The organism is Sphingopyxis sp. (assembly GCF_019459305.1).
Lineage (GTDB): Bacteria > Pseudomonadota > Alphaproteobacteria > Sphingomonadales > Sphingomonadaceae > Sphingopyxis.
This window is the reverse complement of record NZ_JAIBES010000057.1, coordinates 1-43599: the sequence shown is the minus strand read 5'-3', so window position 1 is coordinate 43599 and position 43599 is coordinate 1. Positions and strand designations below refer to the sequence as shown.

Below are 43599 nucleotides of genomic sequence, written 5' to 3'. Positions count from 1 at the left end.
GCGCACCGATGTGCCGAAGATCGTCGATATGTACATGACCGGCAAGATCGAGATCGACCCGATGATCACCCATGTCATGGGGCTGGAGGACATCAACAAGGGGTTCGAGCTGATGCATGCGGGGGAGAGCATCCGAAGCGTGGTAGTATACTAAAAAGCAGTTTCGTTTGGAGCCAAGGTTCGTCATTGCGAGGAGCCGAAGGCGACGCGGCAATCCAGAGCCGCGTAAACCGCCCTGAATTGCTTCGCTTCGCTCGTATGGACGTGAATTTGGGAGCATCGAATTGACCGGACCCTATGTCCTGACCTTCAGCTGCGTCGATGCGGTCGGCATTGTCGCCGCCGTTACCGGCTTGCTCGCCGAGCGCGACGGCTTCATTCTCGACAGCCAGCAATATGCCGACCTCGATTCGGGGCGTTTCTTCATGCGCGTTGCTTTCCGCGGCGCGGGGCCGAGCTTTCCTGAGGGGCTTGCGGGCGTGCAGGCGGCGTTCGCGCCGATCGTCGACCGTTTTGCGATGGACGCGCGGATCAGCGACAGCGCCGCAAAGCCGCGCTTCGTCATCGCGGTGTCGCAGGGCAGCCATTGCCTCAATGACCTGCTCCACCGCTGGTCGACCGGTAACCTCGCGATCGATATCGTCGCGGTCGTGTCGAACCACGAGCATCAGCGGCGGCTAAGCGAATGGCATGGCGTGCCGTTCCACCATTTCCCGGTCAGCGACGCCAATCGCGCCGAGCAGGAAGAACGCATCCTCGACCTGATGGCGCGCAGCGGCGCCGACTATCTGGTGCTCGCGCGCTATATGCAAGTGCTGTCGCAGGACATGTCGGGGAAACTGGCGGGGCGCTGCATCAATATCCACCATAGTTTCCTGCCTGGGTTCAAGGGCGCCAAACCCTATCACCGGGCGCAGGAGCGCGGGGTCAAGCTGATCGGCGCGACGGCGCATTTCGTGACCAGCGACCTCGACGAAGGCCCGATTATCGAGCAGGCCGTCGAGCGCGTCGATCACCGCGATTCTGTCGAGGATCTGATCCGCATCGGCCGCGATGTCGAGGCGCAGGTGCTGGCGAAAGCGGTGCGCTGGGTCGCCGAACAGCGGGTGTTGATCGACGGACGCAAGACGGTGGTCTTCCGCTGACAAGGCTGGCACAAGATCGGTATCGATTCGCAACGAAAATAGGAGAGAGCGATGTACAGTCACAATATGGTCGGCACGAACGACGTGGCGAAAGCCAAGGCATTTTATGACGCGACCTTCCAGGCGATCGGCGGCAAGCCGGGGATCCAGGACGACAAGGGCCGCCTGATCTATATGCACAATGACGGCTTGTTCCTGGTGACGCCGCCGATCAACGGCGAACCGGCGACCGCGGGCAATGGCTGCACCATCGGGTTTGCGATGGCCGACGAAGCGCAGGCCAAGGCCTGGCACGATGCCGGCGTCGCCGCGGGCGGCACCAGCATCGAAGACCCGCCGGGCGTTCGCGAAGGCGGCTTTGGCCAGCTTTACCTCGCCTACCTGCGCGATCCCGACGGCAACAAGCTGTGTGCGCTGAAGCGCCTGTAAGCGGACGATAAGAATGATGCGCGGCGAAGCGGGATTGCGAGCGGACATGTGTGCGCTCGGTATCCCCTTCGCCGAACATGACCATGACGCGGTGTTCACCGTGGCGGAGAGCGATGCGGTGCACGCCGCGATGCCGGGCGCCCATACCAAGAATCTGTTCCTGAAGGACAAGGGCGGGGCGTATTGGCTGGTCACCGTGCCGTCCGATGCGCGGGTCGATTTGAAGCGGTTGCCCGTCGCGATCGGGTGCAAACATGTTAGTTTCGGCAAAGCGGCAGATATGGAGCGCCTGCTCGGTATTGCACCGGGTTCGGTGACCCCACTCGCGGCGATCAATGCGGCGCCGGGGAGTATCACCGTGGTGCTCGACGCTCCGCTGGCCGACGCCGATCCGGTCAACGTCCACCCGCTGCGCAACACCGCGACGCTTGCGCTGGCAGGCGGTGCGATACTGGACCTGCTGCGCCATTGGGGGCATGATCCTATGGTCGCCACCATTCCCGTGCAGGATAATCCATGACCATCGAAACCCTCTCCACCGTTCGCAGCCATGGCGGTACGCAAGGCGTGTACAAGCACGCCAGCGCGACCACCGGCACCGAGATGACCTTTGCGGTCTTCATTCCCGACCACGAGGAAGGCGCGAAGCTGCCGGTGCTCTGGTATCTGTCGGGGCTGACCTGCACCCATGCCAATGTGATGGAAAAGGGCGAATATCGCGCCGCCTGCACCGAACAAGGCGTGATCTTTATCGCGCCCGATACATCGCCGCGCGGTGAGGGTGTTCCCGATGATCCCGAGGGAGCCTGGGATTTCGGGCTGGGCGCGGGCTTTTATGTCGATGCGACCGAAGAACCCTGGGCGAAGAACTACCGGATGCGGTCCTACATCGAGGACGAACTGCCCTCGCTGATCCTGCGCGAATTCGCTGCCGCCGACATGACGCGACAGGGGATTACCGGCCATTCTATGGGCGGGCACGGCGCGCTAACGGTGGCGCTGCGTACGCCCGATCGGTTTCGCTCCGTATCGGCCTTCTCACCGATCGTCGCGCCGCTGCAATGCCCTTGGGGTGAGAAGGCGTTATCGAACTATCTCGGCGAGGATCGCGCGGCATGGGGCGTTTATGACGCCTGCGCGTTGATCGCGAACGGCGCGCGCGTGGCCGATTTACTCGTCGATCAGGGCGACGCCGATAATTTCCTGACCGATCAGCTCAAGACGCATTTGCTGGTCGAAGCGTGTGAGCGGACGGGGCAGAAGGCCGAGATCCGGATGCAGCCGGGGTATGACCATAGCTATTATTTCATCTCGACCTTTCTGGCCGAGCATGTTGGGTGGCATGCGGAGCGGTTGAAGGCGTGATCGTCGCCCCCGCGAAGGCGGGGACCGCTGGAAGTTTACTCAGCGACGAAAGGTAAGGCCGACAACGGCCCCGCCGTCGCGGGGGCAACGTTATCAATGCTCTGGTATCAGCAGCGTCGAGCCTGTCGTGCGCCCCGCTTGCAAATCGGCATGCGCCCTTGCCGCATCCTGCAACGAGTAACGCTGCCCGACGGTAATCTTCACCGCGCCGCTCTCGATCATCTCGAACACGCGCGCCGCGCCCGCGGCGCGTTCGCCTGCATGGAGATAATAGTCGAACAGGGTGGGGCGGGTGACGAATTGCGAGCCATGCCGCGCGAGCACGCCCAGGTTCACCCCGGTCACCGGCCCACCGGCATTGCCATAGCTGACAATCAAGCCGCGCCGCGCGGTCGCCTTAAGCGATACGTCCCATGTCGCCATGCCGATGCCGTCGAAGGTCACGGGCACGCCCTGGCCGTCGGTGATTTCGCGGACATGCGCGGCGACGTCGTCGCTTTTGTACATCAAAACGTGATCGGCGCCGGCCTCGCGCGCGGCGTGCGCTTTTGCCTCGGTGCTGACAGTACCGATGACGGTCGCGCCGATCGCCTTCAGCCACTGGACGAGGATCAGTCCGACCCCGCCCGCGGCGGCGTGGACCAGCACCGGCCAGCCTGCCTCGACCTTGGCGCATCGTTCGATCAGCATTTCCACTGTGCACGCTTTCAGGAGCGCGGCCGCGGCGGTTTCGTCGTCGATAGTGGGGGGCAGCTTGAACAGCGACGCTGCGCTAACCAACCTCGCGCTGGCATAGGCCGTGCGCTCGGGGCCGAAGGTCGCGGCGCGATCGCCGGGCTGGAAGCCGTGGACGCCGTCGCCGACGGCGATCACTTCTCCGGCGGATTCGACACCAAGGCCGCTGGGCAGTGGGACGGGATAGGTACCGTCGCGGTGATAGGTATCGAGATAGTTGAGCCCGACCGCGGTTTGGCGCAGCAACACCTGGCCGGGGCCGGGTTCGCCAAGCGCTACCTCGTGCCAGTCGATGACCTCAGGTCCGCCCTGGCTTTCGATAATGGCTTCGATGGCTTGCATGCGCCGCTCTCCTGCTGTCCGATCCATCTGGTGGGCCGAGCGGCAGGACGCAAGGGTGGTGCGATCACTTCGCGCGTCATTGCGAGGAGCCGACGACGACGCGGCAATCCAGAATGGTGCAAGACGGCTCTGGATTGCTACCTCCTGCTTTCGCCGGGGCCGTAATGACGAAAGAGGCCGAGTTTACTTCGAAGGACGGCGCGGGCTGCGCTGGCCGAAGGGTTTGGGCTTGTAACGATCGGTGGGCTTGCCGCCGGGGCCACCGGGACCACGCGGACGATCGCCATAGCTGCGATCGCCGCCGGGCGCGCGGCCCAGCGTGCTGCGCGGGGCGCCGTCGCGCGGGCCGCTATGGCCGCCCCCATGTCCGCCTTTATCGCGGCGCGGCGGATAGGTCGGGCCGTCGGGTGCGGGGGTGATCGCGACGCCGCTGTCGTCTTCGCCATCTTCGTTGGCGCTGCGGATCACCGCCTCGGCAAAACGATCGGCAATGGCGCGCGGGATGTTGAACATCGTTTCCTTGGGACCGATGCGGATCGCGCCGATCTCGTTCTTGCTGACATGGCCGCGGCGGCAGAGCAGGGGCAGGATCCAGCGCGGATCGGCATTCTGGTGACGGCCGATGTTGAGGCGGAACCAGACGCTGTCCTCGAACCCTTCGCGCTGATCGCCACCGGCGCCGCGTTCCGGACGCTCGAAGCGTTCGCCGCGTTCGGGCCGACCGGCGGTGTCGCGGCCGCGCGGGCCGTTGTCGATCAGATCCTCTGGCGGCGGCATCAGCGCGCGGTGCGCCTGGACGAGCGAAGCGGCGATGTCCTCGGGGGTGCGTTCGGCCATCAAGCGCTGCGCCAATTCGATATCTTCGGGCTCATGCTCGACGGGGGTCAGCAATTTCTCCATCAACCGTTCCTGATCACGCTTGCGCACGTCGGCGGCGGTCGGAGCGTCCATCCATTCGGCCTCGATCCGGGCGCCGCGCAGCATGCCGTCAACGCGGCGGCGGCGCGGATAGGGGACGATGATGACCGCGGTACCCTTTTTGCCCGCGCGACCGGTGCGGCCCGAACGATGCTGTAATGCTTCAGCATCGCGGGGGATTTCAACGTGGACGACCAGGCTGAGCGTTGGCAGATCGATACCGCGCGCGGCGACGTCGGTCGCGACGCAGACTTTGGCGCGGCGATCGCGGAGCGCCTGCAGCGCGGCGTTGCGCTCGTTCTGGCTATGCTCGCCCGACAGCGCGACCGCGGCGAAACCGCGCTCGACCAGGCTCGCGTGTAGGCGGCGGACATTGTCGCGCGTCGCGCAGAACAGCATCGCCGTTTCGGCGTCATGCAAACGGAGCAGGTTGACGACCGCGCCTTCGATGTCGGCGGGGGCGACGGTGACGGCTTGATAGGCAATATCGCCATGGCCGCGGTCCTGGCCAACGGTTGAAATGCGCAGCGCGTTCGTCTGGTAACGCTTGGCGAGTTGCACGATCGGGTTGGGGATCGTCGCCGAGAACAAGAGCGTGCGGCGGGTGGCGGGGGTACCGTCGAGTATTTCCTCAAGATCGTCGCGAAAGCCCATGTCGAGCATTTCGTCGGCTTCGTCGAGTACCGCGACCCGCAGCGCCGAGAGGTCGAGCGCGCCGCGTTCGAGGTGATCGCGCAGGCGCCCGGGGGTGCCGACGACGATCTGCACGCCCTGACCAAGCGCGCGGCGTTCCTTGCTGGCGTCCATGCCGCCGACGCAGGTCGCAATGCGCGCGCCAGCCTTGGCATAGAGCCAGCTGAGCTCACGGCTGACCTGCAGCGCGAGTTCGCGGGTCGGAGCGATGATCAGCGCGAGCGGCGAGGTCGCGTAGGGCATACGGCCATCTTCGAGCAGCTCGTCACCCATCGCGAGGCCGAACGCGACGGTCTTGCCCGACCCGGTCTGGGCGGAAACGAGCAGGTCGCGGCCCTTGGCCTGATCTTCGCTGACTTGCGATTGAACAGGGGTGAGCGCTTCATAGCCGCGCGCGGTCAGAGCGTCCGAAAGGACGGGGGAAATATTTTCGAAAGTCATTATTATCTCAATAACATAGGCGGTCACCGGTGCGGTGACGGGCCGATAGAAGGGGCTCAATGGGCTTAAATCACCTGTCCGGCAGCGTGTCCGCTTGCCCAGGCCCATTGAAAATTATAGCCGCCTAACCACCCTGTGACATCTACGGCCTCGCCGACCGCATAGAGGTTTGGAACGGTTTTGGCCACCATTGTTTGCGACGACAGGCTGGCGGTCGAAATTCCGCCCACGGTAACCTCCGCTTTGGCGAAGCCTTCGGTGCCATTGGGGCAGAAATCCCAGCGCGCGAGACGCGATTCGGCATCAGCAAGTTTGCGGTCGGTTTGCGCGGCGAGTTCGCCGGGGAGGGCAAGGCGTTCGGCGAGCGTTTCGGCGAGGCGATCGGGGAGCATCGCGCCCAGCGCGGCGCGCAGGGTGGTGCGCGGACGGCTGCGCTTGGCTTCGAGCAGCCAGTCTTTTGGCGCGTCGGGCAGGAAATCGATCGTGACGGGCTCTCCGTGACGCCAATAGCTGCTGGCTTGCAGAATCGCCGGACCCGAGAGCCCACGATGCGTGAAGAGTGCCGCTTCGCGAAACGCCGTCTTGCCCGCGCGCGCCTCGACCGGCGCTGCAATGCCCGACAATTCTCGGAACAGCACATCGTCGCCGCCAAGCGTGAGCGGGACGAGCGCGGGGCGCGGCTCGACGACCTTGAGACCGAACTGGCGCGCGAGGTCATAGGCGAAGCCGGTCGCGCCCATCTGCGGGATCGACGGGCCGCCGGTGGCGATGACGAGAGCGGGCGCGGAAAAGCTGGCGTCGCCGAAGCGGACGGTGAACTTAGCGTCGGCGTGCGTGACATCACGCACCGGCTGGCCGGTGCGGACGTCGACCCCGCCATTGGCTGCCTCCTCCAACAGTATCGCGACGATCTGTTTCGCCGACCCGTCGCAGAACAGCTGGCCCAGCGTCTTTTCGTGATACGCGATGCCATAGCGATCGACGAGCGCGATGAAATCGGCGGGGGTGTAGCGGGCGAGCGCCGATTTGGCGAAATGCGGGTTCGCCGAGATAAAGCGGTCGGGCGCGGTGTTCACATTGGTGAAATTGCACCGCCCGCCGCCCGAGATCAGGATCTTTTTCCCCACCTGGTCGGCGTGGTCGAGCAACAGCACACGCCGCCCGCGTTGACCCGCAACCGCGGCGCACATCAACCCGGCCGCGCCGGCACCCAGCACGATGGCATCAAATTCGGTTGTGGACATGGTGCCTCAGTGCAGCTTCGCGATTGGCAGGCTGTCGGCCTTGGCGCGCGCCTTCACCGATTCCTCGCTGCGGGTCAGCGCTTTGGCGATCGACTTCAGCGGCATGCCTTTTTTGGCGAGCGTATGCAGTTTGTCGATCTCGGTTGGCGTCCACGGCTGTTTGTGGCGTTCGAACTTGTCTTTCATGCCTGCGTCTCCGGGTCGGTTTCGACCGCGAGGATCGCGATCGCATCGTCGCGGCCCTGATATTCGACGCTCTCTCCCGCCTCGGCGCCCATGAGTGCGCGGGCGAGCGGCGCTGAAAAGGCGACGCACCCGAGCACCGGGTCAGCCTCGTCACCGCCGACGATGGTGATCGTTTTTTCGGCCTTGTTAAGGCAATAGGTCACGCGGCTGCCGATACCGATGCTGCCATCGTCAGGGGGCGCCTGCACCTGGGCGGTCGATTGGCGGGTATGGAAGTAGCGCAGGCGGCGCTGCAATTTCTTGCATGCCTCTTTGTCGCCGGTCGCCGCGATCTCGGCTTCAATTTGCGCAACCGCTTCGACGAGCAGTCGCAGCCCTCGCGGCGTCACCAGATTCGGGCCGACCGCGATGGGCAGCTCGAACTCGGGTTCTTTATGTTCGTCGTCGCCCTCGCGGCGAAACGCTACGCTCATGGTCTGGCTTTCCAGTCGAAATCGCAAAAGCCGCCCCTGCGCGCCGAAGGTGGCGACAAAATGGCGCGACCAACCAGGTGAAGCGTAACCTTTGGGTGCGCGCCGCCGAAACTCCTGTCGATGCCATCCCCTGCATCGTCCGTTTCAAAGGGAGTATCCAATATGTCAAATAGTCTGAAACTGTCGCTCGCCGCCTCGGCGGTTCTCGCCATGGCCGCTGGTGCGGTCGCCGTACCCGCCGTTGCCGCCGACGGTGCCAAGGAGCGCTGCTATGGCGTATCGCTGAAGGGCAAGAATGATTGCGCCGCCGGTCCGGGCACGAGCTGCGCCGGTACCTCGACCGTCGATTATCAGGGCAACGCCTGGAAATATGTGACCAAGGGCAGCTGCGAAAAGATAGGCGGCACGCTGGCCGCGCATAAGGGCAACGCCAAGCCGGTCGCCAAAAAGAGCTGAGCCAAGTGCCCCCCCGCCCGCTCCGTGACTTGCCGCAGCGCGCCGGTTTCGGGCTGAAGTCCGAACATTATGCCGACGTGCTGGCGGCGGCGGAGCGGGGTGCCCTGCCCGCCTGGGCCGAAGTTCATCCCCAAAATTACTTCGGCTCAGGCGGGCCTCCGCATCGCTGGCTGACCGCGATTGCGGAACATGTGCCGCTGAGCTTTCATTCGGTCGGATTGTCGCTGGGTTCGGCAGCCGGTGCGGATACTGGCGACCTGGAATCGCTGGCGACGTTGTGCGACCGTTATGAACCGGCGATGGTTTCGGATCACCTCAGCTGGAGCAACGGGCCGGACGACAAATTTCCTGACCTGCTGCCCATTCCTTATAGCGATGCCGCGCTGGACCATTTCGTGCGTGAAGTCGGACGCGTGCAGGACCGCTTGGGGCGGTCGATGCTGATCGAAAATCCCTCGCGCTACCTCGCTTACGCTGGCGACGATTGGGAAGAGGTCGATTTCCTCCACCAACTATGCCGCGGCGCCGGTTGCGGCCTGCTGCTCGACATCAACAATGTCGAGGTGTCGGCGTTCAACCTTGGACTTGATCCGGCGCCATGGCTCGACAGGTTCGATCCGGCGCTGGTCGGCGAGGTACATGTCGCGGGGCACAGCTGCAAGGCCGACGATCTGGGCGGCACAATCGCAATCGACGACCATGGGTCGGCGGTGAGCAACAGTTGCTGGGATTTGCTCGAGACCTTTCTGCGCCGCGCCGGGCCGAAACCGGTGCTGGTCGAATGGGACAGCGATGTTCCCGATTTTGCGGTGCTGATGGCCGAGGTGGCCAAGGCCGACGCGCTACTGGCGCGCGAGCTAGTCGATGTTTGACGGGCAGGCGGCGATCGCCGCGACGCTGCTCCGCGGTCCCGACCACCTGCCAACCGGATTGTTCGCTGGCGACCGCGCCGCGGTGCTGCGCGGCCTGCGCGTCCATGCCAACACCATTTCGCACGCGCGGCTTGTCGCGCTCGAAGACACATTTCCGCGCACCCGCGACTATTTGGGCGAAGGCGAGTTCAACCGACTGTCGCGCGCCTTCATCGAAGGCGGCGGCGCGCAGGGCCGGTCACTAGCGCTGATCGGGGAGAGTTTTTCCGGCTGGCTCGTCGATCAGGGCGCCGCTGACCTCGCGCGCGTCGAATGGGCGTGGCTCGAAAGCTATCATGCACCCGACGCGGTGGCTCTCACCCTGACCGACCTGGTGCAGTTGGACGAAGCGGTGCTGCTGGCGTTTCGCGTCCGGCGCCATCCGGCGACCCGCGTCGTGACGCTGGCCCATGCCGCTGCGCCGCTGGTCGATCCTGCATTTAAGACCGATGTCGGCGCGTTGATGGTGGTGCGGCCCGAGGCCATGGTGCAGCTGCACGCGGTCGGGCCTGCCGACGCCGCGGCCATAGAAATGGCGGACGAAATGACGCCGCTGGGTAACCTTATCGCACATCTTGCCGAAGAACATCCCGAAGGCGGAGCGGCCATTGCGGCGCTGATCGCCGCCGGGGCTTTCGAAAGGGTTGATAAATGAACGGCGTTTTTGCCTTTTACGATCGCGGTGTCGCGCTGGTGTCGGGCCGCGTCGGTGAATCGATCGCGTTGCTCCTCCTGCGCGTTGCGCTCGGCGGGATATTCTGGCGCTCGGGGCGCACGAAGGTCGTCGAAGACAGTTTCTTGCAGATTGACCCGATTCAATATGATCTGTTCGCGTCGGAATTTTCGGGCTTGCCACTGGACCCGGCAATTGCGGTACCACTGACAACCTATGCCGAGCATGTCTTTCCGCTGTTGTTGCTGTTCGGCCTCGCAACGCGATTGTCGGCGGGCGGGCTGCTGGTGATGACGCTGGTGATTCAGATCTTCGTATTCCCCGACGCATGGTGGCCGGTGCATTTGTTGTGGGCGGCGATGGCGGCGATGTTGATCGTGCGCGGCGGCGGACTGTTCGCGCTCGATACCGTTGCTGCTACGCTGCGGCGCAGATGAGCATCGACGAACCCTCGCTGGCGCGGTTGATGGCGGCGTCGCAGCGCGGCGACCGCGCGGCCTATCGCGCCTTGCTCGGCGATTGCGGTAAATGGCTGGCGCGCTATTTTGCGCGCCGCATCGCGCCGCATCAGATCGACGATCTGGTGCAGGAGACGCTGGTGTCGATGCACCGCAAGCTTGCGACCTGGGACAACAGCCGGCCGTTCCTGCCTTGGCTGGCGGCGATCGCGCGCTATCGCTGGATCGACCTGTTGCGCCGCCAGCGCGACGAGGTCGAACTGGGCGAGGGCGACGCGGCGGTCGGGGCTGAGGATGAGATCGTCCACGCGCGCCTCAGCCTCGACCGCATGCTCACCCTGCTTCCCCCGGGACAGGCGCAGGCAATCACGTTGGTCAAGATCGAGGGCGCCTCGATCGCCGAAGCCTCGCAGATTTGCGGACAGAGCGAGTCGCTGGTGAAGGTGAATATTCATCGCGGGCTGAAGAAGCTGGCGCAGTTAATTGAAAGCGAATGAAATGACGAATGGATCGATCGACAATCTGATCGAGGATCTGGCGGGCGAGCTTGAACCCGTGCAACCGCGTCGCCTCGTGCGCGGATCGCTGTGGGTGGCGGGTGGCTGGCTCGTCGGCGCCGCGGCGTTGTTGTGGCTCGCCGGGCCGCGGCACGACCTGGCGGATGGGGCGATGATGCCGCCGCTGCCGCTGCTTGCCTTCTGGCTGATCGTCGCATTGGGTTTTGCCGCGGCGTGGAGCGCGTTGCGCATGGGATTGCCCGGCGTCGGCCGCGATTATAGCGGGTGGCGCTGGGCCGGGCTGGCAACGCTCGCGCTGCCTTTTTCGGCCCTGGTGATGGCGTTGAGCGACGGTCACGCTACGATGGACGCGGCGCTCCCCGCAAATGGTCTGCGCTGTCTCGCACAGGGTGCGTTCGCGGGGCTGGGCGTGGGCGCGGCGCTATTCGCCTGGCTTAAGGGCGGGGCGCCGACGTCGCCGACGCGCGCGGGCTGGGTGATCGGTATCGCGGCGGGCGCTGCGGGCGCAACGATCGTCGCACTGCACTGCGCGTCGAACGACATGATTCATATCGCGCTCTGGCACGGTCTGGCGGTCGCGCTGTCGGGTGTCGCCGGCCGCGTACTGCTGGCGCCTTTGCTGCGCTGGTAGCGGCGCTGGACAAAACATCTCCTTTGTGTATTATACATGTAACACACAAAGGAGATTGGCGATGCGTAACTGGACGATGGCGGTACTGCCGGTGGCTTTGGTGATGACGGTCACCGCATGCAGCGGTGCCGGCCGCGCGGACGGCGACCAGCCGCGCAAGAGTGAGACGACCCGATCCGCCGACGCGGGTCCGGTCGCGACGAAAAGCTATTCGCTGACCGGGTTCACCGAGGTCAAGGTCGCCGGCCCGGACGATGTCACCATCCGCCAGGGCGAGGCCTTTTCGATCAGTGCCAAGGGGTCGGAGGCGGTGCTCGACCGGCTGGAGATTGAGGTCGACGGTCCGACGCTATCGATCGGACGCAAGCGGGAAAGTTTCAGCTTTTCGAGCCGCGACGACGATGACGTCGAAATTACCATCACCATGCCGCGCCTCAACGGGGTACAGCTGACCGGGTCGGGATCGATCGACGCTGACAGCGTCGATGGCGATGCGGTCGAGGCAGCGATTACGGGATCGGGCGACCTCAAGATCGCGAAGCTGACCGGCAAGAGCGCCGACATCAGCGTATCGGGGTCCGGCGACATCGAAATTGGCGGCGGCACAGTCGACGCGGGTGAATATAGCGTGACCGGATCTGGCGACATCGACGCCGATGGGCTTGTCGCCCAGACGCTCGAGGTGTCGATCACCGGATCGGGCAATGTCGAAGCGCACGCGACCGGCACCGCTGACGTCAACATCCTGGGGTCGGGCGATGTCACGCTGGGTGGCGGCGCCAAATGTTCGTCGCGCCAACTCGGTTCAGGATCGGTCAGCTGCAAGTAAGGCGGCGCTGGTGCCGCCTGCCCGGACCGGGTAAGGCGGCACCATGACCCTTGCCCTCCGAAGCGCCGCACTGGCGACCGTCGTCCTGCTAGCTATCGCTCCTGCTGCGGCGGCCGAAAAACGCTTTGGGCTGACAAGTTTCGAGGCAATCGAGGTCAACGCCGATTATATCGTGGAGGTAACGACCCGCGCGCCAGTCGGCGCGATGGCGACGGGGCAGCAGGACGCGCTCGACCGGCTGACCATCGATGCACGCGACGGGCGGCTAGTCATCGGCCAGCGCCAGTTTGCGGGCGATGCGGAACGGCGGGCGCCGCACGGCGCGGTGACGATCCGGATCAATGCCGCGAACCTGCGATCTGCGACGATGAGCGGCGCGGGATCGCTGCGGATCGACCGGATGAAGGGAGCCCGCATTACCGTTGGGCTGCGCGGCCCCGGGACGCTGTCGGTTGGAACGATCGCAACCGACCGATTGTCGGTGACGATGATCGGCAATGGCACGATGACGCTGGGCGGTACTGCGAAACAAGCGCAAATGACGCTGTCGGGCGCCGGGATGTTTGATGCCGGGGCGCTGGCGGTCGACATGTTGACGTTCGACGGCGAAGGCGCAGGTGACCATGTCCTGCGCGCGGTGAAAACCGCCAGGGTGACAGCGCGCGGGTTGGGCAAGACTGTCGTGCTCGGCAAGCCGGTGTGTACGGTACGCAATGTTGGCGCCGGGTCGGTGCAATGCGGGGCGCCTAAGCGTTAGTTCGGTCCGCTGTCGGGTTTCCGCGAACGGATTATAACGGCCCATACGGCCGCTAGCGGATTAATGTCTCGCCGTTCCCAGCCCGTCGATCTTCTTCGACTGGCGCATGATCAGTCCCGGGAACCAGCGCGCGAGCCACGACAACCGCTTTGCCATCTTGCCGACTGTTGTATGAACCTTGTCGCCATGCACCGCCGCCCAAGCCGCTTCTGCAACGCGCTCGACCGGGGCGATCTCGAACCCGCTTTGCGAAAGGCGCTCGCGCGCCGGTGCATTGCTGTCGGCACTGACCTGATCGAGCAGCGGGGTGTCGATAAAGCCTGGCATCAGTGAACGCACTTTGATTCCATATTTGGCGAACTCGATTTCGAGCGCCTCGGTCAACCCGCGCACCGCGAATTTGGTCGCCGAATAGATGGCCAGCCCGGCGACGCCGTAAAAGCCCGATGCCGATCCGGTGTTGAGGATCGCCGATCCCGGCGTCGCCCTGAGCAAAGCCAGCGCCATATAGATCCCGTTGACGACGCCGCCGAAATTGATCGCGATCAGTCGGTCCGCCTCGGCGGGCGGCATGTCGGCGAACTGACCGCCGGTGCCGATCCCGGCGTTGTTGAACAGCACGTCGAGGCGCCCGCCGCTTTCCGTGGCAAAGGCATCGAGCGCTGCCGCCCACTGGTCGCGGTCGCGCACGTCCATCACATGGCGCGACGCGGCGCCGTCGGGAAGCAGCGCGGCGGTTTCGTCGATCCCGGCGCGGTTGACGTCGGCGATCCCGACGAACCAGCCCTCAGCGGCGAAATGGCGCGCGACCGCGCGGCCAATGCCGGATCCGCCGCCGGTGATGAAAATCGCCTTTCGAGCCATCCGTCCCTCCTTACATTGTTGTCAGTGAGACTTGCTGCGAAGCGGGCGTTTGCGTCAAGCGGCAATCGCGGTTTGGCAGGGCTGCGTGCCGCTGGCTAATAGAGCGGCGCACAGGGCAATCGGGTGAAAGAAGGGGCGACAAACGCGTGAATTGCTGAATCTATGCAAATCCTCAGATTTGGACGAGGGTATATTGTGATGGACAGTGGTGATCAGCCGAGCGGAGGCGCGGCGCAGCCCACCCCTAGACGCAGGCCCGCTTTCACCCTATGTTCAGGGAACGGGGCGCAATATCTTTTGCTCCGGCAATTATAGGGGCGATTCTTGCGGTTATTGCTGACCCTTTTGGCATTGCTGACCGGTCTGGCGACGGCCGACCGGGCCGTGGCCGCGCCTGCCGTTCCGGCGGCGATGGGCGCGCTTGTCCTGCTTGCCGAAACCGCGGGCCAAGCCGAAGTCAGCGATAGTGAACGCCGCCCGACCGCGACGACGCCGACCCGGCGTTCGGGGGGCGGCACCGGCCGCAAGCCGCGCAAAGTCCCGCCGCCGCATCTTCCTGGCCTGCTCACCGGCAGCGACCGCGCTCTCGAGTAGAGCGCTGCTTTAGCGTCCTGTTCGTCAGGCGCCGCCCCGTCTTGGGGCTTTCTTGCATATTCTTGCGGCCCGCACGCTGCCTCTCCATTCACATTTCAAGGAATATTCGATGTTTTCTGGCCTCGCCAAGAGCCTGTTCGGCTCGTCCAACGACCGTTATGTCGCCTCGATCCGCAAGATCGTCGACAATATCAACGCCTTTGAACCCACGATGCAGGCGTATGATGACGCGGCGCTGCAGGCGCAGACGCCGAAGTTCCGCGCCCGCCTCGAAGCCGGCGAAACGCTCGACGACATCCTGCCCGAAGCTTTTGCGACGGTGCGCGAGGCCGCGCTCCGCACGCTCGGCATGCGTCATTTTGACGTCCAGATGATCGGCGGCATCGTCATGCACCGCGGCGAGATTGCCGAAATGGGAACCGGTGAAGGTAAGACGTTGGTCGCGACGCTCGCGGCATATCTCAACGCGCTCGAAGGCAAGGGCGTCCATGTCGTCACCGTCAACGACTATCTCGCCCGCCGCGACGCCGAATGGATGGGGCAGGTCTATGGGTTCCTGGGGCTGACCACCGGGATTATCGTCCCGAACCTCAACGAAATGCAGCGCCGCGACGCCTATGGCAGCGACATCACCTATGCGACGAACAACGAGCTGGGGTTCGATTACCTGCGCGACAATATGAAGTTCGACCGCCACCAGATGGTCCATCGCACCTTCAATTTCGCGATTGTCGACGAGGTCGATTCGATCCTGATCGACGAAGCGCGCACCCCGCTGATCATCTCCGGCCCGACCGACGACAAATCCGAGCTGTATATTCGCGTCAATGAGGTCGTCCTGCAACTGACCGAGGATGATTATGAGAAGGACGAAAAGTCCAAATCGATCAACCTGACCGAAGACGGCACCGAGCATGTCGAGCGGCTGCTCGAGAATGCCGGGCTGCTCCAGGGAAGCAACCTTTATGACATCGAGAACACCCAGGTCGTCCATCACGTCAATCAGGCGCTGAAGGCGATCCAGATGTTCCGGATCGACACCGACTATATCGTCAAGGACGGCAAGGTCGTCATCATCGACGAATTCACTGGCCGCATGATGGACGGGCGCCGCTGGTCCGACGGTCTGCACCAGGCGGTCGAGGCCAAAGAAGGTGTGCAGATCGAGCCCGAGAACCAGACCCTCGCGTCGATTACCTTCCAGAATTATTTCCGCATGTATCCCAAGCTTTCCGGGATGACCGGCACCGCGGCGACCGAGGCCGCCGAATTCTTCGACATCTACAAGATGAATGTCGTCAACATCCCGACCAACCGCCCGATCGCGCGCATCGACGACGAGGATGAGTTTTACAAAAATATCACCGACAAGTTCGGCGCGATCGCCAAGACGATCCGCGAAGCGAACGAGCGCGGCCAGCCGGTGTTGGTCGGCACCGTGTCGATCGAAAAATCCGAGCTGCTGTCGTCCTACCTCGAGAAGGAAGGCGTCGCGCACAGCGTCCTCAACGCGCGTTTCCACGAACGCGAGGCGCATATCGTTGCGCAGGCGGGACGCACCGGTGCGGTGACGATCGCGACCAACATGGCGGGTCGCGGCACCGACATCAAATTGGGCGGCAACGAAGAATTCCGCATCGACGACGAGCTGAAGGATGTCCCCGAAGGCCCCGAGCGCGATGCCGGTATCGCGCGCATCACCGCCGAAGTTGCCGCCGAGCGCGAAGCAGTGAAAGCCGCGGGCGGGCTGTTCGTGCTCGCGACCGAACGCCACGAAAGCCGCCGCATCGACAACCAGCTGCGTGGCCGTTCGGGGCGTCAGGGCGACCCCGGCCTGTCGAAATTCTACCTGTGCCTCGACGACGATCTGCTGCGCATCTTTGGCCCTGACACGTTGTTTTCCAAGATGATGAACAAGAATCTGGAGGATGGCGAAGCGATCGGGTCGAAATGGCTGTCTAAGGCCATCGAGACCGCGCAGAAAAAGGTCGAAGCGCGCAACTACGACATCCGCAAACAGGTCGTCGAATATGACAACGTCATGAACGACCAGCGCAAGGTGATCTACGAACAGCGCGGCGACATCATCGACAGCGAGACGGTCGACGATGTTATGGTCGCGATGCGCGCCGAAACGGTCAACGCGATCGTTGCCGACGCCTGCCCGCCGGGGAGCTATCCCGAACAATGGGATATCGAGCAGATGAAGGAGCGGGTCGCCAATATCCTCGACCTCAATCCGCCGATTGATGACTGGATGCAGGAAGATGCGGTCGATCCCGAAATGTTCGAGGAACGCATTCAGGCGATGGCCGACGCGACCGCAGCTGAGAAGGCCGGGCTCGTCGATGCGGATACGTGGAAGGGCATCGAAAAGTCGGTGCTGCTGCAGACGCTCGATCATCAATGGAAAGAGCATCTGGCGACGCTCGACGCGCTGCGTCAGGTAGTGTTCCTGCGCGCCTATGCGCAAAAACAGCCGATCAACGAATATAAGCAGGAAGCCTTTGCGCTGTTCGAACGCATGCTGTCGAACATCCGCGAGGATGTAACGCGGACTGTGGCGCGGATCGATCTGCGCTTTGAGGAGCCGGAAGCGATGCCGCTGCCCGACCTGCCCGATTTCCTGACCACCCACATCGACCCGTTCACCGGCGAAGATAACAGCGCGGACATCGACAGCGGCGGGCTGGGCGTGATCGCGAATACGCTGCCGCCGATGCAGATCCCGCGTCCCGACATGCCCGAGGGTGAAAATCCCTATGCGTCGCTCGAAATCAGCCGCAACGCGCCGTGTCCTTGCGGGTCGGGCCGCAAGTATAAGCATTGCCACGGCCAGATTTGATTCTGCTCTGACGCGATGACGGGTCTCGCCGCGCTCTTTGGCTTGACCGCGCTGCTCTATGCCGCGGTCGGCTTCGGCGGCGGGTCGACCTACACCGCGCTGCTGTTGCTCGGCGGCGTCGCGGTGGGGCTGGTTCCGGCGATCAGCCTTGCGTGCAACGTCATCGTCGTCAGCGGCGGCACGTTTCGCTTTGCGCGGTCGGGCGCGATGCCTTGGGCAAAGACGCTGCCGCTCGTCGCGATTGCAGCGCCGCTGGCATTTCTCGGCGGACTGACGCCGGTAAAGCAGGGGGTGCTTGTCGTCCTGCTTGGCCTTTCACTGCTTGTCTCGGCGGTCGCGCTGCTGATCCAACCGCAGACCGCCAAGCCCGTGCAGTTGCCGGCCAGGCTGTTGCTACCGATTGCGGCAGCGCTCGGTTTTCTTGCGGGCGTCGTCGGGATCGGCGGCGGCATCTTTCTCGCGCCGATCCTCCACCTGATCCGCTGGGCCGAAGCCCGGACGGTCGCGGCGACTGCGAGCCTCTTCATTCTCGTCAACAGCCTATTCGGGCTGACCGGTCAGTTGTTAAAAGGCAAGGGCAGCGAAATGATCGGCGCCGTCGCGAGCCACTGGCCGCTGTTGGTCGCAGTGCTGATCGGCGGCGCCATCGGGACTCAGCTTGCGGTGAAGAGCGGACCCGCGGCGCTGATCCGGCGGCTCACCGCGGTGCTGGTTGGGGTCGTCGCGATCCGCCTGCTGTTTGGTTTCTAACGCTTTTTTGTGCACTTGCCTTCCCGTGCGGCGGTGCTAGCATCGGCAGTACAAGCTTGGTGGCCACGTAGCTGACAAGCGACGCAGCAGCTGGAACACGGGACGCCGCGCAGGACTGAAGCATCAGGCGCGGCACGAATTGGCACGTTGCGTGGAAAGGGCAGGCGCATTTCCTTCTTTGATGAAATGAACAGCAAGGAAGGCGAAACCCGGACGCCTTATCGAGACTATTGCGGGTGGTTCGAGGCCGAGGATGTGGCGCGCATCCAGCACAAGGCAGTGCAGGCCGAGGCGCTGTTCCGCACGACCGGTATCACCTTCAACGTCTATGGTGCCGCCGACGGCGACGAACGACTAATCCCGTTCGATGTTGTGCCGCGGATCATCTCGGCCAGCGAATGGCGCCGCCTGTCGCGCGGCATCGAACAGCGCGTGCGCGCGCTCAACGCCTTTCTCTATGACATCTATCACCGGCAGGAGATTATGCGCGCCGGCCGGGTGCCGACCGAATTGATCGCCAGCAACGCGGCGTTTCTCCCGATGATGATGGGACTCGATCCGCCCGGTGGCATTTATACGCACATCAGCGGCACCGACATCGTCCGGACCGGCGCCAATGAATTTTATGTGCTCGAGGATAATGCGCGCACCCCGTCGGGGGTGTCGTACATGCTCGAGAATCGCGAAACGATGCTTCAGATGTTTCCCGAGCTGTTCGCGAAAGTGCCGGTGCGCGAGGTCAGCGATTATCCGATCAACCTGCTGAAATCGCTGGCCGCCTGTGCGCCGCCTGCGTGCGGCGGGACGCCGACGGTCGCGGTACTGACCCCCGGTATCCACAACAGCGCCTATTATGAGCACAGCTATCTGGCCGACCATATGGGCGCCGAACTGGTCGAGGGGCATGATCTGCGCGTCGTTGATGGTCGGGTCGCGATGCGCACGACGCAGGGGTATAAGGCGATCGACGTGCTTTATCGCCGCGTCGACGATGATTTCCTCGATCCGCTGAACTTCCGGCCGGATTCGATGCTCGGCGTACCGGGCATTTGGGACGTCTATCGCGCCGGCGGCATCACGATTGCCAATGCGCCCGGCACCGGCATCGCCGACGACAAGGCGCTGTACAGTTACATGCCCGACATCATCGAATTTTATACGGGCGAAAAGGCGCTGCTGCCCAATGTCCCAACGTGGCGCTGTTCGGAGCCCGAGCATCTGCGCGAGGTGCTCGACCGCCTGCCCGAACTGGTGGTCAAGGAAGTCCATGGATCGGGCGGATACGGGATGCTCGTTGGCCCCGCGGCGAGCAAGAAGGAACTGGCGGCGTTTCGCGCCAAGCTGGAAGCGAACCCGAGCAACTATATCGCGCAGCCGACGCTGTCGCTGTCGACGGTACCGATCTTTACGAAGAAAGGGCTGGCGCCGCGCCACGTCGATCTGCGGCCCTTCGTGCTGATGTCGCCGCAGGGCATCACGATTACTCCCGGCGGGCTGACCCGGGTCGCAATGACCCGGGGATCGCTGGTAGTGAATTCGAGTCAGGGCGGCGGAACGAAGGATACTTGGGTGTTGGAGGATTGATGCGCATGCAATTCATCCTCCCCCGTCATCGCGAGCGAAGCGAAGCAATCCAGAGCGGTTTCCGCACACTCCGGATTGCCGCGTCGCCTTCGGCTCCTCGCACCGACGATGCTTTTGGAGGCACGGCCTGATGCTCGGCAAGACCGCAGGCAGCCTCTTCTGGATGGCGCGCTACCTCGAGCGCAGTGAGAATAATGCGCGACTGATCGACGCGGGGTTTCGCATCGCGCTGACCCGGTCGCAAACCGCGGCGGCGGAATGGAAATCGGTGCTGGTGACTGCCGGGGTCAATCAGGCGTTTCAGGCGGCGCATGGCGACTACAGCTCGGTGCGGGTGATCGATTTCCTGCTCCGCGATCCCGCCAACCCGTCGAGCATCTTGTCGGTGATCCGCCAGGCGCGCGACAATGCGCGCACCGCACGCACCGCGTTGACGCGCGAGACTTGGGAGGCGGTCAACACCAGTTGGATGACGCTGACCGCGCTGCTCAAGCGGCAGGTGCGCGAGGATGACCTGCCCGATGTGCTGACGACGATCCGCCAGCAGAGCGCGCAGGTGCGCGGCGCGCTGAATGGCACAATGCTGCGCAACGACGGCTATCATTTCGCGCTGCTCGGTACCTATCTGGAGCGCGCCGACAACACCGCGCGTATCCTCGACGTCAAATATTATCTGCTGCTGCCTTCGGTCGCGCACATCGGCACCTCGATCGACAATGTGCAGTGGGAAACGATCCTGCGCTCGGTGTCGGCGCACCGCGCCTATCGCTGGCTGTACGGGGCGGAGATCAGCGCGCTGAAGATCGCCGAGTTCCTGATCCTTTATCCGCAGATGCCGCGCAGCCTGGCCTTTTGCAGCGAGCGGATGGAGAATCATCTGTCCCAACTGCAGCGCCATTATGGCGACGAGACCGACGCGTGGCGGCTGGCGCATGCGCTTAGCCACGAAAAACTCAATGCACCGATCCAGTCGATCTTTGACGGCGGTCTCCACCAATATGTGACCGGCTTCCTGCGCGATATTGCCAACCTCGCGCGGCAGGTCGAGCGCGACTATCGGTTTGTCGAATGAAACTCCGTGTCGAACATATCACCCGCTATCATTACGATGCGCCGGTCAAATATGCGCTGCAGCAGCTCAAGCTTACGCCGAAGGACCGCCCGGGGCAGCAGCATATCGTCGACTGGGCGATTGATATCGAAGGCGGCGTGCAGCAGCTCCATTATACCGACCACCACGGCAACGGCGTCGACCTGATCGCGATCGACGGCGGCGTGACCGAACTGACGATCCGCTGCCATGGCACGGTCGAACTCGAAACCTGGGATGGCGTGATCGGGGCGCACCGCGGGGCAATGCCGCTATGGACCTTTCTGCGCCCGACTCCGCTGACGCGCGCAGGGCGGCAGGTACGCGCGCTGACTGCGCAGCTGGGCCGCGATTACGTCAATGACATCGAACGCGCGCACGCGCTGTCGGCGCTGATCATCGACCGGCTGGCGTACCGGATCGGCGTGACCGATGCCGAAACGACCGCCGAACAGGCGCTCGGCAGTGAAGGCGGGGTGTGCCAGGATCACGCCCATATCTTCATCGCCGCGATGCGGCATCTGGGGCATCCGGCGCGCTATGTGTCGGGTTATCTGATGATGAACGACCGCACCCAGCAGGATGCGACGCATGCGTGGGCGGAGGCGCATTTCGATCATATCGGCTGGATCGGCTTTGACGTCAGCAACGGTCATTCGCCCGACCAGCGCTATATCCGCGTCGCCACCGGTCTCGATTATCGCGACGCCGCCCCGGTTCGCGGCATGCGTTATGGTGCGGCGCAGGAAAATCTGGTTGTCCAAGTGCAGGTCCAGCAATAAGCGGGCTGCGGGGACACGGGACGATCCGGGGCGGGGATACGGGATTAGATGACTTATTGCGTTGGCATGCGGTTGAACAAAGGGCTGGTGTTCATGTCGGACACCCGCACCAATGCGGGTGTCGACGACATCGCGCAGGTGCGCAAGATGCGCAGCTGGCACGTGCCGGGCGAGCGCGTTATCACGTTGATGTCGGCGGGCAATCTGGCGACGACGCAGGCGGTGGTCAGCCTGCTAGACGAACGCACCAAGGCGCCCGAAGACCGCCACCCGTCGATCCTCGAAGCGCCATCGATGTTCCAGATCGCGACGATCGTCGGCGAAACGCTGCGCCAGATCGTGATGCGTCATAATGCTGAAGGACCGGCGGCGGCATCGCCCTTTCGCGCCTCACTGATTATTGGCGGACAGATCAAGGGCGCCGAGCCGCGGCTGTTCCTGATCTATCCCGAGGGCAATTTTATCGAGGCGGGCGAGGACAATCCCTTTTTCCAGATCGGCGAAACCAAATATGGCCGCCCGATCATCGTGCGATCCTATGATCCGGCGATGTCGTTTGAGGATGCGGTCAAGCTGCTCTGCGTATCGTTCGACTCGACGATCCGCGCCAACGCCGGGGTCGACCTGCCGATCGACCTGAAAATCCACGAGCGCGACGATTATACGACGGTGCGCGAACGGCGCTTCGAACGCGGCGACCCCTATTTCGACAGCGTCGCCAATGGCTGGGCCGAGGCGCTGGGCATCGCGCTCGCCGAGCTTCCCGACTTTCATTTCTGATCGCCTTCGGCCACCGTCCTCGGGTACCACACCGGGAGGGATTGCCATGATGCGCTGGATTGTCGCTGCGCTTGTTTTGACCGCCACGCCGGCCGCTGCCGATGAGGCGCGCTTCGACAAGGCGCTGCACGATTTTCGCGAGCTACATCGCGCCGAAATGCGCCGGTCGAATATCGCCGGGAGCAGCTTTTATGTCGTGCGAGACGGGCGGACGGTCGCGGCCGATCATCTGGGCGCACAGGATACCGACGCACATGTGCCGGTCGATGCCCGGACCATCTATCATTGGGCTTCGATCACCAAGACGATGACGGGGATCGCGATCATGCAGCTGCGTGATCGCGGGCTGCTGTCGCTCGATGACCCGATCGTCAAATATGTCCCCGAACTCGCGGCGATGCACAATCCCTATGGCGATACGGGCGCGATCACGCTGCGCCAGCTGATGAGCCACAGCGCGGGCTTTCGCAGCGGGACATGGCCGTGGCGCGCGCGCGACTGGCAGCCGTTCGAGCCGGCGGGCTGGTCGCAGCTGGTGGCGATGCTGCCCTATACCGCGGTCGAGTTTAAACCGGGCAGCCGGTTCGGCTATTCCAACCCCGCAATCGTCTATCTGGGACAGGTGATCGAGCGCCTGTCGGGCGAGGATTATGAAGTCTATATCGACAAGAACATCCTGAAGCCGCTGGCGATGCATGCGAGCTATTTCGACCGCACCCCGCCGCACCTGCTGCCGCATCGCTCGCACAGCTATTTTATCCGCGATGGCAAGCGGGTCGCCGCGCCATTCGACGTCGATTCGGGAGTGACGGTGTCGAACGGTGGGCTCAACGCGCCGATGCCCGACATGGCGAAATATCTGGCGTTCCTGCTCGGCGATCCGGCGCGTGCGACCGACTATGATCGGGTGTTGAACCGCTCGTCGCTCGAGGAAATGTGGCGGCCGCAGATTTCGGCGGGCGACGACTTTACGCAAGGCCGCATGGCGACGACGACGCAGAGCGGCCTGTCCTTCTTCATCGATCGCAGTGCCGCGGTAGGGTTTGTCGGGCACAATGGCGATCAGAACGGCTTTCGCGCCTATCTGAGCTTCTGTCCCGACCAGCGAGCCGGAAGCCTGCTGGCCTTCAACACCGAAACGCGCGGGGTACAGAACAGCGCGGCCAATCGCGACACCGCGGAATCGCGGATCGCGCTCGCGACTGATCGCCTGTGTGAGGCGCTGGCGGAATAGGCCATTATCGTCGCCCCCGCGTACGCGCCGCCTTCGCGGAGGCGACGATGGTGGTCACCTGTTCTTCCGCCCCTCGATCAATCCATCGACGAGGCTCGGATCCGCCAGCGTCGAGGTGTCGCCGAGCGACCCGAATTCATTCTCGGCGATCTTGCGCAGGATGCGGCGCATGATCTTGCCGCTACGCGTCTTGGGCAGGCCCGGGGTCAGGTGGATATGGTCGGGGGTTGCGATCGGCCCGATTTCCTTGCGGACCTGCTGCCTGAGCGCCGCGGCTACCTCGTCGGTCGGCTCGACCCCGGCGTTGAGCGTCACATAGGCGTAGATGCCCTGACCCTTGATATCGTGCGGGAAACCGACGACCGCGGCCTCGGCGACGAGTTCATGCAGCACCAGCGCGCTTTCGACTTCGGCGGTGCCCATGCGGTGGCCCGACACGTTGATCACATCGTCGACGCGGCCCGTGATCCGCCAGTATCCGTCGGCATCGCGGCGGCAGCCGTCGCCGGTGAAATATTTGCCCTTATAGGTCGAGAAATAGGTTTCGGCGAAACGGGCGTGATCGCCGTAGATCGTCCGCGCCTGTCCGGGCCAGCTGTGCGTGATGCACAGATTGCCCTCGGCGGCGCCGCCGGTTTGTTCGTCAACGAGGACACCGCCCTCAGCATCGACGAGCTGCGGGCGGATGCCGAAAAATGGCTTGCCCGCGCTGCCCGGCTGCGCGGGATGCGCGCCAGGCAGGGTGGTGATCATGATGCCGCCGGTCTCGGTCTGCCACCAGGTGTCGATGACGGGGACGCGCCCTTTACCGACGATGTCGCTATACCAGCGCCAGGCCTCGGGATTGATCGGTTCGCCGACGCTGCCGAGCAGGCGGAGCGACGACAAGTCGTGGCGCGTCACATACTCGTCGCCCTCGCGCATCAGCGCGCGGATTGCGGTCGGCGCGGTGTAGAGAATGTTGACCCGATGCTTGTCGACGACCTGCCAGAACCGATCGTGATCTGGATAATTCGGCACGCCCTCGAACATCAACGTCGTCGCGCCATTCTGGAGCGGACCATAGACGACATAGCTGTGTCCGGTGACCCACCCGATATCGGCGGTGCACCAGAAGATCTCGCCGGGGCGATAGTCGAAGCCGTAGTGGAAGGTGCTCGCGGTCCACACCGAATAGCCACCCACCGTATGGAGCACGCCCTTGGGCTTGCCCGTCGATCCCGAGGTGTATAGGATAAACAGCGGATCCTCGGCGTTCATGGGCTCGCACGGGCACTCGCCGTCAACGCCGGCGGACAGCGCGTCGTACCAATGGTCGCGGCCTTCCTTCATATTCACGTTGCCGCCAGTGTGCGCGATGACGAGCACCGCCCTCACATCGACGCGCTCGAGCGCCTTGTCGACATTGGCCTTCAAGGGAACGACCTTGCCCCCGCGCAGCCCTTCGTCGGCGCAGATCACCCAGTCGCTCGCGCAATCCTCGATCCGGCCATGGATCGCCTCGGGCGAGAAACCGCCGAACACGACGCTGTGGACGGCGCCGATGCGCGCGCAGGCGAGCATTGCCACCGCCCCGTCGGGGATCATCGGCATGTAGATGGTGACGCGGTCGCCCTTTTGGACGCCCATCTTCTTCAGCGTGTTGGCGAAGCGGATGACGTCGGCGAGCAGCGCGGCATAGCTGATCGTGCGTGTCTCGCCATCGGGCGCGTCGGGCTCGAAGATGATCGCGGTGCGCTCGCCATGGCCCGCCGCGACATGGCGGTCGACGGCGTTGTGGCAGAGGTTGAGGACGCCGTCTTCGAACCATTTGATCTCGACCGGATCGTAGGACCAGCTCGCGATCTTTGTTGGCGGCGTGATCCAGTCGAGACGCCTTGCCTGCTCCGCCCAGAAGGTGTCGGGGTCGTCGATGCTTTGTGCATAAAGGCGATCATAATCGGCGGCGGTGCAATGTGTGTTTGCCGCGGCGTCGGTCGGAACGGGAATCAGCGGTTCGGATGGGGGTAGGTCTGACACGTCTGCTTCTCCCGCTTTCGATTTGACTCGGTTGCTGGCTGCGATAACCCGCGAGCCACAAGTTGCAAGGCGCGATGGCGCCGACGAAGGGGCGGAACATGGTTCAACTGGGCCAGGTGACAGGTGATCTACTCGACCGGCTGGGGGTTTCCCGCGCGGCCTGGGCTGAAGGGAAGATGCCGGCCGTGACACCACTGACGGGCGAACAGCTCGGCTTGGTACAGACCGTCGATACTGCGGCGATCGACGAGCGGCTCGATCAGGCGAGCGCCGCGTTCCGCAGCTGGCGTCATGTTCCCGCGCCGCGCCGCGGCGAACTGGTGCGGCTGTGGGGCGAGGAACTGCGCGCGGCTAAGGATGATCTGGCCCGGCTGGTGACGATTGAAGCCGGCAAGATCCCGTCCGAGAGTGCGGGCGAGGTGCAGGAGATGATCGACATCTGCGACTTCGCGGTCGGGCTGTCTCGCCAGCTTTATGGCCTGACCATCGCGACCGAGCGGCCGGGGCATCGGATGATGGAGGTCTGGCACCCGCTGGGCGTCGTCGGCGTGATCTCGGCGTTCAATTTTCCGGTCGCGGTGTGGGCGTGGAATGCTGCGCTGGCGCTGGTGTGCGGCAACAGCGTGGTTTGGAAACCGTCGGAAAAGACGCCGCTCGCCGCATTGGCGGTGCAGGCGGTATTCGCTCGCGCGGCGGCACGTTTTGGCGATGCGCCCGAGGGGCTGTCGCAATTGCTGATCGGCGGGCGCGAGGTCGGTGAGGCGTTGGTCGACGATCGGCGGGTGGCCCTGGTGTCGGCGACCGGATCGACACGGATGGGGCGCAGCGTGGCGCCTCGGCTTGCGGCGCGTTTTGCACGCGCGATCCTTGAGCTGGGGGGCAACAATGGCGCGATCGTTACGCCATCGGCTGACCTCGATCTGGCGCTGCGCGGCGTGGCGTTCGGCGCGATGGGGACGGCGGGGCAGCGTTGTACGACGACGCGGCGGTTGTTCCTGCACGACAGTATTTATGACGGCTTTACTGCGCTGTTGAAGGGCGCCTACGGCAGCGTGCGCGTCGGCAATCCGCTCGAGGATGAGGTGCTGGTCGGGCCGCTGATCGACCGCGCGGCGTTTGACATGATGCAAGAGGCGCTGGGGGCAGCGAAGGCTGTGGGCGGGGTTGTTCATGGCGGCGAGCGGGTCGGCGACGGCGATAGCTATTATGTGAGGCCCGCGCTGGTCGAAATGCCGGGACAGGTCGGGCCGGTGCTCGACGAGACCTTTGCTCCGATCCTCTATGTGATGCGCTATTATGATCTGGATGCGGTGATCAACCTGCACAACGATGTCGCGGCGGGGCTGTCATCGGCAATTTTTACGACCGACGTTCGCGAGGCCGAGCGGTTTTTGGCGGCAAGCGATTGCGGGATCGCGAACGTCAATCTGGGGACGAGCGGCGCTGAGATCGGCGGGGCGTTCGGCGGCGAAAAGGAAACCGGCGGCGGCCGCGAAAGCGGGTCGGACAGCTGGCGCCAATATATGCGGCGCGCGACGAATACGATCAATTATTCGGATGCGTTGCCACTATCACAGGGGGTGAGTTTCGAACTTTGATGGCGAACGGCCACTCAAAACCCCGTTCGTGTCGAGCAAAGTCGAGACACCGTGAAAGCCGTACACGCCCGATAGGCATCTCGACTTCGCTCGATGCGAACGGAACAGGGAGGGCGGCGTCAGTCCACCCGCCAGCTGAAGCCTTCTTCAAGCGCAACGACTTGGCCAGCGGTGCCAACGGGCTCCCGCGTCCCGTCCGTCAGAAAAGCCACCATCGCTGCATCAGCGACATCAACATGCGCGAGCGTGCGCGCGCTATCCGGGGTGCGCGCAACGACAACGCCCGCCTTTGGCGCCCCATCGCGGCCGTAGAACACAGTGTAGCTTTCGATCGTCGCCGGTCCGGCATAGTTCTCGGTCAACTCAGGCACCGCGCCGCGTTTTGCCTCGGCTTCGGCCTGATAGTCGAAATCCTGCGGGAAGCTCGATGCGACGATCGGCTCCCTCCCGAGAACAATGCAATGATTGTCGGTTGCGAAGCCGCCATTGGCGAACAGGAAGCCATAGCGACCCTCGGCGCGCAACCGATCAACCATCGAGACGATGGCATGGCTCATATAGTTAGCGATCGGGCCGCCGCCGAAGGTCAGCCCGCCGAACACCGTCGCGGGGCGGTCCCACGGCCAGCCGAGGATGCGCCGCGCCATTTTCGGAACGCAGGGAAAGCAGCTGTAAAGTTCGACATGGTCAAAATCCTGCGACGTCATGCCGTTAAGCGCGAGGGTGCGCGTGATCGACGTTTCCATACTGACGCTGCCGTCGTAGCGGTCGCGGTGGAGGATGCTGGCGGGCTCCTTCGCCGCCGCGCCCATGCCCACGTAGATCAGCTGGTCCTCGGGCATGGCACGCCGCCACGCTTCGGCGAGGCTGGCGACGATGAAGCCTGCGCCCTGATTGACGGACGAATTGGCGACCATCAGTTTTGAATAGGGGAAAGCGATCGGGCGATTGCGTTCGTCGACTCGAAGGATGTCCTCGGGCGACGCCGCTTTGCGGATCCATGCGCCTTCGTTCGCCGCGGCGACTTCGGAAAAACGTGACCAGATCTCTGCACTTTCAAATTGCGCGTCTTCCAGGCTTTGACCCCACGCGGCGCGCGTCGCATTTTCGTAGAGCGGATAGACATCGACCGGCGCGGCCAGCCCGTGCAGCTGCGCGTAATTTGGCTCGCGCCGCGTCGCGACCTTGCGGATCGCGTTATAGCTTTTGTCCTCGCCGCTGGCGGCCTTGGCGGCGCGGCCCGCGGCGGTGCGCAGCGCCTCGGCACCGACGATCGCGGCGAGTCTGACCTCGCCGGCGCCGATGCGGTTCGCGGCCTCGTTGAGCAGACGCACCGGCGTGTCGCCGTGCGGCGCGGCGGACTGGTAATTGAACGCAGGCGTCGCGCCGATCGCGGCGGCGAGGGGTTCGCACAGCTTGCCGAGGTGGTGAAAGCTGATCTGATCGACGATCGCGAGGCTGTCGAGATCGGCCAGTGGTACGCCAGCATCCTCAGCAGCGATCCGGAGCGCGGCGACCATCAGCTCTAGCGAGTCCAGTCCTTGATCGGGATCGTCGGGACGGTCATTGACCTGTCCGACGCCGATGATAACGGGAATACGCTCGGGATCGGCCATCGTCATTTTAGCGTGCCTTCCACTCAGGCTTGCGTTTTTCGGCAAAGGCGCGCGGGCCTTCGCGCGCGTCTTCGCTGCGCATCAGCGCGGTGCGTTCGAGCGTGTTGGCTTCCCAATAGGGCGCGTCGGCGGCGATGCGGCCGTCGTGGATGCCAAGCGCGACGCGCTTCGACGCTTGCACCGACAGCGGCGCGTTGGCGGCGATCTTTTCGGCCAGCGCGATCGCGGTGGGAAGCAGGTCGGCGAGCGGTACGACATGATTGACCAGCCCGAATTCGGCGGCGCGCGCGGCGGGGATCGGATCGCCGGTGAGCATATATTCCATCGCCAGCTTGCGCGGAATTTGCTGCGCGAGGCGAAATGCGCCGCCCGCCGCGGCGAACAGCCCGACTTTGACTTCGGGCAGGCCGAATTGCGCATGATCGGCGGCGATGATGATGTCGCTCATCAACGCGATCTCGCAGCCACCGCCAAAGGCAAAGCCGTTGACCGCGGCGATGATCGGTTTGGATATCGGGTGCGATACCATGCCGGCAAACCCCCACGCCTGCTGCGCCGGATCGTCGGGATAGAGGCTCTCGCCGCGCGACAGGGCGACCAAGTCGGCTCCCGCGCAGAAGCTTTTGTCGCCCGCGCCGGTGATGACGACGGCGCGGATTTCGGGATCGTTTTCGGCGGTTTCGAGCGCGGTGCCGATGCCGATATGAACCGCGGCGTTGACCGCGTTGCGCGCGTCGGGCCGGTTGATCGTGACGATCAGGATATGGCCGCGGCGTTCGGTGAGGATGGTGGTGTCGGTCATCGCGAATCTCTCCCTTGGGAGCGAGTATCGCGGTTGGTTAACGTTTACGTCAACTGTAATCCTCCCTGTGGCGAAGCCATGGGGAGGGGGACTATCCGCAGAATGATGGAGGGGCGGCGACGTCGCGTCCTGGCCCCTCCGTCAGTGGACAGGGAGGATATGTCGTTAAATCGATTGCCCGGTCTTCGCCCAGTCGGCGAGGAAGCCTTCGATGCCCTTTTCGGTCAGGATATGCTTGAACAGCCCCTTGATCACCGACGGCGGCGCGGTCATCACGTCGGCGCCGATCTTCGCGGCTTCGAGGACATGGATGCCGTGGCGCACGCTGGCGACGAGGATCTCGGTCTCATAGCCATAATTGTCATAGATCAGCCGGATGTCGGAAATCAGCTGCATGCCGTCGAAACCGTTGTCGTCGTGGCGGCCGACGAAGGGCGAGACGAAGGTCGCGCCCGCCTTGGCCGCGAGCAGCGCCTGCGCTGCCGAGAAGCAGAGTGTCACATTGACCATCGTACCGTCGCTGGTCAGCGCCTTGCACGTTTTCAAGCCGTCGATCGTCAGCGGCACCTTAATGCAGACGTTATCGGCTATCTTGCGGAGGATTTCGGCCTCTTTCATCATCGTTTCATGGTCGAGCGCGACGACTTCGGCCGACACCGGGCCGGTCGTCAGTGCGCAGATTTCGCGGGTCACTTCCTTGAAATCGCGGCCCGATTTCGCGATCAGCGACGGGTTGGTGGTGACCCCATCGAGCAGGCCGGTCGCGGCGAGTTCCTGGATATCGGCGATTTCGGCGGTGTCGGCGAAGAATTTCATGGCGCGGGCTTTCTGTCGGAAGGGCGATTCGGATTGGTGATCGCCCTAGAGCAACGGCATCGAAAACTGAACCGTCCTGTCCAACTATCGTCACGCCGGACTTGATCCGGCATCCATAACAGCGGTGCCGCGTGGACCCCGGATAACGTCGGGGTGATGATCGTGTGAAAGGACTGGCGTTCGTTCTTTGTTCCGATTATGCGCGATCGCATGGCCAAAGCAAAACGCCAATATGTTTGCCAGAATTGCGGCTCCGCCACCTATCGCTGGCAGGGGCAGTGCGCCGATTGCGGCGAGTGGAACACCCTGGTCGAGGAAGCGGGCGAAACCGTCTTTTCGGCCAAGCACGACCTCAGTAAGGGCGGGCGCACGATCGCGCTCGAAACGCTGAATGCCGAAAGCAAGATGCCCGAGCGGATGCTGTGCGGGATTGCCGAATTCGATCGCGCGCTGGGCGGCGGGTTCGTCGCGGGGTCGGCGACGTTGATCGGCGGCGATCCGGGGATCGGCAAGTCGACCCTGCTGCTGCAAGCGGCGGGACGGCTGGCGCAGGCGGGCAAGTCGGTCGTCTATATCAGCGGTGAGGAAGCGGCGGCGCAGGTGCGGCTACGCGCGCAGCGGCTGGGGCTCGGCAACACGCCGGTTGCCCTCGCCAGCGCGACGTCGGTGCGCGACATTCTCGCGACACTCGACCGGCAGACCGCCGATTTCGTCGTCATCGATTCGATCCAGACAATGCACAGCGACCTGATCGACAGCGCGCCCGGCACGGTGAGCCAGGTCCGCGCGTCGGCGCAGGAATTGATCCGCTATGCCAAGGACAGCGACGCCGCGATCGTGCTGGTCGGGCATGTCACCAAGGACGGGACGATCGCGGGGCCACGCGTGCTTGAACATATGGTCGATACGGTGCTGGCGTTCGAGGGCGAGCGCAGTCATCAATATCGCATCCTGCGCGCGGTCAAGAACCGCTTTGGCGGCACCGACGAGATCGGCGTGTTCGCGATGGGTGAGGAGGGGTTGGGCGAGGTCAGCAACCCGTCGAGCCTGTTCCTGACCGACCGCAGCCGCGACGTACCGGGATCGGTCGTGTTCCCAGCATTGGAAGGCACGCGGCCGGTGCTGGTCGAGGTACAAGCGCTGACCGTGCGGCTCGCGAGCGGGGCGACGCCGCGGCGCGCGGTGGTCGGGTGGGACAGCGGGCGGCTCGCGATGGTGCTGGCGGTCTTGGAAGCGCGCTGCGGACTCCAGATGGGCGCCGCCGAAGTCTATCTGAACATTGCCGGCGGTTACCGACTGACTGACCCCGCCGCCGACCTGGCGGTCGCGGCGGCGCTGATTTCGGCGTTCAGCGAGCGGCCGGTGCCCGCCGACGCGATCGTCTTCGGCGAGTTGTCTCTGTCGGGCGAGGTGCGGCAGGTTTCGCACGACGGATTGCGTCTGCGCGAGGCGGCAAAGCTGGGTTTTTCGAGCGGTTGGGGTCCGAAGGGAATGAAGCCGGTGGGGGGAATTTCGGTGACCGGTTTCGAACGACTCGGCGAACTCGTTGACCTGATGCTCGGTCGCGACTAGCCACCCCTGAATGGGAAGTCTGACAGCTCTGGATATCCTCGTGCTGACGCTCGTCGGCGGCAGCGCGGTGCTCGGTTTTTCGCGCGGCTTGGTGCAGGAAGTGACGACATTACTCGCCTGGATCCTGGCGATTGCGGCAGTGCGCTTTTTTCATCCGTTCGTCACCGACCTGTTGACTGGCTGGGTCGGCAGCGGCGGCGGCGCCGCAATGCTGGCGTTCGTGTTGCTGTTCGGGGGCGTCTTCGCCTTTGCTAAATGGGGATCGCGCGCGATGGGGCAGCGCAGCCGCGCGTCGCTCGTTGGCGGCTTCGACCGCGGGCTGGGGGCGGGGTTCGGAGCGGTAAAGGGGCTGATGATCGCCGCGATCGGCTTCATGCTCGTGGCGCTGCTGTACGACATCGGTTATGGCAACGCGCAGCGTCCGACGTGGATGACCGACAGCCGCACCTATCCCGCGCTCAACGCGACAAGCCAGGCGCTGAGCAAGGTGATCGCCGAGCGCCGCGCGGAAGCGCGCGCGGCCGAAGCCGAAGCACCGACGCCATGAGCACGCCGCTGTACAACCGCGACATCTTGGCGCTGGCGGTGGCGACGTCCGAACATCTGCCCAACCCCGACGCGCGATATCACGCCACGGCGCGTGCGCCGCTGTGCGGCAGCCGCATCCTCCTTGATCTTGACGCCGACGATCTGGGGCGGGTCACCGGCATCGGCATGCATGTCGAGGCGTGCGCGCTGGGACAGGCGGCCGCGACGCTGCTCGCACGCCACGTTAAGGGACGCAGCCGCGACGAGATTCGCGGTGCGCGCGACTCGATTGCGGGCTGGTTCGGCGGCACTGGCGCCGTGCCCGATTGGCCGGGCTTTGAACTGCTGGCCCCCGCCCGTGATTATCCGGCGCGGCAGGGGGCGATCCTGTTGCCGTTCGACGCCGCGATTCTTGCGCTCGAAAAACAGGGCGCACGCGTGTGAACTTGCTCGCGCTAACCGCGGTGGCAACCGATGTGGCCGCCGAGCAGGCAACCGACACCGCGCTGGTCGAAGGAGCGATCCTGTTGGGGGTCGCAACATTGTTCGTCCTGCTGTTCCGCCGTCTCGGGCTGGGCGCGGTGCTGGGCTATCTGATCGCGGGTTCGCTGGTCGGCCCCTACGGTCTCGGGCTCGTCGGCGGCGGCGAATCAAAGCTCGCCTTTGCCGAAATCGGCATCGCGTTCCTGCTTTTCCTCGTCGGGCTGGAACTGCATCCGCGGCGGCTGTGGGACATGCGCCGCGCGATCTTCGGGCTTGGACTCGCGCAAGTCGTGATCACCGGCCTGATCCTATCAGGCCTCATTTTCCTGACGCTCGGCTTCAGCTGGCAGGCGGCGCTGGCGCTCGGGCTGCCGCTCGCACTGTCGTCGACTGCACAGGTGCTGCCAGGGCTGAAAAGCTCGGGCCGAATCAACTCGCCTTTTGGTGAAAAGGCCTTTTCAGTGCTGCTGTTCCAGGATCTCGCGATCGTGCCGATGATCACGATCATCGCGGTGCTGTCGCGCGCGCCTGCCAATCCCGACGCGCCGCCGGGGTGGCAGATGGCGCTTTATACCGTCGCCGCGATCGTCGTCCTCGTCCTCGCCGGACGCTTTGTCGTCAATCCGTTGCTGCGGATCATCGGCCGCTATGGCGAGCGCGAATTGTTCGTTGTCGTCGGGCTGCTTGTCGTCATTGCCAGCGCCGCCTTTATGCACAGCCTGCACCTGTCGACCGCGCTCGGCGCCTTCATCGCCGGGGTGATGCTGGCCGATTCGCCATACCGGCACGAGATCGAGGCCGATGTCGAACCCTTCCGCCTTGTGCTGCTCGGGCTGTTTTTCCTTGCGGTCGGCATGGTGCTCGACCTCAATGTCATTCGCGAAGACCCGCTGCGCGTCGTCGCGCTCGCCGCCGGGCTGGTCGCGGTTAAGGTCGTCGTGCTGACCGTGATCGTGCGCTTGTTCGGCAAGCCGTGGAGCGTCGCGCTCGGGCTTGGTCTGCTGCTGAGCCAGGGCGGCGAATTCGGCTTTCTGTTGTTCACGCAGGCGACCGAGGCGCAGCTGATCGCCCCCGAGGCGGCAAGCCTGTTCAGCGCGGTCGTAACGCTATCGATGATAACGACGCCGTTTCTGATGCTGTTCGCGCGCAATCTGGAGTTTGCACCCGAAAGTATCGAAGCCGAACTCGACGACCCCGAACATGCGCCGCGCGGGTCGGCGATTGTCGTCGGCTACGGACGGTTCGGACAGATCGTGACGCAGATGCTGAACGCGGTCGATTGTTCGGTGACGCTGATCGACAAGAAGCCGAGCCAGATCGAGACGTCAGGGCGCTACAACACCAAAGTCTATTTCGGCGACGGGCTGAAGGTCGACGTGCTGCGCCGCGCCGATGCAGAGGATGCGCGGTTGATCATTTTCTGCACCGATGACCGCAGCTTTGACGCCGCGGTATTGGCGCCCATCGTCAAGGCGTTTCCCAAAGCCAAGATTTTGACCCGGGTGTTCGACCGCCGCCAGTTGATGGCGATCGACGGCGCTGGGGTCGACGGCGCGGTGCGTGAAACCTTTGAAAGTTCGATCGCGCTCGGGCTCTTGGCCCTGAAGCAGATCGACGTCGATGACGTTGAAATCGCCGATGTCGAGCAGGCGCTGCGCCACCTCGATTCCGAACGACTGCATGCGCAGATCAGCGAGGGTGATCTGACCGCTGGCATGAACCACCGCTTTATCGCGGGTGGCGGGCGGCAGGCGGCGAGCGTGCTGGAAACGCTGCGCGAACGGCGACGCGCCGCCAAGCTTGCCAAAGACGAAGGCGAAGCGGTTCGCAGTTAAAGCCCTGTCATCAGCCGCTCTAAATCTGACGAATGGACCCCTGGGTCTTGGCAGGAGTAGCGGTCGCCGCCGAAGGATGTCACGCCAACTTGCGGGAACTAAGCCGCCTCGACCACCAGCACCCCGCCTTCGGCGCTGACCACGCGGACCTTGGTCCCTTCGGCAGCGTCCGGCCCGCGGACCGGCCATTCGCCGTCGCCGACCTTGGCGCGGCCGCGGCCGTTTTCGATCGCGGTCACCAATGTGAGCACTTCACCGACCAGCCGCCCGCCGCGCTGGTTGAGCAGCGGGTCGGTCGACACGATCGGGTTGTTCTTGAGCCAGCGCCGCGCGCTGTAGAGCGCGATGAAGGCGAGCACGGCAAATACACCGAGCTGCATCGGGACGCCGATCGGGAGCAGAAAGGCGAGGACGCCGGTCGCGATCGCCGCGACGCCCAGCCAGACGAGGAAGAACCCGGGCGCGACGATTTCGGCGGCGCACAGCAGCACCCCGACGGTGAGCCACGCCCAATGCGGCTCCATGTTCGAAAGCCAATCGGGCATCTCAGCGCGCTCCCGGCGTCGTCGGCGGCGTCGGGCCGCGCTCAAACGCATCCTTGGCAAGCTCGCCGATACCGCCGAGCGTCCCGATCAGCTGCGTCGCCTCGACCGGGAACAGGATCGTCTTGCTGTTCGGGCTGGTTGCAAACTGACTGACGGCTTCGACATATTTTTGCGCAATGAAGTAATTGATCGCCTGCGCGTTACCGCCCGCGATCGCGTCGGACACCATCTGGGTTGCCTTGGCTTCGGCCTCGGCTTCGCGTTCGCGGGCTTCGGCGTCGCGGAAGGCGGCTTCGCGTCGGCCCTCGGCCTGCAGGATCTGGCCCTGCTTCTCACCCTCGGCGCGCAGGATTTCGGAGGCGCGCATGCCTTCGGCTTCCAGGATGTTGGCGCGCTTTTCGCGCTCCGCCTTCATCTGGCGCGCCATCGCGTTCGAAATATCGGCAGGCGGGCGGATGTCCTTGATCTCGACGCGGGTGATCTTGACCCCCCACGGCGTCGTTGCCTCGTCAACCACGACGAGCAGCCGCGCGTTGATATGGTCGCGCTTCGACAAGGTTTCGTCGAGGTCCATCGAGCCCATCACGGTACGCAGGTTCGTCGTCGTCAGGTTCATAATCGCCAGGTACAGGTCGCTGACTTCGTAGGCGGCCTTGGCGGCGTCGAGCACCTGGAAGAACACCACGCCGTCGACCGCGACCATCGCATTGTCCTTGGTGATGATTTCCTGGCCGGGAATGTCGAGCACCTGTTCCATCATATTGACCTTGCGGCCGACGCGATCGAAGATCGGCATGATGAAGTTCAGCCCCGGCTGCGCGGTGTGCGTGTAGCGACCGAAGCGTTCGATGGTGTAGCTGAAACCCTGACGAACCGGGGTCAGCGCCCACAGGAGGAATACCGCCGCGAGCACGACGAGTGCGATCGGAAACCAATAGTCCATCGAAAATCCCCTCTGCGAACCTGGCCGTGAGGCCTCACTCCTTTATTGCGAGAATGGCCCGGTTGCGCCAGACAAAAGCGCATGACCCACCCTGAATCTGCTCCGCGCTCGCTGCTTTATGTCCCCGGCTCGAATGCCCGCGCGCTGGAAAAAGCGTCGGGCCTCGCCGCCGATATGCTGATTATCGATCTTGAGGACGCAGTCCCCGCGGATCGCAAGGACGAAGCGCGCGCTGCGATGCGCGCCGCGGTGATGGCGGGCTTTTCGGGCAAGCGCGTCGCGGTGCGGATCAATGCAACCGGGACGGCGGAGCAGGCGGCTGACATCGACGCGCTCGCCGATCTGGCGCTCGATGCGGTGGTGCTGCCCAAGGTCGATGCGCCGATCGATCTGGGTCCGGTGCGCGGGCTGGGCCTGCCAGTGCTGGCGATGATCGAAACTCCGACAGCGATCTATGCTGCGCGTGACATTGGCGCCGATCCGGCGGTTGCGGGCTTGATCGCGGGGCTCAATGATCTGGCGCATGAATTGAAGCTCCCGGACGGCATGGATCGGACCGCGATGAGCCATGCGATCCAGGCGATTGTGCTGGCGGCGCGTGCGGCCGGTGTGTGGGCGTTCGACGGGGTTTACAACGCCATCGACAACGTCGCTGGCTTTGCTGGCGAAGCCGCCGAGGGACGGCGGCTCGGATTCGATGGCAAGTCGCTGATCCACCCCTCGCAGGTCGATCCGTGCAACGCCGCCTTTGCCCCCTCGGCGCGCGAGATCGCTGCCGCCGAGGCGCTCGTCGCGGCGGCGACGGGCGGGGCGCAGCGTCACGAGGGGCGGATGATCGAGGATATGCACGTCGCTGCGGCGCGGGCGCTGCTGGCGCGGCGCTGCAGACTCCCCTCCCGCTCACGGTAGGGGTTGAGGGTGGGCAGCGACATCGCATTGGCGGACGCCGCTGCGACTAGCGAACAAGCTTGCAAGTCTCGCTGCCGCTCCTGCTTGCGGGAGGGATGATTGCCATTCGTCGTTCGACGAACGCGCCTTGCCTGAGCCAAATGGAAATGCCATGCGGCAGCCCCATGAAGATCATTCGTTTCCGTACTGCTATCGCGGCCATCGCCCTCATCGTCTGCCTTCCTGCCGCCGCGTCTGCTGCACCCGCAAAGGCCGATCCGCCCGTCACCGAAGCCCAACTCGCCGCGCATATCAAGGTGCTCGCCGACGACGCGTTCGAAGGACGCGCCCCGGGCACCGACGGCGAGGATCGCACCATTGCCTATATTGTCGGCGAATGGGCCAAGGCCGGACTCAATGCCGTGCCGGGCAGCGCCACCCCGTGGTTGCAGCCGATCCCTTTCGTCGAGAGTCGCGCCGTCGGCGGCACCGCCAAGTTCAAGGTGCATGGCCGCGATTTCGCTATCGAGGATGACGGCATCATCCTGAACGGGCGCGACGCGTCGATGTCACTGGCCGACCTCCCCGCGGTCTTTGTCGGTTACGGCGTCGATGGCACAGGGAAGGTCAACGCCGACGTCACCGGCAAGCTGGCGATCATGTTGTTCGACAATGCGCCGTTCGGCGACAAGCTGCCGCGTTACCGCGAGCGACGGCAGATGCTGGCCGACGCAGGCGCCGCAGCCGTGCTGGTGATTGCGACCGACGCCGTGCCATGGGCGGAGCTGCGCGACAGTGCCAGTAGCACGGCCGTGCGGCTGGCGAGCGCCAAGCCGGGCGCGCCGGTGAGCGGCTTCCTGTCGCTCGAAGCCGCCGACGCGCTACTCAAAAAGGCGGGACAGGATGGCGGCGCGGTGCGTGAAGCGGCAAAGTCGCCCGACTACCGCGGCATCGTGCTGCCGGTCACCGCCGATCTGACTACCCAATCGACGATCCGGCCCTTCATCAGCAACAATGTCGTCGCCAAGCTGCCCGGCGCCAAGCCGGATGGCAAGGTGGTGCTGTTCCTAGGCCATTGGGATCACCTCGGTATCTGCGGCAAGGAAGGCGAGGCCGATCGCATTTGCAACGGCGCGGTCGACAATGCGAGCGGCATCGCGGTGCTGATCGAGGTTGCCAAGCGGCTGGCGTCGGGCCAGCGCCCCGACCGCGACATCTATTTCCTGGCGACGACTGCGGAAGAAAAAGGTCTGCTCGGCGCGCGATATTTTGCCGATTATCCCGTGGTGCCGCTGAGCGACATCACCGTGGCGCTCAATGTCGACACCATCGCGATTTCGCCGCGCGGCACCCCGGTCGCAACGATCGGGCGCGGCAAGCCCGCCTACGATGCGGTGGTGCGCGCCGCCGCGACCAAGCTGGGTCGCAAGCTCGACGAGGATGGCGAGGCCGACGCCTTCATTCAGCGCCAGGACGGCTGGGCGCTGGGTGCCAAGGGCGTGACGTCGCTGATGGTCGGCGGCAGTTTTTCAGATATGCCGCTGTTGGAAGCGTTTCTGGGCAGCGATTATCACGGCCCGAACGACAATTTCAGCGACAAGATCCCGCTGGGCGGCGCGGCGGAGGATGCCGACCTGCATGTGGCGCTGGGGCGGGCGTTCGCTAACGTGAAGGCGTGGCCGGGAAAGTAGACTTCCTCATCGTCATTACTAGCGAAGCGAAGCAATCCAGGGTGGCGTAAACCGCTCCGGATTGCTTCGCTTCGCTCGCAATGACGGCGATTAAATAGGGACTGTCCCTATATAATTGATCGCTCTTACGCCGCCTGCTTCGCCCGCTCCGACATTTCCTGATTGAGCATCTCGGCCAACAGGAACGCCAGTTCCAGCGACTGCCCCGCATTCAACCGCGGATCGCAGTGCGTGTGATAGCGGTCGGCAAGGTCCATCTGGGTCACGTCCATCGCGCCGCCGGTGCATTCGGTGACATTCTGGCCGGTCATCTCGATATGGATGCCGCCGCCATGCGTCCCCTCGGCGCGGTGGACGGCAAAGAAGCCGCGCACTTCGGCGAGGATGCGCTCGAACGGGCGCGTCTTGTAGCCGTTGGGCGTCTTGATGACATTTCCATGCATCGGGTCGCACGACCACACGACTGGGTGGCCCGATTCCTTCACCGCGCGCACCAGCTTGGGCAGATGCGCCTCGATCTTGTCATGGCCATAGCGGGTAATCAGCGTCATCCGCCCCGACACATGATTCGGGTTCAGCGTGTCGAGCAGGCGCAGCAGCACGTCGGACTCCAGGCTCGGCCCGCACTTCATGCCGACCGGATTGCCGATGCCGCGAAGATATTCGATATGCGCCGACCCTTCGAAACGGGTGCGGTCGCCGACCCACAGGAAGTGGCCCGACGTGTCGTACCAGCCGCCGGTCAGGCTGTCCTGCCGCGTCAGCGCCTGCTCATAGGGGAGCAGGAGCGCTTCGTGGCTGGTGTAAAAGCTGGTGCCCTTGATCTGCGGCACCGTCTCCGGCGTCACGCCGCACGCTTCCATGAAGGCCAGCGCTTCGGAAATCCGCGCCGCAGTTTCCTGATATTTCTTCGCCCAGGGGCTGCGGTCCATGAAGTCATGCGTCCACGCGTTGACCTGATGCAAATTCGCATAGCCGCCGTTGGCGAAGGCGCGCAGTAGGTTTAGCGTCGCCGCCGACTGGTTATACGCCTTGACCATGCGCTGCGGATCGGGCTCGCGGCCCGCTTCCTCGAACGCGATGTCGTTGATGATGTCGCCGCGATAGCTCGGCAGCGAGACGCCATCGATGTCTTCCATGTCGGCGGATCGCGGCTTGGCGAACTGGCCCGCCATGCGGCCGAGCTTCACCACCGGCATTTTCGACGCAAAGGTCAGCACGACCGCCATCTGGAGCAGCACGCGGAAGGTGTCGCGAATGTTGTTCGGATGAAATTCGGCAAAGCTTTCGGCGCAGTCGCCGCCCTGGAGCAAAAATGCCTTGCCCTCGGCGACGCGGCCGAGGTCAGCGGTCAGATCGCGCGCCTCGCCGGCGAACACCAGCGGCGGATAATTGCTGAGCTCGCGCTCCGCCGCCGCGAGCGCAGCCGCGTCGCGATAGGTGGGGAGCTGGCGGGCCTCGTGCGATCGCCAGCTATGCGGTTGCCAATTCTTGCTCATCTGCCTTTGTCTTCACTGTTTGAACCGGGCGCTGCCATGGCGCGAATGTCGCTCGGACGCAATGCGCGCCATTTCGCGAACGATAAAATTAGCATTATCGTGACATTTACGCACCTATACTTTTCTTGGGGACCAAAAACTGATAGTTTGTTTCACTGCTTTGGAATGGAATCCGCGGAACCAAGGCATCGGGCTATCGGCGACGTTATACATGCATCGACCCGATACCGGGTCTCCACGCAAAGCGACTGGCTATGGCGAATTTCGAGTCCGCATGGTTTGTATATGGGGCGTTGCTGTTGCTGCTTGCGACCAGCTTTGTCGTGCGCATCGATTATGTCCGGATCGGGCTCGCCGCGGCGGCGCTGGTGGCGGTGCCGCTGGTTTTGTTCCGCGAACCCGACGTCGGTTACGGCATGCTGGTGCTGGCGATCCTGGTCGTCAACCTCGGCATCCTGGCGCGGTTGTGGCTGCGCGAGCGACAGGTCAGCTTTTCGGCGGAGGAAGAGGCGCTGCGGCGTGAGCATTTCAGCGCGCTCAACCCGGTGGCGGCGCGCGGGCTGATCGATCAGGGGCATTGGATTTCGGCAAAGCGCGGCGAGATACTGATCCGCGAGAATCAGGCGGCGCCGAGTTTATTCTATCTCGCCGAGGGGCAGGCGGCGATCCGGCGCGACGGCGCCGAGGTCGGCAAATTATCCGACGGCGCGCTGATCGGCGAAGCGACGGTGCTGGACGGCACCCATGCGACGGGAACGGTGCTGCTGGGAAGCAATGCGCGGCTGTGGTTTGTCCCGGCGGCGGCACTTCGCGCCTATCTGACCGCCAACCCCGCGATCGCGAGCACGCTGCACGAAGGCTTTGCGCGCGCGCTGCGCGGCAAGCTAGCGAGCGCGAACACGCGGCTGGCCGACCGGGCGCCGATCGTGTGAAAAATCCGCGACCACGACACCTCGAATTTGTCATCGCCGCCTGCTAATCAGGGTGCGATGATAATGATTCTCTACGGCATTTCGAATTGCGACACGATGAAAAAGGCACGGCGCTGGCTCGATGAGCAGGGCGTCGCCTACCGCTTTCACGATGTTCGCAAAGATGGGCTCGACGCCGCCCGGTTGCAAAGCTGGATCGATGCGCTCGGCTGGGAAAAGCTGCTCAACAAGGCCGGAACGACGTTTCGCAAACTGCCCGATGCGCAGAAGGACGGGCTCGATGCGGTATCGGCGAAAGCCTTAATGCTCGACCAACCCGCAATGATCCGCCGTCCGGTCGTCGAAGCTGCGGGCGCGATCAGTGTCGGTTTTGCGGCCGCCGACTGGCAGGCGCGATTTGCGGTATGATCCGGTGGATAGCGGCCTTGCTGGCCCTGACATTGCTGGCCGGTTGCTCGGCTGATCCGGTGACCATGCAATCCACCCTCGATGGCCAGCCACCTATCGTCATTGCGCATCGTGGTGCATCGGGCGAGCGCCCCGAACACACGATCGCCGCGTACCGGCTGGCGATCGAACAGGGCGCCGACTTTATCGAGCCCGACCTGGTGATGACCAAGGACGGCGTGCTGGTGGCGCGGCACGAAAATGAGATTTCGGAGACGACCGACGTCGCCGATCGTGCCGAATATGCTGACCGCAAGGCGACCAAGACGATCGATGGCAGCAAGGTGACCGGTTGGTTCACAGAAGATTTCACGCTGGCCGAATTGAAGACGCTGCGCGCCCGTGAACGGCTGCCGAAGCTGCGTTCGACAGATTATGATGGACAGTTCGATATTCCAACGTTTGAGGAAATTCTGACGCTGCTGGCCGAGGTGAACGCGGGCCGCGATAAGCCGGTCGGCGTCTATCCCGAGACCAAGCACCCCAGCTATTTTACGTCGATCGGGCTGTCGCACGAGGCGCCGCTGTTCGCGCTGCTCGACCGCTTCGGCTATCGCGGCCGCAAGGCGCCAGTCTATATCCAGAGCTTTGAGGTGCGGAACCTGATCGACCTGCGCGCCAAGAGCGACCTGCCGCTGATCCAGTTGATGGACGGCGAGGGCGGTCCGCCCGACAGACCCGAAACCAGCTATGCCGCCATGGCGTCACCCGCAGGCCTCAAAACCATTGCATCCTATGCGGACGGTATCGGCCCGAACAAGGCGATGGTCATCCCGCGCGGCGCGCTCGGCTCACTGGCCGAGCCGACTAACCTGGTGCGCGATGCCCATGCCGCGGGACTTAAGGTGCATCCGTGGACGTTTCGGCGCGAGAATTATTTCCTGCCGCTCGGCGACAAGGGCGGGGTGAACCCGGCGGGGCATGGCGACCTGGGCACCGAGATCGCGACTTTTCTGGCTACGGGCATCGACGGACTGTTCAGCGACAATCCGCGAGAGGCGGTGGTGACGGTGGCAGGAAAAAGCGAGCAATGATCGGGCGCGATCGCATCTGACGCTAAAGTTATGATTTTCGACAACTACTAGCGACCTATTGCTCAAGTTGGATCGGCCAGCGGAATAAGGCTGATCGCATGCCGACGATGGCGATCTCGATCGCCGGACCACAGCCACAAGTTGGTCAAGATGGTCTCGTAATAGACCCACATGGGCTTTGCATCCCATCTCGCATCACTCCACATAGTCTTCGAACTGATCGTGTGGCGGTAGCACGATCGCGGATTGCAGATACCTCCCTGCAAACTGCTCCAAGAGCGCGTGGTGAGGCGCCTCGTCGTCGATTTGTCCGCTCCAAAAATGATTGCCCCACCCATTCGGCCCGGTAATGCCGAACTGTGGCGATGGAGAAATTTCTTCGATATCAGAGTAGCGAGGCATGGACTTTGCGTAACGACGATAGCGGCAGCTTTCAGCCCCATAGACGCAAAACCCGGCCCGACGCCCGGGGAGGGGCGTGGGCCGGGCCGCGCGGCCGCGCTGTCGTCAATAGCTGCCGGGCTACCATTTGAACACCGCTTGCAGCGGCTTTCCGAACGCGGGCGCGATTCGGAAAGCGTCCACGAGCGACGGCGAATATTTGCCCTGTTAGATCGCGGGGCG

The 43599-nt window shown here is 64.0% G+C and carries 43 protein-coding genes and 1 pseudogene; 31 read left to right on the top strand and 13 right to left on the bottom strand.

Annotated elements, in window-relative coordinates; translation table 11 throughout:
- From K0M74_RS06430 to fghA, 5 genes and pseudogenes are all read left to right on the top strand, one after another.
- Positions 1-154 (top strand): annotated as a pseudogene (locus tag K0M74_RS06430) (S-(hydroxymethyl)glutathione dehydrogenase); the annotation flags it as partial.
- Positions 155-284: 130 nt separating this feature from the next.
- Entirely contained in the window at positions 285-1145 is an 861-nt protein-coding gene (gene purU, locus K0M74_RS06425) for a formyltetrahydrofolate deformylase (RefSeq protein ID WP_293969352.1), read from the top strand.
- A gap of 51 nt (positions 1146-1196) precedes the next feature.
- Positions 1197-1574 (top strand): VOC family protein, encoded by a 378-nt coding sequence (locus tag K0M74_RS06420; protein ID WP_293969349.1) that lies wholly within the window; start codon positions 1197-1199, stop codon positions 1572-1574.
- A 16-nt stretch (positions 1575-1590) separates the two neighbouring features.
- Positions 1591-2094 carry a prolyl-tRNA synthetase associated domain-containing protein gene (locus tag K0M74_RS06415; protein WP_293969355.1) on the top strand — a complete coding sequence of 168 codons (504 nt, stop codon included), beginning with the start codon at positions 1591-1593 and terminating at the stop codon, positions 2092-2094.
- Positions 2091-2939, top strand: a complete 849-nt coding sequence (gene fghA, locus K0M74_RS06410; protein ID WP_293969346.1) for an S-formylglutathione hydrolase — start codon at positions 2091-2093, stop codon at positions 2937-2939. The genes K0M74_RS06415 and fghA overlap by 4 nt, the downstream gene beginning before the upstream one ends.
- Before the next feature lie 93 nt (positions 2940-3032).
- On the opposite strand, the gene K0M74_RS06405 is transcribed toward fghA, so the two are convergent.
- The 5 genes from K0M74_RS06405 to K0M74_RS06385 form a co-directional block, all read right to left on the bottom strand.
- Positions 3033-4016 (bottom strand): quinone oxidoreductase, encoded by a 984-nt coding sequence (locus K0M74_RS06405; protein WP_293969344.1) that lies wholly within the window; start codon positions 4014-4016, stop codon positions 3033-3035.
- 183 nt (positions 4017-4199) lie between these two features.
- Positions 4200-6068, bottom strand: a complete 1869-nt coding sequence (locus tag K0M74_RS06400; RefSeq protein ID WP_293969342.1) for a DEAD/DEAH box helicase — start codon at positions 6066-6068, stop codon at positions 4200-4202.
- Positions 6069-6133: 65 nt separating this feature from the next.
- Positions 6134-7312 (bottom strand): NAD(P)/FAD-dependent oxidoreductase, encoded by a 1179-nt coding sequence (locus tag K0M74_RS06395; protein ID WP_293969339.1) that lies wholly within the window; start codon positions 7310-7312, stop codon positions 6134-6136.
- Positions 7313-7318: 6 nt separating this feature from the next.
- A complete protein-coding gene (locus K0M74_RS06390) occupies positions 7319-7498 on the bottom strand; it encodes a hypothetical protein (protein WP_293969336.1) in 180 nt (59 codons plus the stop codon).
- A complete protein-coding gene (locus K0M74_RS06385; RefSeq protein ID WP_293969333.1) occupies positions 7495-7971 on the bottom strand; it encodes a GreA/GreB family elongation factor in 477 nt (158 codons plus the stop codon). Before K0M74_RS06385 ends, K0M74_RS06390 begins: the two co-directional genes overlap by 4 nt.
- A gap of 162 nt (positions 7972-8133) precedes the next feature.
- On the opposite strand from K0M74_RS06385, the gene K0M74_RS06380 reads away from it, so the two are divergent.
- The 8 genes from K0M74_RS06380 (at position 8134) to K0M74_RS06345 (ending at position 13204) form a co-directional block, all read left to right on the top strand.
- Positions 8134-8427 (top strand): DUF2282 domain-containing protein, encoded by a 294-nt coding sequence (locus K0M74_RS06380; protein ID WP_293969330.1) that lies wholly within the window; start codon positions 8134-8136, stop codon positions 8425-8427.
- A gap of 5 nt (positions 8428-8432) precedes the next feature.
- A complete protein-coding gene (locus tag K0M74_RS06375; protein WP_293969327.1) occupies positions 8433-9299 on the top strand; it encodes a DUF692 domain-containing protein in 867 nt (288 codons plus the stop codon).
- Positions 9292-9993: a DNA-binding domain-containing protein gene (locus K0M74_RS06370; protein WP_293969324.1), complete on the top strand. Its 702-nt coding sequence runs from the start codon at positions 9292-9294 to the stop codon at positions 9991-9993. The genes K0M74_RS06375 and K0M74_RS06370 overlap by 8 nt, the downstream gene beginning before the upstream one ends.
- On the top strand, positions 9990-10448 hold the full coding sequence (locus K0M74_RS06365; protein WP_293969321.1) for a DoxX family protein: 459 nt from the start codon (positions 9990-9992) through the stop codon (positions 10446-10448). The genes K0M74_RS06370 and K0M74_RS06365 overlap by 4 nt, the downstream gene beginning before the upstream one ends.
- Entirely contained in the window at positions 10445-10966 is a 522-nt protein-coding gene (locus K0M74_RS06360; RefSeq protein ID WP_293969318.1) for a sigma-70 family RNA polymerase sigma factor, read from the top strand. The genes K0M74_RS06365 and K0M74_RS06360 overlap by 4 nt, the downstream gene beginning before the upstream one ends.
- Position 10967: 1 nt before the next feature.
- The gene (locus tag K0M74_RS06355) at positions 10968-11618 is read left to right on the top strand and encodes a DUF1109 domain-containing protein (RefSeq protein WP_293969315.1); all 651 of its coding nucleotides are present in this window, start codon (positions 10968-10970) and stop codon (positions 11616-11618) included.
- 61 nt (positions 11619-11679) lie between these two features.
- The gene (locus tag K0M74_RS06350) at positions 11680-12447 is read left to right on the top strand and encodes a head GIN domain-containing protein (RefSeq protein ID WP_293969312.1); all 768 of its coding nucleotides are present in this window, start codon (positions 11680-11682) and stop codon (positions 12445-12447) included.
- Positions 12448-12490: 43 nt separating this feature from the next.
- Complete coding sequence (locus tag K0M74_RS06345) at positions 12491-13204, top strand: head GIN domain-containing protein (RefSeq protein WP_293969309.1); 714 nt, start codon at positions 12491-12493, stop codon at positions 13202-13204.
- Positions 13205-13264: 60 nt separating this feature from the next.
- Here the strand turns inward: K0M74_RS06345 and K0M74_RS06340 are convergent, their stop codons facing one another.
- Positions 13265-14068, bottom strand: a complete 804-nt coding sequence (locus K0M74_RS06340) for an SDR family oxidoreductase (protein ID WP_293969306.1) — start codon at positions 14066-14068, stop codon at positions 13265-13267.
- A 333-nt stretch (positions 14069-14401) separates the two neighbouring features.
- Here K0M74_RS06340 and K0M74_RS06335 point away from each other — a divergent pair, with 333 nt between their 5' ends.
- The 8 genes from K0M74_RS06335 to K0M74_RS06300 all read left to right on the top strand — a co-directional run bounded on the left by K0M74_RS06335 (position 14402) and on the right by K0M74_RS06300 (position 23727).
- The gene (locus K0M74_RS06335) at positions 14402-14662 is read left to right on the top strand and encodes a hypothetical protein (protein WP_293969301.1); all 261 of its coding nucleotides are present in this window, start codon (positions 14402-14404) and stop codon (positions 14660-14662) included.
- A gap of 109 nt (positions 14663-14771) precedes the next feature.
- Positions 14772-17507, top strand: a complete 2736-nt coding sequence (secA, locus tag K0M74_RS06330) for a preprotein translocase subunit SecA (RefSeq protein ID WP_293969298.1) — start codon at positions 14772-14774, stop codon at positions 17505-17507.
- Positions 17508-17522: 15 nt separating this feature from the next.
- Positions 17523-18257, top strand: a complete 735-nt coding sequence (locus K0M74_RS06325; RefSeq protein WP_293969295.1) for a sulfite exporter TauE/SafE family protein — start codon at positions 17523-17525, stop codon at positions 18255-18257.
- Positions 18258-18443: 186 nt separating this feature from the next.
- Positions 18444-19841 (top strand): circularly permuted type 2 ATP-grasp protein, encoded by a 1398-nt coding sequence (locus K0M74_RS06320; protein ID WP_293969292.1) that lies wholly within the window; start codon positions 18444-18446, stop codon positions 19839-19841.
- A 130-nt stretch (positions 19842-19971) separates the two neighbouring features.
- Positions 19972-20913, top strand: a complete 942-nt coding sequence (locus K0M74_RS06315; protein WP_293969289.1) for an alpha-E domain-containing protein — start codon at positions 19972-19974, stop codon at positions 20911-20913.
- On the top strand, positions 20910-21713 hold the full coding sequence (locus tag K0M74_RS06310) for a transglutaminase family protein (protein WP_293969287.1): 804 nt from the start codon (positions 20910-20912) through the stop codon (positions 21711-21713). The genes K0M74_RS06315 and K0M74_RS06310 overlap by 4 nt, the downstream gene beginning before the upstream one ends.
- A 48-nt stretch (positions 21714-21761) precedes the next feature.
- The gene (locus K0M74_RS06305) at positions 21762-22493 is read left to right on the top strand and encodes a peptidase (RefSeq protein WP_088440401.1); all 732 of its coding nucleotides are present in this window, start codon (positions 21762-21764) and stop codon (positions 22491-22493) included.
- Between the two features lie 76 nt (positions 22494-22569).
- A complete protein-coding gene (locus K0M74_RS06300) occupies positions 22570-23727 on the top strand; it encodes a serine hydrolase (protein WP_293969284.1) in 1158 nt (385 codons plus the stop codon).
- Between the two features lie 54 nt (positions 23728-23781).
- Here K0M74_RS06300 and acs read toward each other — a convergent pair whose 3' ends face one another.
- Positions 23782-25746, bottom strand: coding sequence for an acetate--CoA ligase (gene acs, locus K0M74_RS06295; RefSeq protein WP_293969281.1), 1965 nt, complete (start codon positions 25744-25746; stop codon positions 23782-23784).
- A 98-nt stretch (positions 25747-25844) separates the two neighbouring features.
- Here acs and K0M74_RS06290 point away from each other — a divergent pair, with 98 nt between their 5' ends.
- Complete coding sequence (locus K0M74_RS06290; RefSeq protein ID WP_293969278.1) at positions 25845-27344, top strand: aldehyde dehydrogenase family protein; 1500 nt, start codon at positions 25845-25847, stop codon at positions 27342-27344.
- A 119-nt stretch (positions 27345-27463) separates the two neighbouring features.
- Here the strand turns inward: K0M74_RS06290 and K0M74_RS06285 are convergent, their stop codons facing one another.
- From K0M74_RS06285 to fsa, 3 genes are all read right to left on the bottom strand, one after another.
- Entirely contained in the window at positions 27464-28966 is a 1503-nt protein-coding gene (locus K0M74_RS06285) for an acetyl-CoA acetyltransferase (protein ID WP_293969275.1), read from the bottom strand.
- Between the two features lies 1 nt (position 28967).
- Positions 28968-29762, bottom strand: a complete 795-nt coding sequence (locus tag K0M74_RS06280; RefSeq protein WP_293969272.1) for a crotonase/enoyl-CoA hydratase family protein — start codon at positions 29760-29762, stop codon at positions 28968-28970.
- Positions 29763-29927: 165 nt separating this feature from the next.
- Positions 29928-30578 carry a fructose-6-phosphate aldolase gene (gene fsa, locus K0M74_RS06275; protein ID WP_088440397.1) on the bottom strand — a complete coding sequence of 217 codons (651 nt, stop codon included), beginning with the start codon at positions 30576-30578 and terminating at the stop codon, positions 29928-29930.
- Positions 30579-30788: 210 nt separating this feature from the next.
- On the opposite strand from fsa, the gene radA reads away from it, so the two are divergent.
- The 4 genes from radA to K0M74_RS06255 are packed head-to-tail and all read left to right on the top strand — an operon-like array spanning position 30789 to position 34996.
- Positions 30789-32150 carry a DNA repair protein RadA gene (gene radA, locus K0M74_RS06270; protein WP_293969267.1) on the top strand — a complete coding sequence of 454 codons (1362 nt, stop codon included), beginning with the start codon at positions 30789-30791 and terminating at the stop codon, positions 32148-32150.
- Positions 32151-32160: 10 nt separating this feature from the next.
- Complete coding sequence (locus K0M74_RS06265; protein WP_293969264.1) at positions 32161-32697, top strand: CvpA family protein; 537 nt, start codon at positions 32161-32163, stop codon at positions 32695-32697.
- Complete coding sequence (locus K0M74_RS06260; RefSeq protein WP_293969261.1) at positions 32694-33122, top strand: iron-sulfur cluster assembly scaffold protein; 429 nt, start codon at positions 32694-32696, stop codon at positions 33120-33122. Before K0M74_RS06265 ends, K0M74_RS06260 begins: the two co-directional genes overlap by 4 nt.
- Positions 33119-34996 carry a cation:proton antiporter gene (locus tag K0M74_RS06255; RefSeq protein WP_293969258.1) on the top strand — a complete coding sequence of 626 codons (1878 nt, stop codon included), beginning with the start codon at positions 33119-33121 and terminating at the stop codon, positions 34994-34996. Before K0M74_RS06260 ends, K0M74_RS06255 begins: the two co-directional genes overlap by 4 nt.
- A 98-nt stretch (positions 34997-35094) precedes the next feature.
- Here the strand turns inward: K0M74_RS06255 and K0M74_RS06250 are convergent, their stop codons facing one another.
- Positions 35095-35541, bottom strand: coding sequence for an NfeD family protein (locus tag K0M74_RS06250; protein WP_293969255.1), 447 nt, complete (start codon positions 35539-35541; stop codon positions 35095-35097).
- A gap of 1 nt (position 35542) precedes the next feature.
- Complete coding sequence (locus K0M74_RS06245; RefSeq protein WP_293969252.1) at positions 35543-36484, bottom strand: SPFH domain-containing protein; 942 nt, start codon at positions 36482-36484, stop codon at positions 35543-35545.
- Positions 36485-36565: 81 nt separating this feature from the next.
- Here K0M74_RS06245 and K0M74_RS06240 point away from each other — a divergent pair, with 81 nt between their 5' ends.
- Positions 36566-37393: a CoA ester lyase gene (locus K0M74_RS06240; RefSeq protein ID WP_293969249.1), complete on the top strand. Its 828-nt coding sequence runs from the start codon at positions 36566-36568 to the stop codon at positions 37391-37393.
- 164 nt (positions 37394-37557) lie between these two features.
- On the top strand, positions 37558-39063 hold the full coding sequence (locus K0M74_RS06235) for a M20/M25/M40 family metallo-hydrolase (RefSeq protein ID WP_293969246.1): 1506 nt from the start codon (positions 37558-37560) through the stop codon (positions 39061-39063).
- Positions 39064-39188: 125 nt separating this feature from the next.
- On the opposite strand, the gene K0M74_RS06230 is transcribed toward K0M74_RS06235, so the two are convergent.
- Positions 39189-40562, bottom strand: a complete 1374-nt coding sequence (locus tag K0M74_RS06230; RefSeq protein ID WP_293969243.1) for a class II 3-deoxy-7-phosphoheptulonate synthase — start codon at positions 40560-40562, stop codon at positions 39189-39191.
- A gap of 254 nt (positions 40563-40816) precedes the next feature.
- Here K0M74_RS06230 and K0M74_RS06225 point away from each other — a divergent pair, with 254 nt between their 5' ends.
- The 3 genes from K0M74_RS06225 to K0M74_RS06215 are packed head-to-tail and all read left to right on the top strand — an operon-like array spanning position 40817 to position 42975.
- Entirely contained in the window at positions 40817-41494 is a 678-nt protein-coding gene (locus K0M74_RS06225; protein ID WP_293969240.1) for a Crp/Fnr family transcriptional regulator, read from the top strand.
- A 57-nt stretch (positions 41495-41551) separates the two neighbouring features.
- Entirely contained in the window at positions 41552-41902 is a 351-nt protein-coding gene (locus K0M74_RS06220; RefSeq protein ID WP_293969237.1) for an ArsC family reductase, read from the top strand.
- Complete coding sequence (locus K0M74_RS06215; protein WP_293969234.1) at positions 41899-42975, top strand: glycerophosphodiester phosphodiesterase; 1077 nt, start codon at positions 41899-41901, stop codon at positions 42973-42975. The genes K0M74_RS06220 and K0M74_RS06215 overlap by 4 nt, the downstream gene beginning before the upstream one ends.
- Positions 42976-43599: the final 624 nt, after the last annotated feature.

Excerpts from the sequence above, each read along its gene's own strand:
- K0M74_RS06420 (WP_293969349.1), top strand. The coding sequence starts at position 1,197 with ATGTACAGTCACAATATGGTCGGCACGAACGACGTGGCGAAAGCCAAG.
- K0M74_RS06415 (WP_293969355.1), top strand. The coding sequence starts at position 1,591 with ATGCGCGGCGAAGCGGGATTGCGAGCGGACATGTGTGCGCTCGGTATC.
- fghA (WP_293969346.1), top strand. The coding sequence starts at position 2,091 with ATGACCATCGAAACCCTCTCCACCGTTCGCAGCCATGGCGGTACGCAA.
- K0M74_RS06405 (WP_293969344.1), bottom strand. The coding sequence starts at position 4,016 with ATGCAAGCCATCGAAGCCATTATCGAAAGCCAGGGCGGACCTGAGGTC.
- K0M74_RS06400 (WP_293969342.1), bottom strand. The coding sequence starts at position 6,068 with ATGACTTTCGAAAATATTTCCCCCGTCCTTTCGGACGCTCTGACCGCG.
- K0M74_RS06395 (WP_293969339.1), bottom strand. The coding sequence starts at position 7,312 with ATGTCCACAACCGAATTTGATGCCATCGTGCTGGGTGCCGGCGCGGCC.
- K0M74_RS06390 (WP_293969336.1), bottom strand. The coding sequence starts at position 7,498 with ATGAAAGACAAGTTCGAACGCCACAAACAGCCGTGGACGCCAACCGAG.
- K0M74_RS06385 (WP_293969333.1), bottom strand. The coding sequence starts at position 7,971 with ATGAGCGTAGCGTTTCGCCGCGAGGGCGACGACGAACATAAAGAACCC.
- K0M74_RS06380 (WP_293969330.1), top strand. The coding sequence starts at position 8,134 with ATGTCAAATAGTCTGAAACTGTCGCTCGCCGCCTCGGCGGTTCTCGCC.
- K0M74_RS06370 (WP_293969324.1), top strand. The coding sequence starts at position 9,292 with ATGTTTGACGGGCAGGCGGCGATCGCCGCGACGCTGCTCCGCGGTCCC.
- K0M74_RS06365 (WP_293969321.1), top strand. The coding sequence starts at position 9,990 with ATGAACGGCGTTTTTGCCTTTTACGATCGCGGTGTCGCGCTGGTGTCG.
- K0M74_RS06360 (WP_293969318.1), top strand. The coding sequence starts at position 10,445 with ATGAGCATCGACGAACCCTCGCTGGCGCGGTTGATGGCGGCGTCGCAG.
- K0M74_RS06355 (WP_293969315.1), top strand. The coding sequence starts at position 10,968 with ATGACGAATGGATCGATCGACAATCTGATCGAGGATCTGGCGGGCGAG.
- K0M74_RS06350 (WP_293969312.1), top strand. The coding sequence starts at position 11,680 with ATGCGTAACTGGACGATGGCGGTACTGCCGGTGGCTTTGGTGATGACG.
- K0M74_RS06345 (WP_293969309.1), top strand. The coding sequence starts at position 12,491 with ATGACCCTTGCCCTCCGAAGCGCCGCACTGGCGACCGTCGTCCTGCTA.
- K0M74_RS06340 (WP_293969306.1), bottom strand. The coding sequence starts at position 14,068 with ATGGCTCGAAAGGCGATTTTCATCACCGGCGGCGGATCCGGCATTGGC.
- secA (WP_293969298.1), top strand. The coding sequence starts at position 14,772 with ATGTTTTCTGGCCTCGCCAAGAGCCTGTTCGGCTCGTCCAACGACCGT.
- K0M74_RS06325 (WP_293969295.1), top strand. The coding sequence starts at position 17,523 with ATGACGGGTCTCGCCGCGCTCTTTGGCTTGACCGCGCTGCTCTATGCC.
- K0M74_RS06320 (WP_293969292.1), top strand. The coding sequence starts at position 18,444 with ATGAACAGCAAGGAAGGCGAAACCCGGACGCCTTATCGAGACTATTGC.
- K0M74_RS06315 (WP_293969289.1), top strand. The coding sequence starts at position 19,972 with ATGCTCGGCAAGACCGCAGGCAGCCTCTTCTGGATGGCGCGCTACCTC.
- K0M74_RS06310 (WP_293969287.1), top strand. The coding sequence starts at position 20,910 with ATGAAACTCCGTGTCGAACATATCACCCGCTATCATTACGATGCGCCG.
- K0M74_RS06305 (WP_088440401.1), top strand. The coding sequence starts at position 21,762 with ATGACTTATTGCGTTGGCATGCGGTTGAACAAAGGGCTGGTGTTCATG.
- K0M74_RS06290 (WP_293969278.1), top strand. The coding sequence starts at position 25,845 with ATGGTTCAACTGGGCCAGGTGACAGGTGATCTACTCGACCGGCTGGGG.
- K0M74_RS06285 (WP_293969275.1), bottom strand. The coding sequence starts at position 28,966 with ATGACGATGGCCGATCCCGAGCGTATTCCCGTTATCATCGGCGTCGGA.
- K0M74_RS06280 (WP_293969272.1), bottom strand. The coding sequence starts at position 29,762 with ATGACCGACACCACCATCCTCACCGAACGCCGCGGCCATATCCTGATC.
- fsa (WP_088440397.1), bottom strand. The coding sequence starts at position 30,578 with ATGAAATTCTTCGCCGACACCGCCGAAATCGCCGATATCCAGGAACTC.
- radA (WP_293969267.1), top strand. The coding sequence starts at position 30,789 with ATGGCCAAAGCAAAACGCCAATATGTTTGCCAGAATTGCGGCTCCGCC.
- K0M74_RS06265 (WP_293969264.1), top strand. The coding sequence starts at position 32,161 with ATGGGAAGTCTGACAGCTCTGGATATCCTCGTGCTGACGCTCGTCGGC.
- K0M74_RS06260 (WP_293969261.1), top strand. The coding sequence starts at position 32,694 with ATGAGCACGCCGCTGTACAACCGCGACATCTTGGCGCTGGCGGTGGCG.
- K0M74_RS06250 (WP_293969255.1), bottom strand. The coding sequence starts at position 35,541 with ATGCCCGATTGGCTTTCGAACATGGAGCCGCATTGGGCGTGGCTCACC.
- K0M74_RS06245 (WP_293969252.1), bottom strand. The coding sequence starts at position 36,484 with ATGGACTATTGGTTTCCGATCGCACTCGTCGTGCTCGCGGCGGTATTC.
- K0M74_RS06240 (WP_293969249.1), top strand. The coding sequence starts at position 36,566 with ATGACCCACCCTGAATCTGCTCCGCGCTCGCTGCTTTATGTCCCCGGC.
- K0M74_RS06235 (WP_293969246.1), top strand. The coding sequence starts at position 37,558 with ATGAAGATCATTCGTTTCCGTACTGCTATCGCGGCCATCGCCCTCATC.
- K0M74_RS06230 (WP_293969243.1), bottom strand. The coding sequence starts at position 40,562 with ATGAGCAAGAATTGGCAACCGCATAGCTGGCGATCGCACGAGGCCCGC.
- K0M74_RS06225 (WP_293969240.1), top strand. The coding sequence starts at position 40,817 with ATGGCGAATTTCGAGTCCGCATGGTTTGTATATGGGGCGTTGCTGTTG.
- K0M74_RS06220 (WP_293969237.1), top strand. The coding sequence starts at position 41,552 with ATGATAATGATTCTCTACGGCATTTCGAATTGCGACACGATGAAAAAG.
- K0M74_RS06215 (WP_293969234.1), top strand. The coding sequence starts at position 41,899 with ATGATCCGGTGGATAGCGGCCTTGCTGGCCCTGACATTGCTGGCCGGT.